Below are 57,671 nucleotides of genomic sequence, written 5' to 3'. Positions count from 1 at the left end.
TCGGGTCCGAGCGAACGGCGCAGATGCCGTTCCAGCCGGGTGCCGTCCCGTTCCGGGGAGAGCAGGGCAGGGAACGGGGCGTCGGGGAACTCCGCGCCGGCGCCGTACCGGGCCGCGATCGCCCCGATGTCGGCGCGGACCTCGAGGTAGCGCGCCTCGGGCCAGCACCGGTAGGACGTCGCCACGGTGACGGAGCCGTCCTGGCTCGGCTGTGGCGTGGCGTGCTGGATGTTGACGAACCGGGCCAGCGGGCCGTCGGGCGTCCCGAGGTCCACCAGGAGCTGGTCCATGTCTTCCAGTGTCTGCGGACGCCGGATGGTGGCCAGGCCCAGGACGTCCGCGGCGAGAGCCTCGGCCCGCGCGACGGCGTCAGGGCCGTTGAGGGTGACCGTGCCACGGTCGAGGCCCGGCATGCCGAACCCTGGCGTCACCGCGAGCGTCCCCACCGGCATCGGGCCGCAGTGCAGCGCGTGGAGCTCCCGGGCGCCGGTGCGGTGCAGCACGCCGTCGTCCAGCATCGCCCGGGCGCCGGTGAGGTTCTCCTCGGCGGGCTGGAACACGAACGCGACGCTCCCGCTGAGCCGCGACCGCAGTCCGGCCAGCACCTCGGCGACGCCGACCCCGACGGTGGTGTGCAGGTCGTGCCCGCACAGATGGCCCGTGTCCGTGACCCCGCCGGTCGTCTGACCCGCCCGCACCGCGTCCATGTCGGCGCGGTAGGCGACGGTGCGGCCCTTGCGTGCCCCGTGCAGCATGCCGACCACTCCGTGGCCGCCGACGCCCGTCGTGACCGCGAGCCCCGCGGCCCGCAGACGGTCGGCCACGAGGGCAGCGGTGCGGCGCTCCTCGCCCGCCACCTCGGGGTGCTCGTGGATGTCGCGCCGCAGCGCTATGAGGTCGTTCTCGATCGAGCCGGTCGCGACGTCGATCGACCGCTGGTCCACGGGACGGTGCGCCTGTCCGGCCGGCCCGGGCGCGGCCCACGCGGCGTTCGGTGTCGTCACCCCGGCGAGCGTAGCGACACCGGCCGCGGCGGTTGCCCGTAGAAAGGTCCGGCGGCCGAGGGCGTGTGGTTCCTGGGTGGTCATGGCTGCTCCTGACGTCGGCGGGACCCGGAGGTGCCCGGGGTACCCAGCGTGGCGCCGCACCGCCGGCCTTCCCAGCGGGCAGCCCCCCGGGTGAACCGGTGGGTTGTCCCGACCCGTGCCGTATCGCGCGGGGGAGCCGGGACCTACGGTGGACGCATGAGGCACACACCTGATCTGAGCCGCATCAGCGAGTCGCTGGCCGAGGCCTTCGGCATCCGGGAGGTCTACGGCGAGCCGATCGAGCGCGACGGGGCGATCGTGATCCCCGCCGCACGCGTGTGGTCGGGCGGTGGCGCCGGGGGCGGGGGTGGCACGGAGCCGGGCGGTACGGCCGACGCGGCGCCGTCCGAGGACCAGGCCGATCCTGCCGGGCGCGGCACGGAACCGGGCGCCCTGGCCGAGGGGGAGGGCAGCGGGTTCGGTTTCGGTCGCCGTGCGGAGCCTGCCGGGGCCTTCGTCGTGGACGAGAGCGGTGTGCGCTGGGTCCCGGCCGTGGACGTGAACCGGATAGTCCTCGGCGCCCAGGTGGCGCTGGTGCTCGCGGTGGCCGCCGTCGCCTGGGCCGTGACGCGTCGCAGGAAGCGGTAGCCGGCGCACGTCGCGGGCCGGCCGTGCGCCGGTGCGTGGCGAGATCATGTCCCGTCCGGACGGGGCGCTCGCCTAAGATCGCCGGGTGCGGTTGTTCACGGCGGTCTTCCCGCCCCAGCGTGTCAAGGACCATCTAGGGCTCGCCATCGACGGCGTACCCGCTTCCCCGCGCTGGGTGCCTCGGGAGAGCCTGCACATCACCCTCGCGTTCTACGCGGACCTTCCCGAGGGAACGGTGCCTGAGCTGCGCGACGAGCTGGCCGACGTCGCGCGCAAGCACGCGCCGATCGACCTGCGGCTGCGCGGTGCGGGATCGTTCGGCGCCCGGGTCCTGTGGATCGGCGTCGACGGCGGGACCGGTGCGCTGAAGGATCTGGCGGCCGACTGCCTGGCCGCCTCGCCCCGTGAGGTGCCGGACGACGTGAAGCCGCACCGCGCGCACGTCACCGTGGCCCGGGCGCGTGCCGGCCAGGTGAAGCCGCCGCGCGGGCGGGACCGCTGGGGCAAGCGCGCGGGCGCCGAGCCCCGGTCGGCGCTGGAGCCCGCCGCTCAGGCTCTGTCCGTGTACGCCGGCCCGGACTGGACCGCTGACTCGTTCGCGCTGGTCGAGTCCCACCCCGGCGAGGGTGCCCAGGGCGGCCCGCGCTACGAGATCGTGGAGACCTGGGCGCTCGAGGGCTGACCGGACGGTAGGCCTCCCGGTGGTCCTCCGCAGGAGGTCCGCCTCCACGACCGGGACCAGGGCCGCCCCGGCCGTGGAGACGAGAGTGTCCGAAGATCCTTCGAACATGTGTTGCACCCTACGTCGACCCACTGACACGCCAAAAAAGTGTGCCAAGCGCTGATCGTCCGGACGCCGCTATCGACGTTGCCTGCCCACACCCGGCATGGAATGATGACCCCCATGCAGCCACTGACCCGCCGATTTATGCAGCCCGCCATGGGCTGTGCGGCGAGCGCTGCGCGCGGGCACTGAGCTGCCCTGTGGACAACGCGTCCTGAGCCCTGGCGGGCACCTAGACTGCATTTGCCGGCAGAGGGTCCCAGGCAGGGGACCGAACCGGCTCCCGAATCCGCCAGGAAGGCAAGCATGTCCACGCCCGATGAGAAGGCACCCATCGATCCGCTCGACGAGGCGGCGCTCGACGCCGCGGTCCAGGCCGCGCTCGACGACATCGCCAAGGCCGGCGACCTCGACGCGCTGAAGGCCGTCCGCACCCAGCACACCGGTGACCGCAGCTCCCTGGCCCTCGCCAACCGGGGCATCGGCGCGCTGCCCGGCCCGGACAAGGCCAGGGCCGGCAAGCTCGTGGGCCCGCGTCGCGGGCAGATCAACCAGGCGATAGCGGCCCGTCAGACAGAGCTCGAGGGTGAGCGCGACGCGCGCGTGCTGGCAGAGGAGTCGGTGGACGTCACCCTCCCGGTCCAGCGCACGACGGCGGGCGCCCGCCACCCGATCGAGCTGGTCCAGGAGCGCATCGCCGACTTCTTCGTCGGCCTCGGCTGGGAGATCGCCGACGGCCCCGAGGTAGAGGCCGAGTGGTTCAACTTCGACGCGCTGAACTTCGGCCCGGACCACCCCGCGCGCCAGATGCAGGACACGTTCTACGTGGCCGGCGACGGCGACGACGGTGAGTCGAACCTGGTGCTGCGTACGCACACGTCCCCGGTCCAGGCGCGGTCCCTGCTCGAGCGTGGCGTGCCGCTGTACATCGCGTGCCCCGGCCGCACCTTCCGTACGGACGCGCTGGACCAGACCCATACGCCGGTGTTCCACCAGGTCGAGGGGCTGGCGGTCGACAAGGGCCTGACCATGGCGAACCTCGTCGGCACGCTGGACGCGTTCGCGAGGGCGATGTTCGGGCCGGAGGCCAGGACGCGCCTGCGCCCGGCGTTCTTCCCCTTCACCGAGCCGTCCGCCGAGATGGACCTGTGGTTCCCGCAGAAGAAGGGCGGAGCCGGCTGGATCGAGTGGGGCGGCTGCGGCATGGTCAACCCCAACGTGCTGCGCGCCGCGGGCGTCGACCCGGAGGAGTACACGGGCTTCGCGTTCGGCATGGGCATCGAGCGCACGCTCATGCTGCGTCACTCGATCGCGGACATGCACGACATCGTGGAGGGCGACGTGCGCTTCTCCACCCAGTTCGGGACGGAGATCTGAAGTGCCCCTCATCGTGAAGGACTGGCTCGCTGACCACGTAGAGGTGCCCGCGGACCTCACCGCCGAGCAGCTCGCGGCCGACCTCGTCAAGGTGGGCCTGGAGGAAGAGGCGATCCACGGGGCCGCCGTGACCGGCCCGCTCGTGGTCGGCCGGGTGCTCGAGATGACGCCCGAGCCGCAGAAGAACGGCAAGACGATCAACTGGTGCCGTGTCGACGTCGGACCCGAGCACAACGACGCCGACGGCGCGCGTGGCATCGTCTGCGGCGCGCACAACTTCGCGCCCGGCGACCTCGTGGTCGTGGCCCTGCCCGGCACCGTGCTGCCCGGACCGTTCGCCATCGCCGCCCGGAAGACCTACGGGCACGTGTCCGACGGCATGATCTGCTCGGTCAACGAGCTCGGTATCGGCGACGACCACGACGGCATCCTGGTGCTGACCCGGAACGGGTTCGCCGAGGCCGACCTCACGCCTGGCCAGAACGCTGTGGCGCTCCTGGGCCTGGGCGAGGAGATCCTCGAGATCAACGTGACGCCGGACCGCGGGTACGCGTTCAGCTACCGCGGTGTGGCCCGCGAGTACGCGCACTCCACGGGGGCCAAGTTCACCGACCACGGTCTGGCCACGGGTTCCGAACCTGCCGCGACCCCGGACGGGTTCGAGGTCCAGGTGCGCGACGACGCGCCGATCAACGGCGTGGTCGGCTGCGACCGGTTCGTGACGCGCATCGTGCGCGGTATCGACCCGGCCGCGCCGACGCCCGCATGGATGAAGCACCGTCTCGAGGGTTCCGGCATGCGGTCCATCTCCCTGGCGGTCGACATCACGAACTACGTGATGCTCGATCTCGGGCAGCCGCTGCACGCCTACGACCTCGCCAAGGTCTCGGCCCCCATAGTGGTCCGCCGGGCCACCACCGGCGAGCGCCTCACCACGCTGGACGATGCCGACCGCGCGCTCGACAGCGAGGACCTCCTGATCACGGACTCGCCCACGGGAGCGGGCAGCCGCGTGCTCGGGCTTGCCGGCGTCATGGGCGGAGCGTCGTCCGAGGTCAGCGACACCACCACGGACGTGCTCGTCGAGTCGGCCCACTTCGACCAGATCACCGTCGCGCGCACCGCACGCAGGCACAAGCTCTCGAGCGAGGCCGCCAAGCGGTTCGAGCGTGGCGTGGACCCGCTGCTGCCCGCGGTCGCGGCGCAGCGCGTCGTGGACCTTCTGGTCGAGCTGGGTGGCGGCACCGCCGACGCCGCGGTGAGCGACCTCGACCACACCGCGGAGACCGTACGGGCGCCTATCGCGCTCAAGGTCACCGAGCCCACCAGGCTCTCGGGTGTCGAGTACACCCCCGAGCAGGTGCGCAGCACCCTGGAGGAGATCGGCGCGACCGTCGAGGCGTCCTCGGTGGTCGAGCCCGTGCAGGTCCTCCTCGTCACCCCGCCGTCCTGGCGCCCCGACCTGACCGGTCCGGCCGATCTGGTCGAGGAGGTCGTGCGCATCCAGGGCTACGACCAGGTGCCGTCGGTGCTCCCGTCCGCGCCCGGCGGCCGGGGGCTCACCTCCGAGCAGCGCACGCGTCGCTCGGTGGCCCGGGCGCTGGCCGAGGCAGGCTTCGTCGAGACGCTCAGCTACCCGTTCGTCGGCGTCCCCGAGTACGACGCGCTCGGCCTTCCCGCCGACGACCCGCGCCGCGTCTCCCTCCGGCTCGCCAACCCGATGGCCGACGACAGGCCGCTGCTGCGGTCGAACCTGCTCGTCACACTGCTCGACACCGTTCGGCGCAACGTCTCGCGCGGACTGACCGACCTCGCGGTCTACGAGATCGGCCTCGTCACCCGCCCGACGCCAGGCGCACCCGCGGCGCCCACGCTGCCCGGTGGGGTGCGGCCCACCGAGGAGCAGCTCGCGGCGCTCGCCGCGGCGGTCCCCGACCAGCCGCGTCGTGTCGCCGGCGTGCTGACCGGCAAGCGCGAGCTGGCCGGCTGGTGGGGCGCGGGCCGCGCGGCAGGCTGGGAGGACGCCCTCGCGGCGGCTCGCCTGGTGGCCGAGCGCGCCCGGGCCGAGGTGGTGGTCGTCCCGGACACCGGGCAGATGCCGTGGCACCCGGGACGCTGCGGGCGCCTCGAGCTCGCCGACGGAACGGTCGTCGGCCACGCCGGCGAGCTGCACCCCAAGGTCGTCGAGGCGCTGGGCCTCCCGGCCCGGGCCGCGGCGTTCGAGGTGGACCTGAGCGTCCTGGTCGGGGCGGCCTCGGGCGAGCCCGTGGCGGCCGCACCCGTGTCGGCGTTCCCCGCCGCCAAGGAGGACTTCGCCTTCGTGGTCGACGACAGCGTGCCGGCCGAGGCAGTTCGCTCGGCCATCGTGGCCGGCGCCGGTGAGCTGCTGGAGGACGTGGCGCTGTTCGACGTCTTCACCGGGGAGCAGGTGGGCGAGGGCAAGAAGTCGCTCGCCTACTCGCTCCGGCTGCGGGCCGCTGACCGGACGCTGTCCGCGAAGGAGGTCCGCGCGGTACGCGACGCCGTGGTGGAGTCGGCGGCGGCCAAGGTCGGGGCGGTCCTGCGTGGCTGACCCGCACCAGGCGGTCGGCACCGTGGCGACCCCGCCGTCCCGCACCGCACTCGTCACGGGTGCCTCGCGCGGGATCGGCCGGGAGATCGCGCTGGGTCTCGCGCGAGCAGGGCTGGACGTCGCCCTGCTCGCGCGGGACGCCACCCGCCTCGCGGCCGTGGCCGCGGAGATCCGGGCCGAGGGTGTGACGGCGGTCGAGCTGACCGCCGACGTGTCGGACCCGGCGGCGGTGCGCGCCGCCGTCGGGCAGGCCGAGGACACGCTCGGGTCGGTCGACCTGCTGGTCAACAACGCGGGCGCCATCGAGTCCGAGCACCCGCTGTGGGAGGCCGACCCCGAGGAGTGGTGGTCGGTCTTCGAGACCAACGTGCGCGGGCCCTTCCTGTTCATGCGCTACGCCCTGCCGGGCATGATCGCGCGCGGTGGCGGCCGGGTCATCGACCTGGCCTCGGGCGCGAGCTCGCACGAGATGGGCGGCGGCTACTCGGCGTACAACGCGAGCAAGACGGCGCTGACGCGCATGGGTGCCAACCTCCACAACGATGGCTTCCCGCGCGGCCTGCGTGTCTTCGAGCTCGCGCCGGGCGTGGTGCGGACCGACATGACGACGGGGATGACCCTGCACGAGGGCCGTACCCGGTGGACGCCGGCCGAGCGCGTGACCGACGTCGTGAACGCGATAGCGGCCGGCGAGCTCGACGCCTGCTCGGGCTGGTTCCTGCGGGTCTCGGACGACACCCCCGAGTCGCTCAAGGCGCTGGCCGCCGACGTCGCACGGCAGGGCGGTGAGGCGACCGCCCGCCGGCTGCGGGTCATGCCCGCGGGCAGCGACGACCCGCTGGCGGACGCCCTGACCAAGCGCTGACGGGCGGACACGGGACGCTCATCCGGCGGTGCTGGTGCGGGGACGGGCACTCCCGCGACTACCTGTGGTCGCTGGGCGAGTATCCCGGGTACCGGTGGGTGTACGCGGCGGACGCCTCGTCGCCCTGACGGTATGTCCCCTGGTCGAGACGGGGCGGTGAACTTAGTCTGTGGCGATGACGCGCCGCATCGAGGACTACGGGATGGTCGGAGATCTCCAGACGGCGGCGCTGGTCGGCCGGGACGGTGCGGTCGACTGGATGTGCCTGCCGCGCTTCGACTCCCCGGCCTGCTTCGCCGCCCTGCTCGGGGACGAGCGCAACGGGTCGTGGAAGCTCGGCCCCGAGGGGGCCGGCGACTGCACCAGACGCGGCTACCGCGACGGCACGCTGATCCTGGAGACGGAGTGGGACCTGCCCGAGGGGCGGGTCCGCGTGATCGACCTGATGCCGCCGCGCAGCGAACAGGCCGACCTCGTGCGCATCGTCGAGGGCATCAGCGGACACGTCTCCATGACCACCGAGCTGCGGCTCCGGTTCGACTACGGGAACGTCGTGCCCTGGGTCACCCGGGACGACGGCGCCCTGCTGGCCGTGGCGGGTCCGGACGCCGTCCGTGTCGACATCGACCCGGCGGTCGTCATGACTCCCAGCGGCGTGGCCGACGACTTCGTCCACCGCGCCCGGTTCACCGTGGGACCGGGCGACCGGGTGCCGTTCGTCCTGACCTATCACGCCTCCCACCTGGCAGCCAAGATGCCCGTCGTGGCGGACGAGGCGCTCCGGGACACCGAGGAGTTCTGGCGGTCGTGGGTCGCCCGGTCCACGTACACCGGGCCCTGGGCCGACGCCGTGCACCGGTCCCTCATCACGCTGAAGGCGCTGACCTACGCGCCGACCGGGGCCATCGTCGCTGCGGCCACGACGTCGCTGCCCGAGGAGATCGGCGGCGCCCGCAACTGGGACTACCGCTACTGCTGGCTGCGCGACGCCGCGTTCACGCTGCAGGCGCTGATCGGCACCGGGTTCATCGACGAGGCGCGCGACTGGCGGGCATGGCTGCTGCGCGCGGTCGCCGGCGACCCCGCGGACCTGCAGATCATGTACGGGCTCGACGGGCGCCGTCGCCTGCCGGAGTACACGATCGACTGGCTGCCCGGGTTCGAGGGCTCGAGCCCGGTGCGGATCGGCAACGGCGCCGCGGGCCAGCTCCAGATCGACGTGTGGGGCGAGACGCTCGACGCCCTGCACCTGGCGCGTGAGGCGGGGCTGGAGAACGACCACGAGGCATGGCGTCTGCAGAAGTCGCTCCTGGAGCACCTCGCGCAGCACTGGGACGATCTCGACAACGGGCTCTGGGAGGTGCGCGGTCCGCGCCGCGCCTTCGTGCACTCCCGCGTCATGGCCTGGGCCGGCTTCGACCGGGCGGTACGCGCCGTCGAGGAGGGTGGGCTCGACGGGCCCGTGGAGCAGTGGCGCGCCGTCCGCGACCGGATCCACGCCGACGTGTGCGTGCACGGGTTCGACGCGGAACGGAACACGTTCACGCAGTTCTACGGGTCGGACGGGCTGGACGCCGCACTGCTGCTGATCGGGCAGGTCGGGTTCCTGCCCTGGGACGACCCGCGCGTGGTGGGCACGGTGGAGGCGGTGCAACGGGAGCTGAGCGAGGACGGGCTTCTGCTGCGGTACGACACCGACGCCGACGACGGGGTGGACGGCCTGCCCGGCGACGAGTCGACGTTCCTGGTGTGCAACTTCTGGCTGGTCGACGCGCTGCACGGCATCGGCCGGCGGGAGGAGGCCGTCGCCCTGTTCGAACGCCTGCTCACCCTGCGCAACGACCTCGGGCTCCTGAGCGAGGAGTACGACGTGCGCACCGGGCGCCACCTCGGCAACACGCCGCAGGCGTTCAGCCATCTCGGCCTGGTCAACAGCGCGCTGCGCCTCCGCCGCGGGGTGACGCCCCGCGACATCGAGTCGGGCGTGACGGCCCAGGTGGCCGTCACGCCCGCGGCGGAGGAGATCGCCTGACCCGGCAGGATCAGCGGCGCTCGTCGCGCCAGTCGACCCAGGCCTGCACGGTGCTCAGGTCGTAGTCCGGACCGCTCTCACCGATCGTGAACAGGGTCGCGCCGGCCGCCACCAGGGCGTCGCCGGTCGCCTCCGGCGCGCCGCTGACAGCCACCGACCGCTCCACGAGCGCGGCGGTGTCACGGCCGACGGCGGCGCCGTGCTCGTCGAGGATCGCGGACTTGGTCTTCAGGACGTCGACATCGCCGAAGGCGTGCCAGATGTCGGCGTGCTCTGCGACGATGCGCAGCGTCTTCCTGACCCCGCCACCGCCGATCAGGATCGGGATCTCCCGCTCGGGCGCCGGGTTGCCCGCGGCGAGACGGGCCTTGATCCGCGGCATGGCGTCGGCAAGGCTCGCGATCCGCGAGCCGGCGGTACCGAACTCGTAGCCGAACTGGTCGTAGTCCTTCTCGAACCAGCCGGCGCCGAGACCCAGGATGAGCCGCCCGCCGGAGATGTGGTCGACGGTGCGTGCCATGTCGGCCAGCAGGTCGGGGTTGCGGTAGCCGATCCCCGTGACGAGTGCGCCGATCTCCACCCGCTCGGTCTGCTCGGCCCAGGCGCCGAGCATGGTCCAGGCCTCGAAGTGCTTGCCGTCCGGGTCGCCCGAGAGCGGATAGAAGTGGTCCCAGTTGAAGATGACGTCCACACCCATGTCCTCGGCGCGGAGCACCGTGTCGCGGATGGCGGAGTAGTCGGCGTGCTGCGGCTGGAGCTGCAGCGCAATGCGGATGGCGCGATCAGTCATACCGGCAGCCTACGACGATGGACAGGGCGTCGCGCTCGCCGCGGCCGGTCGGCCGGGACGCGTGTCGGTCACGTCGCGCCAGGTGCCATGGGGCCGAGACTATGGGTGTGCCGCCGGCCGGCGACCACCGGAACGACAGGAGCACGCATGCCGAACTACAGCACGTCCGCAGAGATCGACGCCTCGCCGGAGGCCGTATGGGCCGTCCTGTCCGACGTCGAGCACATGCCCGACTGGACGTCCTCCATGACCTCGGTGTCGATCATCGACGGCCCGAACCCGCCTGACGTCGGCACGCAGGTGCGGATCGAGCAGCCGAGGATGCCCCTGGCTGTCTGGCTGATCGACGAGTGGGACGCTCCGCGGCACTTCGCGTGGATCAGCGAGGCGCCGGGCGTCACCACGCAGGCGGAGCACCTGGTGGAGCCCCTGCCCGGCGGCCGTTCCCGGGTGACCCTGGCGATCACGCAGACCGGCGGGCTGGCCTGGCTGCTCGGCGGGCTCACCATGGGCCGCACGCGTCAGTACGTCGACACCGAGCTCGCCGGTCTGCGGGCCAGGCTGGGCCAGTAGCGCCCGGACCGCTCCGCCGTCGGATCCGGAGCTGGGCTCAGGCCCGGCTCGCCACCGCGAACACCCTGCGGAACTCCAACGCGGTGCCGTAGGCGCGCTCCGGGTAGGCCTCGCGCAGCGCCGCCCCGAACTCCTCCTCGAACCGGGTGCGCAGCGCCGGGTCCTTGGCCTCCAGCGCCTGGAGCGTGGGCTGGGCACCGGTCGCCGAGATCCAGCGGAGCACGGGGTCCGGTCCGTGCAGCACGTGCGTGTAGGTGGTCTCCCACGCGTCGACGGTCCACCCGGGCCTGGCCAGGCGGTCCAGGTACTCGGCGGGGTCGGCGGTGGCCCGCCGTTCGACCGGTCCGACGACGTCGGCGTACGGCTCCCGGCCGGCGACCTCCCGCAGGAGGAGATGGCTGGGCGCGTCGTGGTTTCCCGGGACCTGGAACGCGAACGTCTGCGCGGCCCGGTCGGCGAGCGCCGTGAGCAGGTCGCGGTGCCCGGGTACCCACTGGAGCGCGGCGTTGCTGATGACGAGGTCGGCGGTGTGGTCGTCGGTGCTCAGGTCGGCGAGCACGTACTCGGTGCCGGGATCGGCGGCGCGTGCCCGCTCGATCATGGCGGGGGAGGCGTCGACGCCGGTCACCCGGGCCTCGGGCCAGCGGGCGCGGAGCACCGGCGTGAGGTGGCCGGGTCCGCACCCGAGGTCGACGACGGTGGAGGGCGTCCCGGGCACCCGGGCGACCAGCTCGGTGAACGGCCGGGACCGCTCGTCCGTGTACTGCAGGTAGGCGCCGGGGTTCCAGTCGGCCATGTCCACTCCTCGTCGTCGAGTATCTTGACGTCAAGATACATCATGTCCGCACGAGGGTCTGGAACCTACGCGACCTCGATGTAGTCGACCTCCGCGAACGCGGTTCCCTTGCCCAGCCGGACGGTGTTCCAGCCCGCCTGGAGGGTGACGTCCTTGGTGGCCTGCCGCCAGCTGTCCCAGCCGGTCACGGGGTAGCTGATGGATCCGGCCGCGGCCCCGTTCACCGTGACGGTGTGCGAGGCGGTCCCGGCCGAGCCGTTGGCGTAGCCGACGTGCAACGAGTAGCTGCCGGTGGTGGGCACGTAGATCGAGCCGACGTCGACGGTGCTGTCGGCGTGGTCGATGTACGCGACGACCTTGCCGTCGGACGCGCCGGCGGCGTTCGCCCGGACCGTGCAGTTGTGCAGCGTGCCGCGCTCGGCCTCGTACCGGACCCGGCTGCCGCGCACCACGGGGTTCCCGTTGGCCCAGCCGAGGTCGGCGACGTACATGCCCCGGCCGCCCGCGGCGCGGTGGCCGTGGAAGACGAGCTTGTCGCCCCCGGCGTCGCGCAGCACGTCGGCGCCGCCCGGGCCGCCCACCGCGCCGTCGAGCGAGGCGGTGGTCATGAGGAACCGGAACGCCTTGGTGTACGGCCCGGTGATCGAGCTCGAGACCGCGTAGCTCGTGCCGTACTGGTTGGTCGTGTACGGGCCCGCCGAGTAGAACAGCACGTACTGGCTGCCCACCTTGGTGATCACCGGCGCCTCGATGATGCCCGCCTCGTCGGCCCGGTCGTTGCGCAGCACCTGGGCGGCACCGCCCTCGAAGGTGATGCCGTCCGCGGCCGTGCGCTGGACATGGATCCAGGTGGTGGCGCCGATGGCGTTGCCGTCGTTCTTCCAGATCAGGTACCGGGTGCCGTTCGTGTCGACGAAGCTGGACGCGTCGATGGCGCCGCCCGCGCTGAGCGGGCAGACGAGCGGCTGGGTGCCGACCGGGACGAACGGGCCGCCGGGGGAGTCGGACAGGGCTGCGCCGATGCACTGCCGGTCGGACGCCGCGTGCCAGGCGGTGTAGTAGAGCAGATAGCGGCCGTCGGCGCGGCGGGAGACGTCGGGCGCCCAGGTGCGCCCCACCTTCGCCCAGGCTCCGAGGTTCGGCAGGGCGTCCGTGGACCGGTACGTCCAGGGCCCGTCCGGGTCGGGCGCCGTCGCCCAGGGCAGGTTCTTGCCCTCGTTGGTCGCGTACGCGTAGTAGGTGTCGCCGAACTTCGACACGTCGGGGTCGGGGAAGTCGCGGTCGAGCACCAGGCTCGGGCGCACGGTCGCCTGGACGGAGACGTCGTCGCTCGGGGTGGCGACGGCGGCGCTGGTCGTGAGGAGCCCGAGGGCCAGGGCGGCGACGGCGGTGCCGGCGAGAGCTGTACGGGAGAAGCGAGGAAGTACCACGTTGAACCTCCGGGCGAGAGAAAACTCGACGGGTGAATTGTCGCGACTGAGCCATTCCCTGTAAAGGGCCCGGGTGCGACGAGTTTCGCCCGCCGAAGATTCGCTCCAACGTTAGACCCGTGGTGCGGCACGGGAGGTTCCGAGATCGGTCGCTTGCATCAGCAGCTCCACGACTTCGGTCCGTTGCTCTGAGATCGGTCAATCAAACGACCGATCTCAAGGCAACGGACCGAAGTCACCGAACCCGCACCGAGAGGGCCGGGGCTCAGGGAACCAGCAGCACCTTGCCTGTGGTGGCCCGGCCCTCCAGGGCCTCGTGCGCCGCACCGGCGTCGGCCAGCGAGAGGGTGGAGCCGACGTGGACCTTCAGGTCACCCGACGCGGCGGCCTCGAACACTTCGGACGTGCGCCACTCGAGCTCGTCGCGGGTGAGCGTGTGGTGCGCGATCGTCGGCCGTGTGAGGAACAGGGAGCCTGCCTTGTTGAGCCGCTGCGGGTCGAACGGCGGCACCTGACCCGACGCGCCGCCGAACAGCACGAGCATCCCGCGCGGACGCAGGGAGGCGAGCGACGCCTCGAAGGTGGCCCGGCCGACGCCGTCGTACACGACGTGCACGCCCCGGCCGTCGGTGAGCTCGCGCACGAGCGCTGGCAGCTCGGCCGTGAGGTCGCCCAGCGCCGCGTAGTCGATGGTGTGCGCGGCGCCGGCCAAGGCGGACAGCTCGGCCTTCTCCGGGGTCGAGACGGTGGTCACGACCCGTCCGCCGTGCAGGACGGCGAGCTGCGTGGCCAGCAGGCCGACGCCGCCGGCTCCCGCGTGCAGCAGGACGTCGTGCCCCTGCCTCACCTCGAACGTGGACCGCACGAGGTAGTGCGCGGTGATGCCCTGCAGGGGGAGGGCGGCCGCCGTGGTGAGGTCCAGCCCGTCGGGCACGGGGACGGCGCCTGCGGCGTCGACCGCCACGAGCTCCGCGTAGGAGCCGGGGGCGTCGTGCCAGGCCACGCGGTCGCCGACCGCGAAACCCGTGACGTCGTCGCCGAGGGACTCCACGGTGCCGGCACCCTCCACGCCGACCACGTGCGGGTACTGCATGGGATAGACGCCGGAGCGGCGATAGGTGTCGATGAAGTTCACACCGGCCGCGGCGACACGGACCAGGAGCTGGCCCGGACCCGGCGTCGGATCGGGGAGCTCGGTGTACTGCAGGACCTCGGGACCGCCCGCTTCACGGGCTACGACTGCGTGCATGCGGCGAGCCTATGTCGCAGGGTGGTCAGGGGTCGCCTCCGCGGTTTCGCCCCTCTGCATAATTATGTATAGTACCGAATATGTCCAGCAGCCAGCTCATCCGTGTCGCCGTCGCCGGCGCGTCCGGTTATGCGGGAGGGGAGGCCCTGCGCCTCCTCGCGGCCCACCCTTTCGTCGAGATCGGCACGCTCACCGCGCACTCGAGCGCCGGGTCGAGCCTCGGCGAGGTCCAGCCGCACCTGCGCGGCCTCGCGCACCGCATCCTGGAGCCGACCACGCCGGACACTCTGGCCGGGCACGACGTGGTGCTGCTCGGCCTGCCGCACGGCGCGTCGGGGAAGATCGCGGCCGAGCTCCCGGACGACGTCCTGGTCATCGACCTGGGCGCCGACCACCGGCTGGAGTCCGCGAGCGACTGGGAGCAGTTCTACGGCTCCGCGCACGCGGGGACCTGGCCCTACGGCATGCCCGAGCTGATCCATGCGGTGGCGCCCGGTGCCGACGTCGCCACGGCCGCCCGGCAGCGCGACAAGCTGGCCGGCGCCCGCCGCATCGCGGTACCCGGCTGCAACGTCACGGCGGTCACGCTCGGCCTCCAGCCCGGTGTCGCTGCCGGCGTCGTGGAGCCGACGGACATCGTCGCCGTGCTGGCCAACGGCTACTCGGGCGCGGGCAAGGCGCTCAAGCCGCACCTCCTGGCGAGCGAGGCGCTCGGGTCCGCACAGCCGTACGCGGTGGGCGGCACGCACCGGCACATCCCGGAGATCCAGCAGAACCTGCGGGCCGCCGGCGCGCCCGAGGTGACCATCAGCTTCACGCCCACGCTCGTGCCGATGGCGCGGGGCATCCTCGCGACCGCGACGGCGCCGCTGGCCAAGGGTGTCGACCCGGAGCAGGTCCGCGCGGCATGGGAGGCCGCGTACGCCGACGAGCCGTTCGTGCACCTGCTCCCGGAGGGCCAGTGGCCGAGCACGGCGATGACGCTGGGCGCCAACACGGCGTGCGTGCAGGTGGCGGTCGACGCCGCAGCCCGCCGGGTCGTCACGATCACCGCCATCGACAACCTCGTCAAGGGGACCGCCGGCGCCGCCATCCAGTCCATGAACCTCGCCCTCGGCCTGCGGGAGACCGCCGGCCTCATCACCGAAGGAGTCGCGCCATGACCGACACCGCAGCGGGGGTCACCGCAGCCCAGGGGTTCCGGGCCGCCGGCGTCACCGCAGGCCTCAAGGCGTCCGGCACGCCGGACCTGGCGCTCGTCGTCAACGACGGCCCCGAGTTCGCCGCCGCCGCGGTGTTCACGAGCAACCGCGTGGTCGGTGCGCCCGTCATGTGGTCGCGCCAGGCGGTCAAGGACGGTGTCGCGCGCGCGGTCGTGCTGAACTCCGGCGGCGCCAACGTGTGCACCGGCCCGGGCGGGTTCCAGGACGCGCACGCCACCGCCGAGAAGGTCGCGGACGAGCTCGGGATCGGCGCGATCGACGTGCTCGTCGCCTCGACCGGCCTGATCGGCGTGCGCCTGGCAGCGGACAAGCTCCTGGCGGGCATCCCCGTCGCGGTAGGCGCCCTCGCCGCGGACGAGGCAGCCGGGACCGCGGCTGCCACCGCGATCATGACCACCGACACCGTGTCCAAGACGGCGGTGCGCACCGTCGACCTGCCGTCCGGCAGCTTCACCGTGGGTGGCATGGCCAAGGGCGCTGGCATGCTGGCCCCGGCGCTGGCGACCATGCTGTGCGTGATCACCACGGACGCCGTCGTCCCGGCGCAGGACGCCGACGCCGCACTGCGCGCGGCCACGCGGGTCACCTTCGACCGCGTCGACTCCGACGGCGCCATGTCCACCTCGGACACCGTGGTCCTGATGGCCTCGGGCGCCTCCGGCGTGACGCCGGACCTCGACGTGCTCACCGAGGCCGTCACGGCCATCTGCGCCGACCTGGCCCGGCAGCTTATCGCCGACGCCGAGGGTGCGTCCCACGACATCGCGATCACCGTCACGAACGCCACCACCGAGGACGCGGCGCTCGCCGTCGCGCGTGCCGTGAGCCGGTCCAACCTGGTCAAGGCCGCCGTCTTCGGCAACGACCCCAACTGGGGGCGCATCCTCTCCCAGGTCGGCACCGTGCCCGAGGAGGTCGCGCCGTTCGACCCTGCCGAGCTCGACGTGAGCGTCAACGGCGTCCTGGTCTGCAAGGCCGGCGGCGCGTACGAGCCGCCGGAGAAGGTCGACATGGCCGCGGCCCGCGAGGTCACGTTCACCATCGACCTGCACGCGGGCGACGCCGAGATCACGCTCTGGACCAACGACCTCACGCACGACTACGTCCACGAGAACAGCGCGTACAGCACATGAGCAGCGACATCGTGAACGGGCTGCGGCCCGACCAGAAGGCAGAGGTGCTGATCGAGGCCCTGCCCTGGCTGCAGGAGTTCTCCGGCGCGCTCGTCGTCGTCAAGTACGGCGGCAACGCCATGCTGGACGCCGAGCTCAAGGCCGCGTTCGCCCAGGACATGGTGTTCCTGCGGCAGGTGGGGCTGCGGCCCGTCGTCGTGCACGGCGGGGGACCGCAGATCAACGCCATGCTCGACCGGCTCGGCATCGCCTCGGAGTTCAAGGGCGGCCTGCGCGTCACCACCCCGGAGGCGATGGAGGTGGTCCGCATGGTGCTGACCGGCCAGGTCAGCCGCGAGCTGGTCGGCCTGATCAACGCGCACGGCCCCGTCGCCGTCGGCCTCTCGGGGGAGGACGGCGGCCTGCTCGGAGCCGAACGCCGCCACGCCATGGTGGACGGCGAGCCCGTCGACGTCGGCCTCGTGGGCGACGTCGTCCAGGTCGACCCGCGCGCCGTCGAGGACCTGCTGCAGGCCGGCCGCATCCCCGTGGTGTCCACGATCGCGCCCGACAAGGACGACCCCACCCAGGTGCTGAACGTCAACGCGGACACCGCCGCCTCGGCGCTCGCGGTGGCGCTGGGCGCCAAGAAGCTCATCGTGCTCACCGACGTCGAGGGGCTGTACACGAGCTGGCCCGACAAGGGCTCGCTCGTGGAGCGGATCACCGCGCCGGAGCTGGCCGAGCTGCTGCCCAGCCTCGAGTCGGGGATGGTGCCGAAGATGGAGGCCTGCCTGCGCGCGGTCGAGGGCGGAGTGGCCGCCGCGACGGTCATCGACGGCCGCCAGCCGCACAGCGTGCTGCTGGAGGTCTTCACCACGCGAGGCAACGGGACGATGGTCGTCCCGGCGCCTCCGGTGGTCGAGCCCGAGCCGCTGGTCGAGCCTGTCGAGACCCAGAGAGGTGCCACATCATGAGCACGCTGATCCCCACCGAGGACGGCTCGGTCCTGTCCGCGAACGGCTCCGTCGCAGCCTGGACCGAGCGGTACACGGGCGCAGTGATGGACACGTTCGGCCCCCCGCAGCGCGTCCTGGTGCGCGGCGAGGGCGCCTACGTGTGGGACGCGGACGGCAAGCGGTACCTCGACCTGCTCGGCGGCATCGCCGTCAACACGCTCGGCCACGCGCACCCGACGCTGACCGCGGCGATCAGCGCCCAGCTCGGCACCCTCGGCCACGTCTCCAACTTCTTCGGGACGCCGGCCCAGATCGCGCTGGCCGAGTCGCTGCTGCGGATCGCCGAGGCCCCCGAGGGCTCGCGCGTGTTCCTGACCAACTCCGGCACCGAGGCGGTCGAGGCGGCGTTCAAGATGACGCGCCGGGTCGCGTCGTCGTCCGGCGTGGGTACCCGCACACGGGTGCTCGCGCTGGAGGGCGGCTTCCACGGCCGGTCGATGGGCGCCCTCGCGCTCACCGCGAAGGCCGCCTACCGGGAGCCGTTCGAGCCGCTCCCCGGCGGCGTCGAGCACCTGCCGTTCGGTGACCTCACGGCGCTGGAAGCAGCGTTCTCGCCGCAGGCGATCGCCGAGCGCGGCGAGGTCGCGGCGCTGGTGGTCGAGCCCGTGCAGGGTGAGGCAGGAGTGCGCCCCCTGCCGCCGGGCTACCTCGTGGCCGCCCGCCGGCTGACCACCGCGCACGGCGCGCTGCTCGTCCTGGACGAGGTCCAGACCGGCATGGGCCGGTGCGGTTCCTGGTTCGCCTACCAGCAGCCGGAGATCGGCGGCGGCATAGTGCCCGACGTCGTCACGGTCGCCAAGGGCCTCGGCGGCGGCTTCCCCGTGGGCGCGGTGATCGCCTACGGCGCTGCCGCACGCCTCGTGGGCCGCGGCCAGCACGGCAGCACCTTCGGCGGTAACCCCGTCGCGGCGGCCGCCGCCCTCGCGACGATCGGCGTCATCGAGCGCGACGGCCTGCTCACCAACGTGCGGGAGATCGGTGCGCTGCTGCGCCAGGAGATCGAGATGTGCGGCAGCCCGCTCGTCAAGGAGGTCCGCGGGCGCGGGCTGCTGCTCGCCGTCGTGCTGAACGAGCCGGTGGCGCCGCAGGTGGCCGCCTCCGCGCTGGAGGCGGGGTTCATCGTGAACGCCGTGGCACCCGACGCGATCCGGCTCGCCCCGCCCCTGATCCTGACCGCGGACCAGGCCGCCGAGGCCGCCCGCTTCTTCGCGACGCTGGTCGAGCCCGTCCCTCCGGTGGTCGAGCCTGTCGAGACCCCTTCCGAGTCCAAGGAGCCCTCCGCATGACCCGCCACTTCCTGCGCGACGACGACCTGACGCCCGCCGAGCAGAAGACGGTCCTGGAGCTCGGCCTCGCCCTGCGCGCGGACCGGTTCGCCCGGCGTCCCCTGGAGGGCCCGCGTGCGGTCGCGTTCATCACGGACAAGCCGACGCTGCGCACCCAGGTGTCGTTCGCGGCGGGCATCGCGGAGCTGGGCGGGTTCCCACTCGTCGTCGACGGCAACCTGGCCAAGATCGGTGTCCGCGAGTCCATCGCGGACACCACCCGGGTGCTCGACCGGCAGGTCTCCGCGATCGCGTGGCGTACGTTCGGCCAGGACCGCATCGAGGAGATGGCCGCTGTCTCGCGCGTGCCGGTCATCAACGCGCTGACCGACGACTTCCACCCGTGCCAGATCCTCGCGGACCTCCTCACGGTGGCGCAGCACCGGGGGCTCGGCGCGCTGCCCGGCACCACGTTCGCCTACGTGGGCGACGCCGCGAACAACATGGGCAACTCCTACCTGCTGGGCTGCGTCACCGCGGGGATGCACGTGCGGATCGCGGGTCCGGAGGGCTATCTGCCCGACGCCGCGGTCGTCGCCCGCGCGCACGAGATCGCCGGCGAGACAGGGGGCTCGGTCACCGTGACGACGTCCGCCGAGGAGGCAGTGGCGGGGGCGGACGTCGTTGCCACCGACACCTGGGTCTCGATGGGCGACGAGGCCGAGGCCGAGGAGCGCGCCAAGCCGTTCTGGGACTACCAGCTGAACGCCGACCTGCTCGCGGGCGCCGCCGAGGGCGCGCTCGTGCTGCACTGCCTGCCCGCCTACCGCGGCAAGGAGATCACCGCCTCCGTTATCGACGGCCCGCAGTCAGTCGTCTGGGACGAGGCGGAGAACCGGCTGCACGCGCAGAAGGCGCTGCTGACCTGGCTGCTGGGGCAGAGCTGATGGTCCTCAAGCAGACGGCGACCACCGCGACGACCGCCACGACCAAGGCGGCCCGGCACGCCCGGATCACCGAGATCGTGACGCGCAACGCCATCCACTCCCAGGCCGAGCTGGCCGAGGCGCTGGCGGCCGACGGCGTGAGCGTCACGCAGGGCACCCTCTCGCGCGACCTGATCGAGCTGCAGGCCGAGAAGGTGCGCGGCTCCGACGGCACCCTCGTCTACGCCGTCCCGGGTGAGGGCGGGGACCGCAGCACGCAGTCGGACGCGAGCGAGGAGTACCTCTCGGCGCGGCTGACCCGGCTCGCCAAGGAGCTGCTGGTCTCCGCGGAGTCGTCCGGCAACCTCGTCGTCCTCCGAACCCCGCCGGGGGCAGCGAACCTGCTGGCCTCGGCGATCGACCACTCGGTGTTCCCGGGGATGCTCGGCACCATCGCCGGCGACGACACGATCCTTGTCATCGCGCGGGATGCCGACGGCGCCGCGCTGGCGGGCCGCTTCCTCGCGCTGAGCACCTGATAACACTTCACAATCGCACCTGACACACCTCCACCGGAAAGAGATCGTCAATCATGACTGAACGCGTCGTGCTCGCCTACTCGGGCGGCCTGGACACCTCCGTCGCCATCGGCTGGATCGCCGAGGCCACCGGGGCCGAGGTGGTCGCCGTGGCCGTCGACGTCGGCCAGGGTGGCGAGGACATGAACGTCATCCGCAAGCGCGCGCTGGACTGCGGCGCCGTCGAGGCGTACGTCGCCGACGCGCGCGACGAGTTCGCCAACGAGTACTGCATGCCCGCGCTGCGGGCCAACGGCCTGTACCTCGACCGCTACCCGCTGGTCTCGGCCATCTCCCGGCCGGTCATCGTGAAGCACATGGTGGCGGCGGCCCGGCAGTTCGGTGCCTCGACCGTCGCCCACGGCTGCACCGGCAAGGGCAACGACCAGGTCCGCTTCGAGGTCGCGACGACGTCGCTCGCCCCCGACCTGAAGTCGATCGCGCCCGTGCGCGACCTCGCGCTGACCCGCGAGAAGGCCATCGACTACGCGGAGAAGCACGACCTGCCGATCGCGACGACGAAGAAGAACCCCTTCTCGATCGACCAGAACGTCTGGGGCCGTGCGGTGGAGACGGGCTTCCTCGAGGACATCTGGAACGAGCCCACCAAGGACGTCTACTCCTACACGGACGACCCGACGTTCCCGCCGGTGGCGGACGAGGTCATCATCACGTTCGAGCAGGGTGTGCCCGTGGCGCTCGACGGCGTCGCCGTCACCCCGCTGCAGGCCATCCAGGAGATGAACCGCCGCGCCGGCGCCCAGGGTGTCGGCCGGATCGACATCGTCGAGGACCGCCTCGTGGGCATCAAGTCCCGTGAGATCTACGAGGCGCCCGGCGCCATCGCGCTCATCGCCGCGCACCAGGAGCTGGAGAACGTCACCGTCGAGCGGGAGCAGGCCCGGTTCAAGCGCCAGGTGGAGCAGCGCTGGAGCGAGCTCGTCTACGACGGCATGTGGTTCTCGCCGCTGAAGAAGTCGCTCGACGTCTTCATCGACGACACCCAGAAGTACGTCTCCGGCGACATCCGCATGGTCATGCACGGCGGGCGCGCCACCGTCACGGGACGCCGCTCGGAGCAGTCGCTGTACGACTTCAACCTCGCCACCTACGACGAGGGCGACGCGTTCGACCAGTCGCAGGCCCGCGGGTTCATCGAGATCTACGGCCTGACCGCCAAGCTCGCCGCCGCGCGCGACGAGAAGTTCGGCAACGGCGTGGACCTGGGGGTCGGGGCGCTGTGACGGAGCACGACGGCACACCTCAGGACGCGCAGGGCCAGGGCCTCGCTGGGCAGAGCATCGCGCAGCCGGCGTCGTCCGGCACCGTGGGCGCGCCGTCCGGCGAGAAGGTGGCCCTCTGGGGCGGCCGGTTCGCCGGCGGTCCGTCGCCGGAGCTCGCCGCGCTCTCGCAGTCGACGCACTTCGACTGGCGGCTCGCGCCGTACGACATCGCCGGCTCCAAGGCGCACGCCCGGGTCCTGGCGGGCGCCGGCCTGCTCACCGAGCCGGAGCTGGCCAGGATGATCGACGCCCTGGACATGCTGGAGCAGGACGTCGCCTCCGGCGCCTTCCTCCCGGTGCTCGACGACGAGGACGTGCACACCGCCCTCGAACGCGGGCTGCTGGAGCGCGCCGGGGAGGATCTGGGCGGCAAGCTCCGCGCCGGCCGGTCCCGCAACGACCAGATCGCCACGCTCGTGCGGCTCTACCTGCGCGACCAGGCGCGCACAATCGCCGCGCAGCTCCTGGACCTGGTGGACGAGCTGATCACCCAGGCGGAGGCCGCCGGCGACGCCCCGATGCCGGGCCGCACCCACCTGCAGCACGCCCAGCCGGTCCTGCTGGCGCACCACCTCCTCGCGCACGCCTGGCCGATGCTGCGCGACGTCGACCGTTTCCTCGACTGGGACGTGCGCGCCTCGAAGTCGCCCTACGGCTCCGGCGCGCTCGCGGGCTCGTCCCTCGGGCTGGACCCGGCGGCCGTCGCCGCCGACCTGGGGCTGGAGGGCGGGCCGGTCGAGAACTCGATCGACGGGACCGCCTCGCGCGACGTCGCGGCGGAGTTCGCGTTCGTCGCCGCGATGATCGCCGTCGACCTGTCGCGGATCGCGGAGGAGGTCATCCTCTGGAACACGAAGGAGTTCGGGTTCGTCCGGCTGGACGACGCGTACTCCACGGGCTCGTCGATCATGCCGCAGAAGAAGAACCCGGACATCGCCGAGCTCGCGCGCGGCAAGGCCGGGCGCGTGATCGGCGACCTCACGGGCCTGCTCACCACGCTCAAGGGCCTCCCGCTCGCGTACAACCGCGACCTGCAGGAGGACAAGGAGCCGGTGTTCGACCAGGTGGCGACGCTCACGACCGTGCTGCCCGCGTTCAGCGGCATGGTCCGGACCATGGTCTTCGACACCGACCGGATGGCGGAGCTCGCCCCGCAGGGCTTCTCGCTCGCCACCGACATCGCCGAGTGGCTCGTCCGGCAGGGCGTCCCGTTCCGGGTGGCGCACGAGGTGGCCGGCTCCTGCGTGCAGGAGTGCGAGGCGCGCGGCATCGAGCTGTGGGACCTGTCCGACGAGGACCTGGCCAAGATCTCGGAGCACCTCACGCCCGAGGTGCGCGGCGTCCTCTCGGTAGAGGGTTCGCTGGCCTCGCGCGACGCGGTAGGCGGCACCGCCCCGGCCCGCGTCCGCGAACAGATCGAGCAGGCCAAGGAGCGCTCCACGGAATACCGCTTCTGGGCCACCCCGGAATAACCAACTCCGCGAAGTAGAGCGTCTGTCCGGACGCACGCTCTACCCCGCCGTCCCGGGAATGGCGAAGTAGAGCGTGCGTCCGGACAGACGCTCTACTTCGCGATGGGAAGGGATGATTTCGCGTGACCGTCTCGCCTGCCGTGCTCGGAGAGCTGCTGAGCCGGATCCGGTCCGCCGACGCGCGCCTCGTGTGCGTCGACGGACCGGCCGGCTCCGGCAAGACGACGCTGGCCGCTCAGCTCGCCGACGCGTTCGAGGCCCCGGTGGTCCACATGGACGACCTCTACGAGGGCTGGGCCGGTGGCCCGGACGCCGGCGCCGCCAACCTGCGCCGGTGGGTCCTCGACCCGCTGGCGGCGGGGGAGCCCGTCCGCTACCGGCGGTACGACTGGGTGGAGGACGACTGGGCCGAGTGGCACGACGTCCCGCCGTCGACCCACCTCGTGGTGGAAGGGTGCGGTGCGGCGGCGCGCCAGGTGGACGCGCTGGGCGCGTTCCGCATCTGGGTGGCGGCGGACGACGTCGAGCGCCTGCGCCGCGGGCTGGAGCGTGACGGCGACGACGCACGCGACCACTGGCTGCGCTGGATGACGCAGGAGGCGGCCCACTACGAGCGCGAGGCCACCCGGGAGCGCGCTGACGTGCGGCTGGACGGGTTCGGCCAGCCTGCCTGACCCGCGCAGGGCTCGCCGCCCAGGTCGACCGAATGGTTTACAGCCCGTCGAGGGCACTGGAAGACTGCCCGCGCAGGTGGGTGTCGTCCAACGAAGGCAGGCATGTGTTCCTCGAACCGCTCGGCACGAACGACCCTGCCTCCGTGGGGCCCTACCGTCTGCTCGGCCGTCTGGGTCGCGGGGGGATGGGCGCCGTCTACCTGGGGCGGTCGCGCGGCGGGCGCGAGGTAGCGGTCAAGGTGGTGAGCTCTGAGCTGTCCGCCGACGACCGGTTCCGACGGCGGTTCGAGCGTGAGGTCGCCGCGGCACGCCGGGTCGGCGGTTTCTACACGGCGGCGGTGGTGGACGCGGACACCGGCGCCGACCGGCCGTGGATGGCGACGAGCTACATCCCCGGGCCGACGCTCCACGCCGCGGTCGACGCGCAGGGGCCGTTCGCCGTCGAGGCCGTGCGGGCGATCGGCGCCGGTCTGGCGGAGGGCCTCGCGACGATCCACGCCGCCGGTCTCGTGCACCGGGACCTGAAGCCGGCCAACATCGTGCTCGCCGCCGACGGCCCGCGCGTCATCGACTTCGGCATCACCCGCGCCCTGGACTCGGCGTCGGCCACCACGTCCCGGGCGTTCCTGGGGACGCCCGCGTACATGCCGCCCGAGCAGGCGCTCGGCGAGGAGGTCACCACCGCGGGCGACGTGTTCTCCCTGGGTGGCGTGCTCGCGTTCGCCGCGACGGGCCGCAGCCCGTTCGGCAGCGGCAGGATGGAGGCGATGGTCTACCGGCTGGTGCACGCGGAGCCCGACCTGGCCGCCGTGCCGCCGGAGCTGCGCGCCCTCGTGGCGGCGTGCCTCGCCAAGGACCCCGCTGCCCGGCCGGGCGTCGGCGAGGTCCTGGAGAGCCTGGCGGACGGCGACGCCTCGGACCGGCCGTGGCTCACCGGCCCGGTCGCCGAGATGATCGCGGAACGCAACGGGATCGTGACGGTGGACGCGGGTGTCGCGGTGCCCCCGGCCTCCCCGGCCTCCCCGGCGGGCCCGGCGCCCTCGGTGCCCCTGGTCGGACCTGTGGACGCGCCCGCACGCGAGGCCCATGACCCCACCCACGTGGCGGCCACGCAGCTGCCCACGCCGGCGTCGCCAGAGGTACCGGCCGCCGAGCCGCCCGCCGTCGGGCACGGTCATCGCAAGCTCCGCCGCGGACGCGGCTTCTGGGCCGCCGTGGCCGGCGGCGCCGTCGTGGTCGCGGCAGGCGCCGTCCTGGCCGCCGTGCTCCTGAACGGCCGTGGCGACGAGCCGGTCGACGTAGCGGCGGCCGCGGCCGACTGCCCGTCGGCCTCCACCGAGGAGCGGGCGACGTACAGCCTGCCGGACGCGTCGGCCGCCCAGGGCCGCACGTGGGAGGTCGTGCTCGACACGTGCGTCGGCGAGATCGGCCTGGAGCTCGACGGCGCGACGGCCCCGCACGCCGTCGCCTCGTTCCTCACGCTCGCCGACGGCGGGTACTTCGACGGGACCGGCTGCCACCGGCTGTACACGGGGGAGGTCTCGGGACTGCAGTGCGGTGACCCGACGTTCACCGGCGCCGGCGGCCCGGGGTACCGGTTCGGCCCGCTGGAGAACGCGCCGGACGACGGCGTCTACCCGGCCGGGACCCTAGCGATGGCGCGCTCGACCGGCGACCCCGACTCGATGGGCTCGCAGTTCTACCTGGTGTTCGCCGACTCGCACGTCCCGCCGGACTCCGCCGGCGGGTACACGGTCTTCGGCCGGGTCACGAGCGGTCTCGACCTGCTCAGGGCGGTCGGGGCGGAAGGGGTCCAGGACGACGCCGCAGAGGGTCCCCCCGAGGTCCCCGTCACGATCGAGCGGGTCGAGATCCAGGCCGCCGACTGACGAAGATCCAATACCTAGATCCGCTAGGCCTAGATCTGCTAGGGTTCTAACCCTAGAAGACCTAGGCATAGGAGTGCTATGCACATCGACAAGGATCTGGTGGCTGCCTCGGCCACCCCGCTCGTCCTCGGCATCCTGGCCGACGGCGAGTCGTACGGATACGCGATAGTCAAGCGCGTCAACGAGCTCTCCGGCGGGCGCATGCAGTGGACCGACGGGATGCTGTACCCCTTGCTGCACCGGCTGGAGCGGCTCGGGTACGTGGAGGCGAGCTGGGGAACCTCGGAGGCAGGACGCCGCCGCAAGCACTACGCGATCACGCCGGCCGGCCGCGAGACGCTCGCCGACCGGCAGCAGCAGTGGTCAGTGGTGGCCGACGCACTGAAGCAGGTGTGGCAGGACGTCCAGCGACCTCCCGTCCTCGTAGAAGGGTGGGCATGATGAGCACCAACCCCGAGCTCGAAGCGCAGATCGACCAGTGGCGCGGCTACGTCCAGCGCCGTCGGGCCATCTCGGCGAGCGACGTCGAGGAGATGGAGGACCACCTGCGTGAGCAGGTGACCGACCTGACCAGCACCGGGCTCCACGACGACGAGGCCTTCCTGGTCTCCGTCAAGCGCATGGGCAACCTCGACGAGGTCTCCCGCGAGTTCGCTCGCGAGCACTCCGACCGGCTGTGGAAGCAGCTCGTCCTCGTCCCTGAACCGTCCGACGGCGGTGCGCGGTCCTGGCGCGAGCTCGGCGTCGTCCTGGCGCTCGCCCTCGGCGCGGGAACCGCGGTCAAGCTGGGCGTCGAGCTGTTCGCCGACGAGATGGTCGTCGTGCGCAACATCGGGCTCCTCGTGCTCCCGTTCCTCGCTGGCTACTTCGCCTGGAAGCGCAAGCTCACCTGGCGGGTCGGCGCGGCGCTCCTGGTCCCCTTCGCGCTGCTCGCGGTGGTGCTGAACGTCTACCCGTTCGAGCCGGACGGCTCGACCCTGTTCCTCGCGGCGAGCCACTCGATAGTCGCACTGTGGGCGCTGGTCGCCGTCGCGTACGCCGGCGGCAGATGGCGGTCCGACGCCCGACGCATGGACTACGTCCGCTTCACCGGCGAGCTCGCGATCTACTTCGTCCTGCTGGCCCTGGGCGGGGGAGTGCTGATCGGACTCACGCTCGGCACCCTCGGCCTGGTCGGCGTCGACTTCGAGCCCGTCCTCGAGTCCTGGATCCTGCCGTTCTGCGTGCCCGGCGCGCTCATCGTGGCGGCGTGGCTGGTCGAGGCCAAGCAGAACGTCGTCGAGAACATCGCACCGGTCCTGACCCGTGTCTTCACGCCGCTGACCATCGTGATGCTGCTCGTCTTCCTCGGTGTCTTCGCGACCACGGGCGGCCTGCTCGACGTCGACCGCGAGCTGCTCATCCTCATGGACGCGGTGCTCGTGCTGGTCCTGTGCCTGCTGCTCTACTCGATCTCCGCCCGCGACTCGCTCGCTCCGCCCGGCCTCTTCGACGTCCTCCAGCTCGTGCTGGTGGTCGCGGCGCTCGCGGTCGACGCGGTCACCCTGAGCGCGATGCTGACCCGCATCGCCGAGTTCGGGTTCAGCGCCAACAAGGTCGCGGCCCTCGGGCTGAACCTGGTGCTGCTGGTGCACCTGGCCTGGTCGGCCTGGTTGACCGTCGGGTTCCTCCGGGGCGCACGGCCGTTCGCCCCGATCGAGCGCTGGCAGACGCGGTACCTCCCGGCGTACGCCGTGTGGGCGCTGATCGTGGTCGTGATCTTCCCGCCCGTCTTCGCGTTCGCGTAGCGGGTCCGTGCATGATCGGGGCATGAAGGCTCCCGACGCCGTCCTCAGCAGCGTCCCGGGCAGGGACTGGTACCTGCGACCAGTTCTCGATGTCGCCCGGGACCTGCTGGGGGCCACGCTCACGACGCGCACGCCCGACGGCGTCGTCTCCCTCCGCCTCACCGAGGTGGAGGCGTACGACGGCGCCACCGACCCCGGCTCGCACGCCTTTCGTGGCCCCAACCGGCGGAACGCGACGATGTTCGGCGAGCCCGGACGGCTGTACGTGTACCGCCATCTCGGCCTGCACCACTGCGTCAACCTGGTGTGCGGCCCGGAGGGGGAGGCCTCGGCGGTGCTGGTCCGAGCCGGCGAGGTGGTCGACGGCGCCGACCTGGCCCGCTCCCGCCGGCTCGCGTCCGGCGTGGTCCGGACCGACCGCGACCTCGCACGCGGCCCGGCCCGCCTGGCGGTCGCCCTGGGGCTCGACCTGTCCGCCGACGGCGTGGACGTCACAGATCCCGACGGCGACGTGGTGCTCGCCCGCCCGTTGGTCGCGTCCCCGTTGATCGAGCCGTCCCCGTTGGTCGAGCCTGTCGAGACCCCCGCCGCCATCCGCACCGGCCCACGCGTAGGCGTGAGCGGTGACGGCGGCCGCGCCGACCTCTTCCCCTGGCGCTTCTGGCTGGACGCCGAGCCGACCGTCTCGCTCTACCGCAAGGCTTGACCACGCTCACTCGACTTCGGTCCCTTGCCCTGCGGTTGCCGACGAGATCGGTCCCTTGCTCTGAGATCGGTCAATTAAACGACCGATCTCGAGGCAAGGGACCGAAGTCGATCAGGTCGGTCGATCGTCGGACCGAACTCACACCGCATCGGCGACCGTGGTCAGGTCGGGTACGTCTCCTTCAGCACCCGGGCCAGGTGCCGCACGATCTCGCGCGGCCCCGACCTCGCGGTGCTCCGCTCGACGTCGCTGTTGTAGTTCGTGTTGGTGTTCACGTCGTACGTCAGCACGCGGCCGTCGGCGGTCCGGATGTTCTCGATCCCCGCCACCTCGATCCCGTGCTTCCGCGTGAACTCGAGGTACTTGGCGACCACCGGGTCGTCGTAGCCCTCACGCTCGGAGAACAGGCCCCAGTCCTCGTCGGGCGCCATGGAGATGGTCGCGCCCACCGGCGGGATCGGCCGGCCCGTCTCCGGGTCGATCGCGCACGCGTCGGCGGGGCAGAGCTGGAACCCGCCGCGTTCCGTGTCGCCGCGCACGGCGTAGACCATCTCGCCGCCGACGATCTCGACACGGGTGATACCGCCGTCGGCCGCGACCACGTACTCCTGGATCAGCGTGATGCCGTCCACGGGCTCCTCGTACTCGTCGGAGCCCACGTAGTCGGCGAGGTCGTCGAACGACTCGAACTTGCGCACGCCGAGACCCTTGCCGCCCTGGTTGTGCTTGGTGACGAACGGGGTGGGGAACCCCTGCGCGGCCTTCAGCACCTGCTCGCGCCCGACGGCGGCCACGGTGCGCGGCGTGTCGATCCCGGCGGCGCGCAGCGCGGTGAGCTGGTCCACCTTGCTGACCTCGAGCTCCAGCACGCGGCGGCCGTTGACGGTGCGCCGCCCGGAGGCCTCCAGCCAGGACAGCACCGCGCGCGAGTAGTCCTTGGTGAGCCCGTGGTCGCGCGTGTGGCTGCTCGCCGAGATGCGGGACCAGAAGACGCCCTCGGGCGGTGCCTCGTCGAGGTCGAGCACGCCGTCCGTCAGCACCCACTCGACGTACTCGACGCCCTCGGCGGCGAAGGCCTCCGCGAACGGGGGAAACCACTCGGGGTTCTCGTGCAGGGCATAGATCTTGGGGGTGCTCACAGGAACCTTCCGAACGCTCAGCTTTGTCTGCGGGACAAGACAGTCAGTGGGACACGTCAATCCTGTCACGCGAGCCGGGGTCGCCCTCCGTGGGCTCCGGCGCCACGTCGACCTGCGCCAGTGAGCGCCGAGCGGCCGGCACGGCGAGGATGCCGCCCAGCACGGCCACCAGCAGGGCGCCGGCCAGGATCAGGAGCGACTCGACGGAGTACCGGTCGGCCAGCGGGCCGAACACGACCATGGACAGCGGCATCGCGACGGTCATCACGATCCCGACGAAGCCGAAGACCCGGCCCTGCATCTCCGGCTCCACACGCTCCTGGAGGATCGTGAACGCCGGCGTGTTGAGGGTCGCGAAGGTGATGCCGATCAGCAGGCCGAACCCGAAGAACACCCACATGTTGGTCGAGAAGCCAAGGCCCGCGACGAGCACGCCGGTGGTCACCACGGAACCCACCATGAGCCGCACCCGGCGCTTGATCCGCGGGCCGACGGTGGCCATGATGATGCCGCCCAGCAGCATGCCGCCGCCCCAGAACAGCTCGTTGGCGGTCAGCTTCCACACCTCGTCGCCGAACGTGCGGGTGACCATCAGCGGCGTCAGGTAGCTCGGTGCGCCGACCAGGAACATCACCAGGGCGAACAGCGAGACCAGCCACTTCACGGGGCCGTTCGACCCGATGTACCGCACACCGGCGACGAGGTCGCCGAAGTAGCTGACCGGTCCGCTCTCGGCGTCGGCCCGCACCAGACGGGGCACGGTGACCAGGGCGAGCATCCCGACACCGATGAGCGCCGTCGCCGCGTCCACGAAGAACACCGTGACGATGTCGAAGGACGCATAGACCACGGCCGCCAGGGCGGGGGCGAGCAGCATCATTCCCGACTGGATCGACTGGAAGATGCCGTTGACGCGCATCAGCTGATCGGCCGGCGCGATCTGCGGGATCATCGCGCTCACCGCGGGCGTCTGGATGCCCGCGAAAGTCGACCGGACGGCCAGCGCGACGTAGATGACCCACAGGTCGTCGACACCGCTGACCATCAGCAGGGCCAGTCCGAGCGTGACCACGGCGATGGTCGTGTCGGCGCCCATGATCAGGAGCTTGCGGGAGTGCCGGTCGGCCCACACGCCGCCGAAGATCGACATGACCGCCTGCGGCAGCATGCCGAAGACGATGCTCATCATGAGCACAGCGCCGGACTGGGTCTCGATGGTCAGGTGCCACATGACGGCGAACATGACCAGCATGGACCCGAGCAGCGAGATCGTCTGTCCGGTCAGGAACAACGCTACGTTCCGCTTCCAGCCGGGCATGTCGTGGTCGGTCATGATTCCAGCCTGCCTGACCGGGAGGCTGAGCGCTGAGGCTTTTTCGTTTCCATGGAACGTCCGACGACGACGCGCACCAGAACTCATCGCACGGGCCGCATAGGCTCGCCGGGTGAACAGGACCGACCGCATGTACGCGATCGTCGAGGAGCTGCGAGCCGTCTCCCCGCGTCCGCGGAGCGCGTCGTGGTTGGCCGACCGGTTCGAGGTCAGCCGACGGACCATCGAGCGCGACATCAGCGCACTGCAGCAGACGGGTGTGCCCGTATGGGCCGAGCCCGGCCGCACCGGGGGCTACTGCCTGGACCGCGCCAGAACGCTGCCGCCGGTGAACTTCAGCCCCGACGAGGCGGTCGCTGTCGCCGTCGCGCTGGGCGGTATGGCCGGGACACCGTTCGCGACCGCGGGATCGACGGCCCTGCGCAAGATTCTCGCGGCCATGCGGGACGACGACGCGACTGCCGCCCACGACCTCGCAGGCCGTGTGCACCTGCTCGGGGTGCCACCGGAGGTGCCCCCGGTTCCCGCGGTCCTCGCCCACGCGATCTCCGCGCGCAGGGTCCTGCGTCTGCGGTACACGGACCGTGCGGGTACCGGGACCACGCGTGACGTCGAGCCGCTCGGTTATGTCGGGTCGTCCACCGGGTGGTACCTGCTGGCCTGGTGCCGGCTGCGCGACGGGATCCGCGCTTTCCGCCTCGACCGCATCGACGGTGTCACGGCAACCAGCGAGCGTGCGCCCCGAAGGGTCGTTCAGCCGGAAGATGTCCAGGTCCCGGAGGGGGACCTGCGCACCCTGACACTCCTGGGCTGACTCCGGCTGACTCCGGCTGACTCCGGCTCACGCCGCGAGGAGAAGATCGTCGGGAAACACCGACAGAGGGGTGTCGCTGAGCGGGGAGACGCTGGTCGTGAGCCGCGGGGAGTCCGTGGCCACGACCAGGAGGTCCACCACCATGAACCACACGACCCTCGCGTCTGTGCGCCTCATCACCGACGACGTCGACCGGCTGACGGCCTTCTACGAGCACCTCACCGGTGTCACGGCGGACCGGCCGTCCCCCGAGTTCGCCGAGCTGCGCACGGACAAGGGCACCCTCGCCATCGGCAGCACCCGCACGGTCCAGCTCTTCGGTCCGGGCTCCGCAGGACCTGCGGACAACCGCACGGCCATCGTGGAGTTCCTCGTCGACGACGTGGACGCGCTGTTCACCAGGGTCGGCGACACGGTCGAGACCGTGACCGCACCGACAACGATGCCGTGGGGCAACCGGTCGCTGCTCGTGCGAGACCCGGACGGCACTCTGGTGAACTGCTTCACGCCCGTGAGCCCGGAGGCGCAAGCCAGATTCGCGTAGGTGCCGGGCGGAATGAAGGCGAGCCCCGCACCGCCGTCGGGCAGACTAGGACCTGCGAACCCACGAAGGGCACGCCGTGCGGCCCGCCCGGGCCGCACCCACGCGAAACAAGGAGCAACCACGGTGACCGACATCCTCGACGAGCTGCAATGGCGAGGCCTGGTGGCACAGTCCACCGACGAGGCCGCGCTGCGTTCTGCACTGTCGGAGGGCACCGTCGACTATTACGTGGGCTTCGACCCCACCGCGCCGTCCCTGCACATCGGCAACCTGGTCCAGATCCTGACCGCACGCCGCCTGCAGGACGCCGGGCACCGGCCCACCGCCCTGGTCGGCGGCGCGACCGGGCTCATCGGCGACCCCAAGATGGCCGGCGAGCGCACGCTCAACGACCCGGAGGTCGTCGCGGGCTGGGTCGACCGCATCCGCGGCCAGATCGAGCCGCTGCTCGTCTGGGACGGACCCAACGCCGCCACGATGGTGAACAACCTGGACTGGACGTCAGGACTGTCGGCGATCGCGTTCCTGCGCGACATCGGCAAGCACTTCCGGATGAGCACCATGCTCGCCAAGGACACGGTCGCGCGGCGGCTCAGCTCGGACGAGGGCATCAGCTTCACCGAGTTCAGCTACCAGGTGCTGCAGGGGATGGACTTCCTCGAGCTGTACCGGCGCCGCGGGGTGACCCTGCAGACGGGCGGCAGCGACCAGTGGGGCAACCTGCTCGCCGGCGTCGAGCTGGTCCGCAAGGCCGAGGGGGTGAGCGCCCACGCGCTCACCACGCCTCTCATCACCAAGGCCGACGGCACCAAGTTCGGCAAGACCGAGGGCGGCGCCGTCTGGCTCGACCCGGACATGACGAGCCCCTACGCCTTCTACCAGTTCTGGCTCAACCAGGCGGACGCCGACGTCGTGAACTACCTCAAGGTGTTCACCTTCCGCAGCCGGGAGGAGATCGCGGAGCTGGAGCGCGAGGTCGCCGAGCGGCCCTTCGCCCGCGAGGCCCAGAAGGCGCTCGCGGGCGACGTCACCACGCTGGTGCACGGCGCGGCCGCGACCGAGGCGGTCATCACGGCGAGCCAGGCGCTGTTCGGCCGCGGCGAGCTGGACGGTCTGGACGAGCGAACTCTCGCCGGTGCTGTGAGCGAGCTGCCGCGGGTGACCGCCAAGGCGGGCGACCTCGTCGTGGACCTGCTGGCGGGTTCGGGGATCGTCGCCTCCAAGGGCGAAGCACGCCGCGCGGTCAAGGAGGGTGGCGCCTACGTGAACAACGTCAAGGTCACCGCCGAGGACCAGGCCCTGACGACCGAGGACCTGCTGCACGGCAGGTTCGCCGTCCTGCGGCGCGGGAAGAAGACGCTGGCGGTCGCTGCGTCGGAGTAAACCCGATCGCAGGTGGTACGAGGGCGGGTCGAGCTCGATGGAGTTCGACCCGCCCTTTCGCGCTGTCCGCCGGTGCCTTGGCGCGTCCGTTTCAGAGCGCCGCCGGGCGCGCCACGCTGGCCTGGTGTCTCGGCGGCGTCAAGGAATCTCCTCGCCAGTTTGAACATCGTCCGCGAGGGCTTCCAGGACGTCCCAGACCTGTTCCTGGAACGCCCAGAACTCACGTTCCTGGCCGCTCACCTCCAGAACGATCGTCCGTGAGTCTGTGAGCGGGAGACCGAACCCGCGGCACAGGGCAGCCATCGCCCCTAGGAGCGACCACCCGGCATCGAGCAGGGACCGCGCGGTGCACCGATGGACCTCCGTGACGAACGCACCGACGAAGTCATTGACGGTCTCCCAGGTGCGCGGGGTGGTCGTCGTGGTGGCGAAGCATGAGCCAGCTACCCAGCCCTCGCCGGTCTGGGCGATGCGGACGACGCCTGGCTCTTCGTACGAGCCCGGGCTGTGCTCGAAGTCGTGGTCTGGCTCGGCGCCGTCGCCCGCCCATGCAATCAGCTCCCGGGCAAGGGTGGCGACTTCGAACCGCGGCTCCTCGAAGAGGACGACGCCGTTGTCGCACAGTTCGAGATCGGCCTCGACGTAGAGCAGAAGTTCGGCTTCCGTGATGCGGCGTCCGGTCGCATGGAAGGTCCGCAGGTTCGTGAGGTCGGGCGCGCCGACTCGGAACCACGGATCAGAGCGCCAGAGCTCGACAGACTCAGTCATGTGCGATTCACGGGCTGAGAATAGCGAGGCTGCGGGACGTTGAGGCGTCGGCGGCTTCGGTGTACACCAAGGCACCGCTTGCGACGGCTACGTGCCGGTCGGGAAGAGCTGGAGCTCGCTGACGGGGACGGCCACCTTGGCACCCACTACACGGTCGGGCGCACGGCCGGTCATGCCCAGAAGAACGAGCCCCACGCCCGAGCGCAAGGTCATGACACCGTCGGGCCCGACCGCCTCGACGACACCCCATAGCCGCTGCTCATCCGCGCCTGGACGGTGGGCGGCGGGGCTATCTTCGACGGTGACTTCGTCCCAGGACACGTCGTCAGGAACCTCCAGCTCAACGTCGACCACGTCCCCGACCGCTGGAAGGGCGGCCATCCAAGCACCTCGGAGCAGGCCGTCGGGCGTCTCGACGATAACCGGCACGGGCCGCCCTTCCCCGACCGCCTTGACCACTACGGAGCGCCGGGCTGGTCCTGGCCCTTTGAGACTGGTCCACCAGGTGATGTCCACGTTGCGATGTTCCAGGTCCTGCGCTGTGCCGAGTGCGTGGCGGACGAACTCAGCTGGCAGCCGGACGTCGTGCTCGGCGACGTAGTGGGCGAGACCCTCAGGCCAGAGATAGGTGCCATCGGTCTGCTCGCGGTGCCCGACGAGCTCACCACAGAACCGGCAGGACGACATACCGCGATAGACGCGTGCGACCATGCCGCCCTCTAGGTACTGCTGAACCCGCCGACGGTCGTACCTGCCCTAGGACGGATCCACGAAGTCGTGCGGGTCAGGAAGCTCCGGTGCGCCCGGGCCGCGCCAGTAGCCGATCAGGATCAAGGGCTCGGGCCGCGCGGCGTCGTCGGGCACAGGGGACTCCTTGCGGAGATAGACCCACTCCTCACCGGGAAGCAGGTCCCGTGTTCCGGGCGGTGTGACACAGGCCGGTGTCAGTTCGACGACGACGTCGGGCGCCATGTCGGCGAGGAGGTACGTCTCCACGAGGGAGCACGACTCGACCTCGTCCTCGGTGGGTGTGTGGTCGAAGATCATTCGGCCACGGATCGCCGCGTCCGAGATGGCGACCGCTACGCCGCGGACATGCGGCGACAGTTCGTCCCACAGTGCCCGCTGAAGCGACAGGAGCGCTCTGACTTGGAAGGGTAAGGGGCTCATCGGTGCTCGCTGCTCAGCCGACGGCTGACCTGGTGTCTCCACGGCTGAACCGTAACGGGGCCAGAGCTATTCTCGTTCGCGCAAGTCTTGCCCGATATCGGGCAAGAAGTTGCTCAACTGGATCCGGATCGGCGAGTCTCACGGCATGAGGACGTCATCCGACCTCGTCGCCCACGTGGCGGCGTCCACAGGACTCACGCCCGCCGAGGCGGCACGGGTCATCGGCGACGTCGTGGCGTACTACGCCACCCCGGTCGAGGAGATCGTCCGGCGGCGGCACGCCGAGCTCAAGATCCATGGGGCCAAGAACCCCGAGATCTTCGCGCGCATCGCCGCCGAGCTGGAGCACCGGGTCGTCGCGGCGCCCCGGCTCAGCGAGCGGCAGCTGCGCCGGATGATCTACGGCTGAAGATCTACGGCTGAAGGAGAACAGACATGTGCGGAATCGTCGGGTACGTAGGGGGCCAGAACGCTGCCCCGCTGCTCGTGGAGGCGCTCGGCCGGCTGGAGCACCGGGGGTACGACTCGGCGGGCGTCGCCGTCGTCGGCTCGCAGCTGCGGGTGACCAAGCGCGCGGGTCGGGTGCGTGACCTCGCCGAGGTGCTGCCCAAGCGGATGCCCGGGCGGGTGGGCATCGGCCACACCCGCTGGGCCACGCACGGCCCCGCGACGGACGCCAACGCCCACCCGCACACGGACGCGAGCGGCACGGTGGCAGTGGTGCACAACGGCATCATCGACAACGCCGCGGCGCTGCGCGCACGGCTCACCGACGACGGCGTGGCGCTCGTGAGCGACACCGACACCGAGGTGTTCGCTCATCTCGTCGCCCGGTCGGACGCCGACACGCTCGAGGGCAAGGTCGTGGACGCCCTGGACGCCGTCGAAGGCACGTACGGGCTGGCCGTCGTGCATGCCGACTTCCCGGACCGCGTGGTGGTGGCCCGCAACGGCAGCCCGCTGCTGGTCGGGGTGGGGGACAAGGAGATGTTCATCGCCTCCGACCTCGCGGCGCTGGTGCGGCACACCACCACGGTGGCGCACCTGACCGACGGCGAGCTGGCGACCGTGACGGCGTCGGGCTTCACGACGTTCCGCCGCGACCTGACGCGGACGCAGACCACGGCGCGCGAGGTCGACGTCGACCCCAGTGCCTACGAGCACGGGCAGATCGACGGACGCCCGCGCATGTACACGGAGATGCTCGAGCAGCCGGCCAGCGTGGAGCGCGCGCTGCGCGGGCGCCTGGACGAGCGGTTCGCAACGGCCCACCTGGGCGGGCTCGACATGGACGCCCGCGAGCTGCGCGCCGTACGACGCGTCAAGATCCTGGGCTGCGGATCGGCGTACTACGTCGGGCAGATGGGCGCGTCCCTCATCGAGGAGCTCGCCCGTGTTCCCGCCGACGCCGAGGCCGCGAGCGAGTTCCGCTACCGCAGCCCGGTGATCGAACCGGACACGCTCTACGTGGCCGTGAGCCAGTCGGGCGAGACCATCGACACCCTGCTGGCGGTGGAGGAGATCCGCCGCAAGGGTGGCCGGGTCATCGGCCTGGTCAACGTCGTGGGCTCCGCGATCGCCCGGGCCTGCGACGGAGGGATCTACCTGCACGCCGGACCGGAGATCGCCGTCGCCTCCACCAAGGCGCTCACCACGATGTTCGTGGGCTTCGCGCTGCTGGCGCTCCAGCTCGGCCGCGTCCGCGACCTGTCCGTCGCCGACGGACGCCGGCTCGTGGCGGGCTTGCAGAACCTGCCGGCACAGATCGAGCAGGTGCTCGACGGTGAGGCTCGTATCGCTGAGGCGGCCAAGACGCTCGCCGCCGCCGAGAGCCTGTTCTTCGTCGGTCGGGTCCGTGGATACCCGGTGGCGCGTGAGGGTGCGCAGAAGTTCAAGGAGATCAGCTACCGGCACGCCGAGGCGTACCAGATGTCGGAGCTCAAGCACGGGCCGCTCGCCCTCATCTCGCCCGAGGTACCGACGGTCGCCATCGTGCCCGACGACGAGCTGACCGACCGTAACGTCGCGGCCCTGCACGAGATCTCCGCCCGTGGCGGGCGGCTGGTGGTCGTCACGCACCCGGGCGTGGACCTGGGGGAGCTGCGTGCGGAGCGGATAGACGTGCCCCGCAGCGAACGGGAGCTCGACCCGCTGCTGCTGACCGTGCCGCTGCAGCTGCTGGCGTACCACGCGGCCCTGACCCTCGGGCACGACGTCGACAAGCCGCGGAACCTGGCCAAGTCGGTGACCGTGGAGTGACGGCGACGGCGGCGGACCCCCGTCGGGTCCGCCGCCGATCCGCCATTTCTGGCGCTTCGCGGCCCGGATCGCACCCCGATTTTGCGCGGGTGCCGATCGCTGTGTACTGTTCCGGTTGTTCGCCCGACAGGGAGACACGGACAGGAAGCGCGAGAGCGCAACTGGCCGGTCCCGGGGTGGAAACCAACCCAGATCTCGTAGTAGCCTTGTGCGCTCCGGAACTGGGTGGGGGCTTGTCAGATCGCCTCCCCAGACCACGGATCCTGAAGAGGGTCCTTGCGCCGGGGAACGTGGTAGGGTAAGTTACACAGGTTGCCTCCGAACGACGATCAAGCGGCTAGCGCCGCGATCGACCAGGAGGCCCCCAACCTTCGCAAGTCGTCAGAGATTCATTCTTCTGGTGATAGCGTAAATGGGAATCGGAAATGCTTCGGATGATCGAAGAATTCTCCCCGGCTGAGAGGCCAGAGAGGATTTGGAAAAGTCCGAAAGAGCCTGGTAAGTTACAGGCACTGCCCCGGACAGGGAAGCGATCGGAAAGATTGCGGTCCTGACGGTGTGCGTCGGTTGTTTGAGAACTCAACAGTGTGCTTGATAGTCAATGCCAATGTTTTAACCCCTTGCGGGTGTGGCATCGTCTGACCGTCCGGTTAGTCGGGTCGCATCATGTGGGGGTTGTTTTGGACAGATCTTAATCATCAGATTGGTCTGGCCGGTATCATTGTTCACGCTCACTTCGGTGGGTGTGGATGTTTCTCTTTTACGGAGAGTTTGATCCTGGCTCAGGACGAACGCTGGTGGCGTGCTTAACACATGCAAGTCGAACGGTGAAGCCCAGCTTGCTGGGTGGATCAGTGGCGAACGGGTGAGTAACACGTGAGCAACCTGCCCCCTACTTCGGGATAAGCCTTGGAAACGAGGTCTAATACCGGATATGAGCACCGACCGCATGGTGGGTGTTGGAAAGTTTTTCGGTGGGGGATGGGCTCGCGGCCTATCAGCTTGTTGGTGGGGTAATGGCCTACCAAGGCGTCGACGGGTAGCCGGCCTGAGAGGGCGACCGGCCACACTGGGACTGAGACACGGCCCAGACTCCTACGGGAGGCAGCAGTGGGGAATATTGCACAATGGGCGAAAGCCTGATGCAGCGACGCCACGTGAGGGATGACGGCCTTCGGGTTGTAAACCTCTTTCAGCAGGGAAGAAGCGAAAGTGACGGTACCTGCAGAAGAAGCGCCGGCTAACTACGTGCCAGCAGCCGCGGTAATACGTAGGGCGCAAGCGTTGTCCGGAATTATTGGGCGTAAAGAGCTCGTAGGCGGTCTGTCGCGTCTGGTGTGAAATCCCATGGCTCAACTGTGGGCTTGCATCGGGTACGGGCAGACTAGAGTGCTGTAGGGGAGACTGGAATTCCTGGTGTAGCGGTGGAATGCGCAGATATCAGGAGGAACACCGATGGCGAAGGCAGGTCTCTGGGCAGTTACTGACGCTGAGGAGCGAAAGCATGGGGAGCGAACAGGATTAGATACCCTGGTAGTCCATGCCGTAAACGTTGGGCACTAGGTGTGGGGCGGGTTCCACTCGTTCTGTGCCGCAGCTAACGCATTAAGTGCCCCGCCTGGGGAGTACGGCCGCAAGGCTAAAACTCAAAGGAATTGACGGGGGCCCGCACAAGCGGCGGAGCATGCGGATTAATTCGATGCAACGCGAAGAACCTTACCAAGGCTTGACATGTACGAGAACGCGTCAGAGATGACGAACTCTTTGGACACTCGTACACAGGTGGTGCATGGTTGTCGTCAGCTCGTGTCGTGAGATGTTGGGTTAAGTCCCGCAACGAGCGCAACCCTTATCCTATGTTGCCAGCGGGTCATGCCGGGGACTCATGGGAGACTGCCGGGGTCAACTCGGAGGAAGGTGGGGATGACGTCAAATCATCATGCCCCTTATGTCTTGGGCTTCACGCATGCTACAATGGCCGGTACAGAGGGCTGCGATACCGTGAGGTGGAGCGAATCCCAAAAAGCCGGTCTCAGTTCGGATCGGGGTCTGCAACTCGACCCCGTGAAGTCGGAGTCGCTAGTAATCGCAGATCAGCAACGCTGCGGTGAATACGTTCCCGGGCCTTGTACACACCGCCCGTCAAGTCACGAAAGTTGGTAACACCCGAAGCTCACGGCCCAACCCGCAAGGGAGGGAGTGGTCGAAGGTGGGACTGGCGATTGGGACTAAGTCGTAACAAGGTAGCCGTACCGGAAGGTGCGGCTGGATCACCTCCTTTCTAAGGAGCTCATCTCCACCAGGCCCCACATAGTGGGGGTCGCCGACCGGCTCTTCGGGTTGGTGCTGGTGGCAGAGGCCAGGCCCAGGCCGTACGCGTCTGGGTTGGTTGCTCATGGGTGGAACATTGACGAAGAGTCGCCCTGTCCGGGCTGACTGCTAGTACGCCAGGTGGTGTCTCCCTCGGGAGGTACGCACGGGTTGGAACGTGGTCTTCTGGGTGGTGGGGGTTCGCCAAGCACACTGTTGGGTCCTGAGACAACCGGCCGGCCTTGTCCCTCATGAAGTGTTGTGAGTGGGCAAGCAAGGTTGTGTGTTTCTGGATCGAGTACGGGTCACCTGGTTCGTGTCATACCCGCCGGCTTGCCGGTTGTGGTGGTGCGGGTTTGCCTGGTGGGTTCGTCCGTTGCTTGAGAACTGCATAGTGGACGCGAGCATCTTTGAAATTTTCCAAGATTGCGATCGCGAAACTGTTGGGCCATAGGCTTTCGGGTTTGTGGTTCCTTGTTTTGTGGTCATCTTGGTTTCTGTGATTGTAGTGTTGCCTGAAGTTTTTAAGGGCACATTGGTGGATGCCTTGGCACTAGGAGCCGAAGAAGGACGTTGTAGCCTGCGATAATCCTCGGGGAGTTGGCAGACGAGCTGTGATCCGAGGGTCTCCGAATGGGGGAACCCAGCCGAAGTCATGTTCGGTTACCCGCGCCTGAATGTATAGGGCGTGTGGAGGGAACGTCGGGAAGTGAAACATCTCAGTACCGACAGGAAGAGATATTCCGTGAGTAGTGGCGAGCGAAAGCGGATGAGGCCAAACCGTATGCGTGTCAAGCTGTCAGGCGTTGCGTGTGCGGGGTTGTGGGACCTTCTGGAAGAATCTGACAGTTCTTCAGCCAGTAAGAAAGTCGTGTCATAGTCGAACCGGGTTGAATACCGGACCGTAGTGGGTGGGAGTCCCGTAGACGAAATGGTGCGGCCTGGTTGAGGGGATCCCAAGTAGCACGGGGCCCGTGAAATCTCGTGTGAATCTGGCAAGACCACTTGCTAAGCCTAAATACTACCTAGTGACCGATAGCGGACAAGTACCGTGAGGGAAAGGTGAAAAGTACCCCGGGAGGGGAGTGAAATAGTACCTGAAACCGTGTGCCTACAATCCGTCGGAGCCTCCTTGGTAGGGGTGACGGCGTGCCTTTTGAAGAATGAGCCTGCGAGTTAGTGCTCGGTGGCGAGGTTAACCCGTGTGGGGTATCCGTAGCGAAAGCGAGTCCGAATAGGGCGATTCAGTCGCCGGGTCTAGACCCGAAGCGAAGTGATCTAGCCATGGGCAGGTTGAAGCGCCGGTAAGACGGCGTGGAGGACCGAACCCACCAGGGTTGAAAACCTGGGGGATGACCTGTGGTTAGGGGTGAAAGGCCAATCAAACTTCGTGATAGCTGGTTCTCCCCGAAATGCATTTAGGTGCAGCGTCGCGTGTTTCTTACCGGAGGTAGAGCTACTGGATGGCTAATGGGCCTCACCAGGTTACTGACGTCAGCCAAACTCCGAATGCCGGTAAGTCGTAAGCGCGGCAGTGAGACTGCGGGGGATAAGCTCCGTGGTCGAGAGGGAAACAGCCCAGATCATCGGCTAAGGTCCCAAAGCGTGTGCTCAGTGGGAAAGGATGTGGAGTTGCACAGACAACCAGGAGGTTGGCTTAGAAGCAGCCACCCTTGAAAGAGTGCGTAATAGCTCACTGGTCAAGTGATTCCGCGCCGACAATGTAGCGGGGCTCAAGCACACCACCGAAGCCGTGGCACTCACACGTTAGCCCAGCACCAGACTTGTTCTGTGTGTTCAGGTGTGTGGGTGGGTAGGGGAGCGTCGTGTGGGCAGTGAAGTCGCGGAGTGATCCAGCGGTGGAGCCTACACGAGTGAGAATGCAGGCATGAGTAGCGAATGACGGGTGTGAATCCCGTCCGCCGAATGACCAAGGGTTCCAGGGCCAGGTTCATCCGCCCTGGGTAAGTCGGGACCTAAGGCGAGGCCGACAGGCGTAGTCGATGGACAAGGAGTTGATATTCTCCTACCGGCGAAGTACCGCCCATACCGAGCCCGGTGATACTAACCACCCCGGACCTACACCGACACCTTCGGGTGTCATCGTGGGCGAGGCGTGGGACCTGATCCGGTAGTAGGTAAGCGTGTTAACAGGGGTGACGCAGGAAGGTAGCCAGGCGTGGCGATGGTTGTCCATGTCCAAGGTCGTAGCCCGTCCCATAGGCAAATCCGTGGGGCATATAGGGTGAGAGCTGATAGAGACCGTGTATGCGGGAATCTGGTGATCCTATGCTGCCTAGAAAAGCCTCGACGCGAGGGACTAGCCGCCCGTACCCTAAACCGACTCAGGTGGTCAGGTAGAGAATACTAAGGCGATCGAGAGAATCGTGGTTAAGGAACTCGGCAAAATGCCCCCGTAACTTCGGGAGAAGGGGGGCCTGAACCGTTAACCCACTTGCTGGGGGACGCGGGGAGGGCCGCAGAGACCAGGGAGAAGCGACTGTTTACTAAAAACACAGGTCCGTGCGAAGTCGCAAGACGATGTATACGGACTGACGCCTGCCCGGTGCTGGAAGGTTAAGAGGACGAGTCAGCCTTTGGGCGAAGCTCAGAATTTAAGCCCCAGTAAACGGCGGTGGTAACTATAACCATCCTAAGGTAGCGAAATTCCTTGTCGGGTAAGTTCCGACCTGCACGAATGGCGTAACGACTTCTCCGCTGTCTCAACCGCGAACTCGGCGAAATTGCACTACGAGTAAAGATGCTCGTTACGCGCAGCAGGACGGAAAGACCCCGGGACCTTTACTATAGCTTGGTATTGGTGTTCGGTGCGGTTTGTGTAGGATAGGTGGGAGACTGTGAAGCCAGGGCGCCAGCTCGGGTGGAGTCATTGTTGAAATACCACTCTGATCGCTTCGGATGTCTAACCTCGGTCCGTAATCCGGATCAGGGACAGTGCCTGGTGGGTAGTTTAACTGGGGCGGTTGCCTCCTAAAATGTAACGGAGGCGCTCAAAGGTTCCCTCAGCCTGGTTGGCAATCAGGTATCGAGTGCAAGTGCACAAGGGAGCTTGACTGTGAGACCGACAGGTCGAGCAGGGACGAAAGTCGGAACTAGTGATCCGGCGGTGGCTTGTGGAAGCGCCGTCGCTCAACGGATAAAAGGTACCCCGGGGATAACAGGCTGATCTTGCCCAAGAGTCCATATCGACGGCATGGTTTGGCACCTCGATGTCGGCTCGTCGCATCCTGGGGCTGGAGTAGGTCCCAAGGGTTGGGCTGTTCGCCCATTAAAGCGGTACGCGAGCTGGGTTTAGAACGTCGTGAGACAGTTCGGTCCCTATCCGCTGCGCGCGCAGGAAACTTGAGAAGGGCTGTCCCTAGTACGAGAGGACCGGGACGGACGAACCTCTGGTGTGCCAGTTGTTCCGCCAGGAGCATGGCTGGTTGGCTACGTTCGGAAGGGATAACCGCTGAAAGCATCTAAGCGGGAAGCCTGCTTCGAGATGAGGTTTCCATACACCCTTGTGGTGTGAGAGGCACCCAGCAGACCACTGGGTTGATAGGCCGGATGTGGAAGACAGGACTAAAGACTGTCGGAGCTGACCGGTACTAACTGCCGATAACTTCACAACACATCATTACTGTTAATAATGCTCAAGGTTTTGTTTCGCGTCCACTATGCGGTTCCCGAGTCACGGGCACCAAACCCCCTGTCACCCGACCGCCCTCTTTATGTGGGTTGGTCAGGGGTGGCGGAGACGGGTTTTGCCTTCTCGATAGTGTTACGGTGGTCTTAGCGTGGGGGAAACGCCCGGTCCCATTCCGAACCCGGAAGCTTAGCCCTACAGCGCCGATGGTACTGCCCTGGAGACGGGGTGGGAGAGTAGGACGCCGCCGGACAACCATTCCCAGCAAGGGGGTGGAGCCAGCATGACCCGTGAGGGTTGTGCGGGGCTCCACCCCCTTCCTGCATTCCCAGAACACTCCCCACACCCACAACGACGCACACCCACAACGACGCACACCCACAACGACTTCAGCCGGCGTACGGCTGACCCCTCGTTCCGCGCTATGGAATGCTGCTTCCGTGAGCCGGTAGCTCCGGCGTTCCGATCGGAGGGTGACGTGGCAGAGTCTGGCGTGCAGTCGGTAGAGCGAGCGCTCGACCTGCTCGAGATTCTGGCGGAGGTCGGCGGTGATGCCGGCCTGAGCGAGCTCTCGGAACAGTCGGGGCTGCCCCTGCCGACCATCCACCGGTTGATGCGCACCCTCGTGGCCCGCGGTTATGCTCGGCGGCTTCCCTCACGGCGCTATGCGCTCGGAGCGCGCATGATTCGCCTCGGCGAGTCGGCCGGCCGTCAGCTCGGGGCGGGCGCGCGGCGTCATCTGGCACGAGTCGCTCGGGAGCTCGGTGAGACGGCAAACCTCGCCATGCTCGACGGCGAGATGGCCGTGTACGTCGCCCAGGCGGCGTCGTCGCACTCCATGCGGATGTTCACCGAGGTGGGGCGGCGTGTGCACCTGCACAGCACCGGCGTCGGCAAGGCGCTGCTGGGCGAGCTGCCCGATGCGGCAGTGCGCGACATCGTGGCGCGCGCGGGTCTTGCCCCGGCCACTGACCGGACCCTCACCGACATCGACGCGCTCCTGGCCGCGACGGCGGAGGCGCGCGAGCGTGGCTACGCCGTCGACGACGGTGAGCAGGAGATCGGCGTCCGCTGCTTCGCCGTCGTCGTCCCTGGGGCGCCCGTGCCTACTGCACTGTCGGTGTCCGGCCCTGCTGCTCGGGTGTCTTTCGAGTTCGGCGACCGGGCGGTGCCGGTGCTGCACGAGGTCGCGCGCGACATCGGGGCGGAACTCGCCGGCGACTGAGCACGCGTTGACCCCTCGCCGTCGGGCACCTAGGGTTTTCACTAGGAAGTATTTGGTTTCCGCATCGTGGAACTTGCGAGGCGACATCAACCACTCGACCGAGGGAAGACACGTGGACACTCCAGACGGCCTCATGATCACCGGCGACATCGCACCCCGCGCGGAGGAGGTGCTCACACCCCGCGCGCTGGAGCTGATCGCCGTCCTGCACCGGGCGCTGGACGACCGGCGGCTCGAGCTGCTCGAAGCCCGGGCGAGGCGGGTCGCGGACCTTGCGGCGGGCGGCACGCTGGACTTTCTCCCGGAGACGCGGCACATCCGCGAGGACCCGACCTGGCGCGTCGCCCCGCCGGCGCCCGGGATCGAGGACCGCAGGTGTGAGATCACCGGCCCCACGGACCGCAAGATGACCATCAACGCGCTGAACTCCGGCGCGAAGGCGTGGCTCGCGGACCACGAGGACGCCAACACCCCGCAGTGGAGCGCGGTGGTCGGCGGGCAGCTGAACCTGCTCGACGCCATCAACCGCACCATCGACTTCACCGGCGAGAACGGCAAGCAGTACGCGCTGAAGCCGGACGACGAGCTGGCCACGATCATCGTGCGCCCGCGCGGCTGGCACCTGCCGGAGAAGCACATCCTCGTCGACGGCCGGCCCGTCTCGGGCAGCCTGGTGGACTTCGCGCTGTACCTCGCGACCGCCGGCCTGCGGCAGATCGAGAAGGGCCAGGGCCCGTACTTCTACCTGCCCAAGATGGAGTCGCACCTGGAGGCGCGGCTCTGGAACGACGCGTTCGTGCTGGCCCAGGACTTCCTCGGGATCCCGCAGGGCACGATCCGCGCTACGGTGCTCATCGAGACGTATCCCGCAGCCTTCGAGATGGAGGAGATCCTCTACGAGCTCCGGGAGCACAGCTCCGGCCTGAACGCCGGCCGCTGGGACTTCATGTTCTCGGTCATCAAGTCGTTCCGGACCCGCGGCACGGAGTTCATGCTGCCCGACCGCAACGCCGTCACCATGACCGTGCCGTTCATGCGGGCCTACACCGAGCTGCTCGTCAAGACCTGCCATACGCGCGGCGCGCACGCGATCGGCGGCATGGCCGCGTTCATCCCGAGCCGCGACGAGGCGGTCAACGAGGCCGCGTTCGCCAAGGTTCGCGACGACAAGACCCGTGAGGCGAACGACGGGTTCGACGGGTCCTGGGTGGCGCACCCCGGCATGGTGGAGCTCTGCAAGGAGGTCTTCACCTCGGTGCTGGGCGACAGGCCGAACCAGATCGACCGCACCCGCGAGGAGGTCCAGGTCACCGCGGCGCAGCTGCTCGACGTCGCGAGCACCCCGGGGGACATCACCGAGGCCGGTCTGCGGAGCAACATCTCGGTGGGGATCCAGTACCTCAAGGCATGGCTCGGCGGGCTCGGCGCCGTCGCGATCTTCAACCTCATGGAGGACGCCGCCACGGCGGAGATCTCCAGGTCGCAGGTGTGGCAGTGGCTGCACAACGACGTGACGCTCGCCGACACCGGTCACCAGGTCACGCGCGAGCTGATCGACCAGATCGTCGAGGAAGAGATCGCCAAGCTGCCCGGCGACGCGGCAGACTACGAGGAGGCGAAGCAGACGTTCCTCGAGGTGGCGGTGGCGGACGACTACGCGGACTTCCTGACTCTCCCGGCATACGCCCGAATGCCCTGACCGACCCGTTGAGTGCTGGCTATTCGTCCTCCGGACCGCCTCCGGAGGGCAGATAGCCAGCACTCAACGGAGCAGTAGTGGCCGCAACCTTGGAGGTTGTCCTTGTCTGGAGACGTTGTCGTGGGGCTTGAGGTCGTGATCGCCGAGCTTGTCGACGCGCTGGGCGAGGAGCGGGTGATCACGGACCGGCAGCGGCGTCGTACGTACGAGTGCGACGGGCTCGCGGTCTACCGGGTGATCCCGGGCGTGGTCGTCCTGGCCCAGGGGCCGGACGACGTCGCCGCCGCGGTGCGCGCGTGCGCGCGGCACTCGGTGCCGTTCGTCGCGCGAGGCTCGGGTACGGGGCTGTCGGGCGGGGCGCTGCCGCACTCCGAGGGTGTGCTCGTGGTGATGTCGCAGATGCGGACCGTCCGGGAGGTCGACGCCGGCAACCAGCGGGCCGTCGTCGACCCGGGGGTGATCAACCTCCAGCTCACGGCCGCGACCAGTCCGGACGGGTACTACTTCGCGCCCGACCCCTCCAGCCAGTCCATCTGCTCGATCGGCGGGAACATCGCCGAGAACTCGGGCGGCGCGCACTGCCTCAAGTACGGCTTCACCACGAACCACGTCACGGGCCTGGACCTGGTGACGCCCGCCGGGGAACAGGTGGAGATCGGCGGCAAGGCGCCGGACCCGCCCGGGTACGACCTGCTCGGCGCGCTGGTGGGCAGCGAGGGCACGCTCGGCATCGTCACCTCGGCCACCGTGCGCCTGACCCGGCTGCCGCAGGAGGTGCGGACCCTGCTGGCGGCCTTCCGCTCCATGGACGACGCCGGGGCCGCGACCTCGGCGATCATCGCCGCCGGGGTGATCCCCGCCGCCATCGAGATGATGGACGCCCTCGCGATCGAGGCCGCTGAGGCGGCGGTGCACTGCAACTACCCGGCCGGCGCGGGCGCGGTGCTCGTGGTCGAGCTGGACGGGCCGTCGTCCGACGTGGCGGGGGAGTTCGACGACGTGGTGCGCCTGTGCGAGGAAGCGGGGGCGTTCGAGGTGCGGGTCGCGGCCGACGACGACGAGCGGGCCCTGATCTGGAAGGGCCGTAAGTCCGCGTTCGCCGCGGTGGGCCGGATCAGCCCGGACTACATAGTCCAGGACGGCGTGATCCCGCGGACCGCTCTCCCGTTGGTGCTGCGCGAGATCGCGGCTCTCTGCGAGGCGGCCGACGTGCGGGTGGCGAACGTGTTCCACGCGGGCGACGGCAACCTGCACCCCCTCGTGCTGTTCGACGGTTCGGTGGAGGGCGCGGTCGAGCGGGCAGAGGCCGTGGCCGGCGGGATCCTCGACCTGTGCCTGGAGCATGGCGGCTCCATCACCGGCGAGCACGGTGTGGGTGCGGACAAGGCGAGTCACATGCCGCGCATGTTCACAGCCGACGACCTCGACACGATGCAGGCCGTGCGGTGCGCGTTCGACCCGGACAACATCGCCAACCCCGGCAAGGTCTTCCCGACGCCGCGGCTGTGCGGGGACCAGCCCGGCCGGCGGCAGGGTGCGCACCCGCTCGCGGAGTCCGGCGTGGCGGAGGTCTTTTGATGGCGGACCTGCAGCGGCTCGAGGACGCGCTGAAGCAGGACGGTGGCCAGGTCGAGGAGGCGGGTCCGGCGGATGTCGTTGACGGTGTGCCCGCGGTCGCGGTGGCCCGGCCGACGTCGGCCGACGGGGTGGCCGCGGTGCTGCGCGAGGCGACCGCTCAGGGCCTGGTGACGGTCGCTCGCGGGGCAGCGACCGCCCTGGACTGGGGCGCGCCGCCCGAGCGGGTGGACCTGATCCTGGACACCACGGGTCTGGACCGGCTGGTGGAGCACGGCGCGGGCGACCTCGTGGTCGTCGCCGAGGCGGGGCTGCCGGTGGCGGAGCTGTCGGAGACGGTCCTGGCCGCGGCGCCTGCAGCGGGGCGGGATCCGCGACCTGGTGCTCGGGGCCACCGTCGTGCTTGCCGACGGCACCATCGCCTCGTCGGGCGGCAAGGTGGTCAAGAACGTCGCCGGGTACGACCTGGCCAAGCTGCTGACCGGCGCGTACGGCACGCTGGGCGTCGTGGTGCGGGCCGCGTTCCGGCTGCACCCGGCCCGGCCCGACCGGGCGTACGTCGTGGCCGCCGGCTCGCTGGCCGACGTCGCCGCGCGGGCTCGGGAGGTCGTCACCTCGCAGCTCGCTCCGGCCGCGGTGGAGATCGACCGGCCGGCGGGGAGCGACGTCGCCGAGGTGGCGGTGCTGATCGAGGGCACGGGGAGCGCTGTGGGGCAGCGGGCCGCGGCTGTCGCCGAGGTGTTGGGCGGGCGGGTGCAGGTCGAGGCGCCTCGGTGGTGGGCGGCGTTGCCGGGGGTCTCGACAGGCTCGACCAGCGGTGGGAGCTCGACCAGCGGTGGGAGCTCGACCGGCGGCGAGAGCTCGACCGGCACCTATGCCAAGGCGACCGCGACCCTTGTCGGCGTGGCCCGCCTGCTGGCGGCGGCCCGGGACGCCGAGCAGCGGTACGGCATCGGCGTGGCACTGCGGGGGAGCGCCGCCGGGGTGCTGCACGCGATGGTGACGGGGACGCCGGAGGCCACGGCGTCCGCCGTCGGGCACCTGCGGGGTGTCGTGACCGATCCGCGCGACGGGACCGTGACCGTGCTGCGGGCGTCGCCCGAGGTGCGTGCGGAGCTCGACGTGTGGGGGCCGGTGGGCGGGCTCGACCTCATGCGCGCGATCAAGCAGCAGCTCGATCCGGGGCGCAACCTCGCGCCAGGCCGATTCGTGGGAGGTATCTGATGACAGACGCGAAGCCGGACCTGCTCGGCTCGTTGGGCGGGGAGGGGGCCTTCGACGAGCATCATCCGCCGGCTCGTGAGCTGGTGGACGACTGCGTGCACTGCGGGTTCTGCCTGCCGGCCTGTCCGACGTACTCGCTGTGGGGCGAGGAGATGGACTCGCCGCGCGGCCGGATCTACCTGATGAAGGAGGGGCTCGAGGGTGAGCCGATGTCGTCGTCGCTGGTGCAGCACGTCGACGCCTGTCTCGGCTGCATGGCGTGCGTGACCGCCTGCCCGTCGGGCGTGCAGTACGACAAGCTGGTCGAGGCGACCCGGCAGCAGGTCGAGCGCCGCGGTGCCGAGCACCGGTCGCGTGGGCAGCGGCTGCTGCGGTCGGCGATCTTCGCGCTGTTCCCCCGGCCGGAGCGGCTCCGCCTGATTCGGCCGCTCCTCGCGCTCTACCAGCGCTCGGGCCTGTCGCGACTGGTGCGGCCGGTGCTCGCGCGCGTGTCCCCGACGCTGGCGACCATGGAGGCCATCGCGCCGCCCGTCGGTCCGCGGATCCCGGTGCCCGCGCTGGTGCCCGCCGTCGGCGCGAAGCGGATGACCGTCGGGATGCTGCTGGGCTGTGTGCAGCGCGAGTTCTATCCCGGGGTGAACGCCGCGACGGCGCGGGTGCTGGCGGCGGAGGGCTGCGAGGTCGTCGTGCCGCCGGACCAGGGGTGCTGCGGCGCGCTGTCCGTGCACGCCGGCCGTGAGGCGGAGGGGCTCGGCTACGCGCGGGCGCTCATCGACACCTTCTCGGCGGCAGGCGTGGAGCGGATAGTGGCGAACTCCGCGGGGTGCGGCTCCACCATGAAGGACTACGCGCACCTGCTGGCGGACGATCCCGAGTACGCGGAGCGGGCGGCGGAGTTCGCGGCGAGGACCCGCGACATCTCGGAGGTGCTGGCGGAGCTCGAGCCCGTGGCGCCGCGGCATCCGCTGCCGATGACCGTGGCGTACCACGACGCGTGCCACCTGCGGCACGCCCAGGGCGTGAAGGCGCAGCCACGCGCGGTGCTCGCGACGATTCCCGGCCTCGTGGTCAAGGAGATCGCCGAGGGGGACATGTGTTGCGGGTCGGCGGGCATCTACAACCTGACGAATCCGGAGCCCGCGCGGGAGCTGGGGGACCGGAAGGCCGCGAACGTCGCGGCGACCGGTGCGCAGCTCCTGGTCACGTCCAATCCCGGCTGCCTGCTCCAGATCACGGATGCACTGGCCCGCCAGGGGCGTGAGATGCCGACGGCGCATATGGTTCTGGTGCTGGACGCGTCGCTGCGGGGGCTGCCGCCTCAAGCTTTGCGCGAGTGAGTTGCGCGAGTGAGTTGCGCGGGTGATTGCGGGGGTGAAACAGGTACTCCCGCTTGCCCGGGGTAACTGCTACGTTTGTCGGCAAACGGACTGATAGTTCCGGCATGCGAAAGTTCCAGCGAACCCTACCCGGCAGCGCGGCCGGACTGGAGTCACCATGGACAACCTCGGCGTCCTCGCCCTGCTCGCCCTCCTCCCGATCCTCGTCGTAGGAACGCTGCTGCTCGGCTTCCGCTGGCCGGCGCGGACGGCGATGCCCGTCGGCCTCGCGGTGGTGGTGGTCGTCGCCCTGTTCGCGTGGAAGATGTCGCTGGTCGCGGTCAGCGCGTCGATCGTGCAGGGGCTGCTGATCGCCGTCGGGCTGCTCTGGATCATCTTCGGCGCGCTGCTCATGCTCGAGACCCTCATCAAGAGCGGCGCCCTGCAGACGATCCGCGCCGGCTTCACCACGATCAGCCCCGACCGACGGGTCCAGGTGATCATCATCGCCTGGCTGTTCGGGTCGTTCATCGAGGGCGCCGCCGGGTTCGGCACGCCCGCCGCCGTCGTCGCCCCGCTGCTGCTGGCTCTGGGCTTCCCCGCCGCGGCCGCCGTTATGGCCGGGCTCATCATCCAGTCCACCCCGGTGAGCTTCGGCGCCGTCGGCACGCCGATGCTGACCGGGCTCGGGACGGGCCTGGCGGACACCTCCGGCGCGCTGGCGCCCGAGGTGCAGGCGCGGGCCGACGCACTGGGGCTGGACCAGCTCGGCTTCATCGCGCACACCGCCACCCAGGTGGCGACCATCCACGCGATAGTGGGCATCCTGGTGCCGCTCATCCTGGTCACCCTGATGTGCGGGTTCTACGGCGAGAAGCGGTCGTTCCGCTCGGGGCTGGCCGTGGCGCCGTTCGCGGTCTACGCGGCGCTCGCGATGATCGTGCCGTACGTGACCGTGGCGTACGTGCTCGGGCCGGAGTTCCCGTCGATGCTCGGCGGATTCCTCGGGCTGGTGCTCGTGATGTTCACGTCCTCGAAGGGCTTCCTCATGCCCAAGGACGTGTGGGACTTCCCGCCGCGCGAGCGCTGGAGCGACCGCTGGATGGGCACGGTGGACCCCACCAGGGAGGCGGACGCGCTCACCCGCAACATGTCGATGGTCCGGGCCTGGTCGCCGTACGTCATCGTCGCGGCGCTGCTGCTGCTCACCCGGAACGTCCCGGTGATCAAGGACTTCCTCATGGGCCCGGCGGCGCTCGAGGTGGCGAACATCTTCGGCACCGGCATCAGCCAGAACCTGGAGCTCCTGTACTCGCCGGGCGCGATCTTCCTGCTCGCGTGCCTCGTCACCTACGTGCTGCACGGCATGAAGGGCGAGCAGATCAAGGCGTCGTGGAAGGTCGCCGGCGGACAGCTCGGCGGGGCGGCGTTCGCGCTGTTGTGCGCGGTGCCGCTGGTGCGGATCTTCATCAACTCCGGGCCCGACTTCAACGCCGCGGGGCTCGACTCGATGCCGATCACGCTCGCCCAGGCGGCCGCCGACCTCGCCGGTCAGGGCTGGCCCATCGTCTCGCCGTTCATCGGCGCGCTCGGCGCGTTCGTCGCCGGATCGAACACCGTGTCAAACATGATGTTCGCCCTCTTCCAGTTCAACACCGGGATCGGCATCGGTGCGGCGTCGCCCGAGACCGTGGCCGCGCTGCAGGCGGTCGGCGGTGCCGCGGGCAACATGGTGGCGGTGCACAACGTGGTCGCCGCGGCGGCGACGGTCGGCCTGCTCGGGCGCGAGGGCGACCTGATCCGCAAGACGATCCTGCCGATGACGTACTACTGCCTCGCGACAGGTGGCATCGGATACCTGTGGATCTTCGGTTTCGGGTTCAACCTGGGGCTGATGGTCCTGCTCGCGGTGGTCGCGGCTCTGGTCCTGGCGGCGACCTGGATGCTGCGAAAGACCGACGCGTACAACCCGGAGGTGGTCCCGGCGCGGGTGTGACAGCACGTCGGACGACGTCGGCCGCGCACGTCACAGCAGTTCGACCCCGGGAGACGGCCGCTCGCATGGGAGAATGAGCGAGCATCTGTCATCGAAGGGAACACCGTGAACGAAACGCCCCGTGACCAGGGGAACGACCGCGAGGGCGACCGCCGTGGCGAGCGCACAGGCGGCAGTCGCAACGAAGGCCGGGGGCCGCGTCGCGACGACCGCGGCGGAGAGCGCGGTGGTGACCGGGGCCGCCGGTTCGACGGCCCTCGTGGCAGTGACGGCCCTCGCCGCGACGACCGCGGCGCCGACCGCCCGCGCCGGCCGTACGAGGACCGGGGTACCGACCGTCCCCGCCGCGACGACCGCGGCACCGACCGTCCCCGGCAGGACGACCGGGGGGCCGGCGACCGCGCGCCTCGGCGCAGCGATGACGACCGTCCCCGCCGGTCCTACGGCGACCGGGACAACCGTGGCGGCCGCGACGACCGTGGCGCCCGCCCCCCGTACCGCGGGAACGACGGCGACCGTCCGCGCCGCTCCTTCGAGGACCGGGACGGCCGCGGTGACAACCGTGGCGGCGACCGTCCGGTACGCCGCGACGGCGAGCGGCCCGTGCGTCGTGAGCACGACCGCCCGCTGCGCCGGGAGGACGACCGCCCCGCGCGCCGCGACGACGGGCCGCGCCGTTCCTTCGGGGACCGTGACGAGCGCCCGCGCCGCAGCTTCGAGGACCGCGGCGCCGGCCGTCCCGTGCGTCGGGACGACGAGCGTCCGGCACGCCGTTCGTTCGACGACCGGGGGACTGACCGTCCGCGCCGTGACGACCGTGGCACGGACCGTCCGGTCCGTCGCGACAACGACCGTCCGGCCCGTCCTTCCTTCGGCGACCGCGACGACCGTCCGCGCCGCAGCTTCGAGGACCGTGGGGGCAGCCGCCCCGTGCGTCGGGACGACGAGCGTCCGGCACGTCGTGACGACGACCGTCCTCGCCGTTCGTTCGAGGACCGGGGTACCGATCGTCCGCGCCGCGACGACCGCGGTACGGACCGTCCGGCTCGTCCTTCCTTCGGCGACCGTGACGAGCGCCCGCGCCGCAGCTTCGAGGACCGCGGCGCCAGCCGTCCCGCCCGCCGGGAGGACGAGCGCCCGCGCCGCGACGACCGACCCCGCCGCACCGACGGCGACCGTCCGGTCCGCCGTGACGACCGGGGCACCGACCGTCCGGCACGCCGTGACGACGACCGTCCGCGTCGCTCGTTCGGCGACCGCGACGACAGGGGCGCCCGCGACAGCCGCGGTCGCGACGACCGGGCCGCTCGTCCGTTCCGCGCGAAGGACGGCGACCGTCCCGCGCGACGTGACGACCGTGGCACCGACCGTCCGCACCGTCCGTCCAACGACCGCGACGACCGTCCGCGCACGGCCGTCCGGGAGGAGCGCGAGGAGCGAGCCCCGCGGCCTCCGGAGCCGGAGATCGCCGAAGGCGTCGAGTTCAGCCAGCTCGACCGCGAGGTGCGTTCGCGCCTGCGCGGGCTGAGCAAGGACCACGCCGAGTACGTCGGTCTGCACCTGCTGATGGCCGGACGGCTGATCGACATCGACCCCGAGCGTGCCTACGAGCACGCCCAGGCGGCGCTGCGTGGTGCCGGCCGGATCGACATCGTGCGCGAGGCCGCGGGCCTGGCGGCGTACCACACCAACCGGTACGCGGAGGCGCTGCGCGAGCTGCGCACCGTCCGCCGGCTGAACGGCTCGTCGGAGCACCTGCCGATCATGGCCGACGCCGAACGCGGGCTCGGCCGTCCGGAGCGTGCCCTCGCCCTGGCAGCGTCGGAGGAGGCAGCCTCGCTCGACGCGATGGGTCGCGTGGAGCTCGCGATCGTCGCGAGCGGCGCACGGTCCGACCTGGGTGAGCACGACGCCGCGCTGGCGGTGCTCGACAAGATCGACCCGGAGGACGCCAAGGGCGACTCAGGGCTCCGGGTCGTGCAGGCACGCGCCCTGGCACTCGAGGCCGCCGGCCGCGTCGACGAGGCGGTGGCGCTGCTGAAGACCGTGGACAGCAAGGCGCTCGAGCGGGCCATTGGCGCCGAGGCGTTCGACGAGGACATCATGGTGTTCGACGTCGAGGAGGACGCGGCGCTCGCCGAGGAGGAGTACGCGGCCGAGCATCCGGAGGAGTTCGCAGAGGACACGTCGGACGACGAGGGCGATGAGCCTGACGACGAGGACGACGAGGACGCTGCAGAGCCGGAGGACGAGGACGAGGATTCGGACGACGAGTCCGCGGACTCGGCGGACTCCTCGGATTCGGCGGACTCAGGCGACTCCGCAGACTCAGGCGACTCGGCTGACTCTGCTGACTCTGCCGACTCGGCCGACTCCGCCGACTCACCCGACGAGCCCGAAGCGGACGAGGACGAGTCCGACGAGGAGCCCGAGGACAAGCCCGAAGAGGATCTGGACGAGCCCGAGGCGGACGCCGTCGACGAGCCGAGCGATCCTGAGTCGGACGAGGAGTCCGCGGAGGAGCAGGCCGAAGAGACCGGCGACTCGACGGACGACCGCCCGGCCAACGACGACGCGGCTCCCGCACCCGAGGTGAGCGACACCGAGGGTGAGCCGGACGCCGAGGGCGACCGGTCCGACGTCGGGCAGGAGAAGGCGTGACCGCGAGCGCCGGCCTGCTGGCGAGCGCGACCCCGCTCGCCGCTGCGTACGACCTTGCGCTCGTCGACCTGGACGGCGTGGCGTACAAGGGGCACCTGCCGATCGAGCACGCGGCGGCGAGCCTCGCCGCCGCGCGTTCGGGCGGGATGCGCCTGCTGTTCGTGACGAACAACGCGTCGCGTGAGCCGGAGGATGTCGCCGGGCAGCTCACGGGTCTGGACATCCCGACGGATCCGGACGAGGTGATGACGGCGGCGCAGGCGTGTGCCGCGCTGCTCACCACCAGGCTCGACCCGGGCGCGAAGGTGCTGGTAGTCGGCGGGAAGGGCCTGGTGACCGCGGTGCGGTCGGCGGGCTTCACGGTGGTGGGTTCGGCGGACGACAAGCCGGACGCCGTCGCGCAGGGGTACTCGCCGGAGGTGGGCTGGGCGGAGCTTGCCGAGGCCGCCTACGCGGTGGGTGCCGGTGCGTGGCACGTGGCGAGCAACCTGGACCTGTCGCTCCCGACGGCGCGTGGTTTCGCGCCGGGGAACGGTGCCCTGGTGGGTGCCGTGGTGTCGGCGACGGGTGTGACGCCGGACAGTGCCGGCAAACCTTCGCCGACCATGTACCGCCTTGCGGTCGAGCGGGCCGAGGCGAGCCGGCCGCTCGTGATCGGCGACCGGCTCGACACCGACCTCGGTGGTGCGCGCGGTGGCGGGTACCCGGGGCTGCACGTGCTGACGGGCGTCTCGACGGCGCGCGACGCGGTGCTTGCCGTTCCGGGTGAGCGCCCGTCGTTCCTCGGGGCCGACCTGCGCGCGCTGCTCGAACCGCACCCGGCGCCGGTCCTCACGGACGGCTGGTACGTGTGCGGGGGCGCGTCGGCGCAGGTGGCCGACGGCGGGCTGCGGCTCGACGGGTCGGGGATCGACCTGGTGCGCGCCGCGTGCGCCGCCGCGTGGGCCGCGGTCGACGCGGGCGACGACCTGGACCCGGCGACGGTGCCCGAGCTGGTGGCCTGAGCCGGGTCGACCGCAGACTCTGTCGCACGCTGGTTCACGGAACCGGGGTGCGACGGAGTCTGCGCATGACCGGAGGATGGTTGCTCTCGGCGGAATCGGGACCGTTTCTCCCGGGCCCTGTCAGGGGCGGCGGGTACCGTGTGCAGGCAGACGGCAGACAGCTCAGGACAAGCGGGCGACAGCCCGACGGGCACGGACGAGCACAGTGGAGCGTTGACGCAGGATGGACCAGTTCTACGAGACCGAGGAACTTTCGAGTGGCCCGGCCGACCCCGACGCGGGTGTCCCGAGCGTGCTCGACGCGCTCGACGGGCTCGACGACCTGCCGCCGGCGGAGCACGTCGCCCGGTTCGAGGCAGTGCACGACGCGTTGCGGGCCCACCTGAGCGGTGACGCCGCCCTGTGACCATGACGACAGGTACGGGTCAGGGTCGTGTCGACGCCGAGCTGGTGCGGCGTGGCCTGGCGCGGTCGCGCAAGCACGCGGCCGAGCTGATAGCGGCCGGCCGGGTGGTGGCAGGCGGCCGTGTGGTCGCCAAGCCGTCGGCGCCGGTCGCTGCCGACGAGACGATAGAGGTGTCGGGCGGGGAGTACACGGAGTACGAGTACGCCTCCCGTGCGGGGCTCAAGCTCGCCGGGGCGCTCGACGCGCTGGACGCCCTCGCGGCAGGTTTGGTGGTCAGCGGTGCCTGGTGCGTCGACCTCGGCGCGTCGACCGGCGGCTTCACCGACGTGCTCCTGCGGCGTGGCGCGGGGCACGTCGTCGCCATCGACGTCGGTCACGACCAGATCGTGCCCCAGCTGCGGGAGGACTCGCGCGTCACGGTCGTGGAGGGGTTCAACGCGCGCGACCTGACGCCGGGAGACCTCGAGCGGGTACCGGACGTCGTCGTCGCGGACCTCTCCTTCATCTCGTTGCGGAAGGTCCTGCCCGCCGTGGCCCGGGTAGCGGGCCCGGACACGCACGCGCTGCTGCTCGTCAAGCCGCAGTTCGAGGTAGGCCGGGAGCGGCTCGGCTCGGGCGGGGTCGTGCGCGACCCGGCTCTGCATCGTGACGCAGTGGAGTCGGTCGCCCGTGCCGCCGAGGAGGCGGGCCTGCGGGTTCGCGCGGTGGTGCCGAGCTCGTTGCCGGGCCCGAACGGCAACCGTGAGTTCTTCCTCTGGCTCGTGCCGACGGGGCCTGCCGGGAGCGTCGGTGCGATCGACGAGGCCGTGGCACAGGCCGTCGCCTGGGACCCCGCGGCGGGGGCGCCGAGCGGGCCGGGTGCGGTGGCGGGCCCGCCGCCCGTGCCGCCGGCCGTCGTCGTCCGGGAGCGGCAGCGCGACGACCAGCAGGCGGGCGAGCAGCAGACGGACGAGCAGAAGGAGCGGCAGCCGTGACCAGGCGCGTCCTGATCGTGACCCATGGCGGCCGCCCTCGGGCGGTCGCGGCGCTGGCCGAGGCCCTGCGTGAGCTGAAGGCGGCGGGCTTCGAGGCGACCCTGCACGACGACGCGCTCGCGGAGGAGTTCGGCGACCACATGG

General features: G+C 70.3%; 47 protein-coding genes, 3 rRNA genes and 1 pseudogene (2 of these 51 running past the window's edge). 40 read left to right on the top strand and 11 right to left on the bottom strand.

Features of this window, described 5'->3' with window-relative positions; all coding sequences use genetic code 11:
* Nucleotides 1-1,004 carry the 5' portion of a M20 metallopeptidase family protein gene (locus ACNYC2_RS16105; RefSeq protein ID WP_419702761.1) on the bottom strand. Its footprint begins 226 nt before the window's first position, so the window shows 1,004 of its 1,230 coding nt (coding positions 1-1,004); the start codon lies at nucleotides 1,002-1,004; the stop codon falls past the left edge of the window.
* Between the two features lie 240 nt (nucleotides 1,005-1,244).
* Here ACNYC2_RS16105 and ACNYC2_RS16100 point away from each other — a divergent pair, with 240 nt between their 5' ends.
* From ACNYC2_RS16100 to ACNYC2_RS16075, 6 genes are all read left to right on the top strand, one after another.
* Nucleotides 1,245-1,676: a hypothetical protein gene (locus ACNYC2_RS16100; protein WP_419702760.1), complete on the top strand. Its 432-nt coding sequence runs from the start codon at nucleotides 1,245-1,247 to the stop codon at nucleotides 1,674-1,676.
* An 85-nt stretch (nucleotides 1,677-1,761) separates the two neighbouring features.
* On the top strand, nucleotides 1,762-2,358 hold the full coding sequence (gene thpR / locus ACNYC2_RS16095) for an RNA 2',3'-cyclic phosphodiesterase (protein WP_419702759.1): 597 nt from the start codon (nucleotides 1,762-1,764) through the stop codon (nucleotides 2,356-2,358).
* A 408-nt stretch (nucleotides 2,359-2,766) separates the two neighbouring features.
* Complete coding sequence (gene pheS, locus ACNYC2_RS16090; RefSeq protein ID WP_419702758.1) at nucleotides 2,767-3,837, top strand: phenylalanine--tRNA ligase subunit alpha; 1,071 nt, start codon at nucleotides 2,767-2,769, stop codon at nucleotides 3,835-3,837.
* Nucleotide 3,838: 1 nt separating this feature from the next.
* Nucleotides 3,839-6,409, top strand: a complete 2,571-nt coding sequence (gene pheT / locus ACNYC2_RS16085) for a phenylalanine--tRNA ligase subunit beta (RefSeq protein WP_419702757.1) — start codon at nucleotides 3,839-3,841, stop codon at nucleotides 6,407-6,409.
* The gene (locus ACNYC2_RS16080) at nucleotides 6,402-7,274 is read left to right on the top strand and encodes an SDR family NAD(P)-dependent oxidoreductase (protein WP_419702756.1); all 873 of its coding nucleotides are present in this window, start codon (nucleotides 6,402-6,404) and stop codon (nucleotides 7,272-7,274) included. The genes pheT and ACNYC2_RS16080 overlap by 8 nt, the downstream gene beginning before the upstream one ends.
* A 175-nt stretch (nucleotides 7,275-7,449) precedes the next feature.
* Nucleotides 7,450-9,306, top strand: a complete 1,857-nt coding sequence (locus ACNYC2_RS16075; RefSeq protein WP_419702755.1) for a glycoside hydrolase family 15 protein — start codon at nucleotides 7,450-7,452, stop codon at nucleotides 9,304-9,306.
* 10 nt (nucleotides 9,307-9,316) lie between these two features.
* Here ACNYC2_RS16075 and ACNYC2_RS16070 read toward each other — a convergent pair whose 3' ends face one another.
* Entirely contained in the window at nucleotides 9,317-10,096 is a 780-nt protein-coding gene (locus ACNYC2_RS16070; protein ID WP_419702754.1) for an LLM class F420-dependent oxidoreductase, read from the bottom strand.
* A 147-nt stretch (nucleotides 10,097-10,243) separates the two neighbouring features.
* Here ACNYC2_RS16070 and ACNYC2_RS16065 point away from each other — a divergent pair, with 147 nt between their 5' ends.
* Nucleotides 10,244-10,669 (top strand): SRPBCC family protein, encoded by a 426-nt coding sequence (locus ACNYC2_RS16065; protein ID WP_419702753.1) that lies wholly within the window; start codon nucleotides 10,244-10,246, stop codon nucleotides 10,667-10,669.
* 37 nt (nucleotides 10,670-10,706) lie between these two features.
* On the opposite strand, the gene ACNYC2_RS16060 is transcribed toward ACNYC2_RS16065, so the two are convergent.
* The 3 genes from ACNYC2_RS16060 to ACNYC2_RS16050 all read right to left on the bottom strand — a co-directional run bounded on the left by ACNYC2_RS16060 (nucleotide 10,707) and on the right by ACNYC2_RS16050 (nucleotide 14,144).
* The gene (locus tag ACNYC2_RS16060) at nucleotides 10,707-11,465 is read right to left on the bottom strand and encodes a methyltransferase domain-containing protein (RefSeq protein ID WP_419702752.1); all 759 of its coding nucleotides are present in this window, start codon (nucleotides 11,463-11,465) and stop codon (nucleotides 10,707-10,709) included.
* 65 nt (nucleotides 11,466-11,530) lie between these two features.
* Nucleotides 11,531-12,895 (bottom strand): family 43 glycosylhydrolase, encoded by a 1,365-nt coding sequence (locus tag ACNYC2_RS16055; RefSeq protein ID WP_419702751.1) that lies wholly within the window; start codon nucleotides 12,893-12,895, stop codon nucleotides 11,531-11,533.
* A gap of 265 nt (nucleotides 12,896-13,160) precedes the next feature.
* On the bottom strand, nucleotides 13,161-14,144 hold the full coding sequence (locus tag ACNYC2_RS16050; RefSeq protein WP_419702750.1) for a quinone oxidoreductase family protein: 984 nt from the start codon (nucleotides 14,142-14,144) through the stop codon (nucleotides 13,161-13,163).
* Nucleotides 14,145-14,224: 80 nt separating this feature from the next.
* On the opposite strand from ACNYC2_RS16050, the gene argC reads away from it, so the two are divergent.
* The 13 genes from argC to ACNYC2_RS15985 all read left to right on the top strand — a co-directional run bounded on the left by argC (nucleotide 14,225) and on the right by ACNYC2_RS15985 (nucleotide 28,078).
* Nucleotides 14,225-15,307, top strand: coding sequence for an N-acetyl-gamma-glutamyl-phosphate reductase (argC, locus tag ACNYC2_RS16045; protein WP_419702749.1), 1,083 nt, complete (start codon nucleotides 14,225-14,227; stop codon nucleotides 15,305-15,307).
* Nucleotides 15,304-16,500 (top strand): bifunctional glutamate N-acetyltransferase/amino-acid acetyltransferase ArgJ, encoded by a 1,197-nt coding sequence (argJ, locus tag ACNYC2_RS16040; RefSeq protein WP_419702748.1) that lies wholly within the window; start codon nucleotides 15,304-15,306, stop codon nucleotides 16,498-16,500. The genes argC and argJ overlap by 4 nt, the downstream gene beginning before the upstream one ends.
* Nucleotides 16,497-17,456 (top strand): acetylglutamate kinase, encoded by a 960-nt coding sequence (gene argB, locus ACNYC2_RS16035; protein WP_419702747.1) that lies wholly within the window; start codon nucleotides 16,497-16,499, stop codon nucleotides 17,454-17,456. Before argJ ends, argB begins: the two co-directional genes overlap by 4 nt.
* Nucleotides 17,453-18,784: an acetylornithine transaminase gene (locus ACNYC2_RS16030; protein ID WP_419702746.1), complete on the top strand. Its 1,332-nt coding sequence runs from the start codon at nucleotides 17,453-17,455 to the stop codon at nucleotides 18,782-18,784. The genes argB and ACNYC2_RS16030 overlap by 4 nt, the downstream gene beginning before the upstream one ends.
* Entirely contained in the window at nucleotides 18,781-19,710 is a 930-nt protein-coding gene (argF, locus tag ACNYC2_RS16025; RefSeq protein ID WP_419702745.1) for an ornithine carbamoyltransferase, read from the top strand. Before ACNYC2_RS16030 ends, argF begins: the two co-directional genes overlap by 4 nt.
* A complete protein-coding gene (locus tag ACNYC2_RS16020) occupies nucleotides 19,710-20,228 on the top strand; it encodes an arginine repressor (protein ID WP_419702744.1) in 519 nt (172 codons plus the stop codon). Before argF ends, ACNYC2_RS16020 begins: the two co-directional genes overlap by 1 nt.
* A 53-nt stretch (nucleotides 20,229-20,281) precedes the next feature.
* Entirely contained in the window at nucleotides 20,282-21,511 is a 1,230-nt protein-coding gene (locus ACNYC2_RS16015; RefSeq protein WP_116674675.1) for an argininosuccinate synthase, read from the top strand.
* Between the two features lie 56 nt (nucleotides 21,512-21,567).
* Nucleotides 21,568-23,022 (top strand): argininosuccinate lyase, encoded by a 1,455-nt coding sequence (gene argH, locus ACNYC2_RS16010; RefSeq protein ID WP_419707843.1) that lies wholly within the window; start codon nucleotides 21,568-21,570, stop codon nucleotides 23,020-23,022.
* A gap of 122 nt (nucleotides 23,023-23,144) precedes the next feature.
* Nucleotides 23,145-23,696 carry a uridine kinase family protein gene (locus tag ACNYC2_RS16005; RefSeq protein ID WP_419702743.1) on the top strand — a complete coding sequence of 184 codons (552 nt, stop codon included), beginning with the start codon at nucleotides 23,145-23,147 and terminating at the stop codon, nucleotides 23,694-23,696.
* Nucleotides 23,697-23,839: 143 nt separating this feature from the next.
* Nucleotides 23,840-25,585: a protein kinase domain-containing protein gene (locus tag ACNYC2_RS16000; RefSeq protein WP_419702742.1), complete on the top strand. Its 1,746-nt coding sequence runs from the start codon at nucleotides 23,840-23,842 to the stop codon at nucleotides 25,583-25,585.
* Nucleotides 25,586-25,663: 78 nt separating this feature from the next.
* Complete coding sequence (locus tag ACNYC2_RS15995) at nucleotides 25,664-26,026, top strand: PadR family transcriptional regulator (protein ID WP_419702741.1); 363 nt, start codon at nucleotides 25,664-25,666, stop codon at nucleotides 26,024-26,026.
* Nucleotides 26,023-27,372 carry a permease prefix domain 1-containing protein gene (locus tag ACNYC2_RS15990; RefSeq protein WP_419702740.1) on the top strand — a complete coding sequence of 450 codons (1,350 nt, stop codon included), beginning with the start codon at nucleotides 26,023-26,025 and terminating at the stop codon, nucleotides 27,370-27,372. Before ACNYC2_RS15995 ends, ACNYC2_RS15990 begins: the two co-directional genes overlap by 4 nt.
* A gap of 22 nt (nucleotides 27,373-27,394) precedes the next feature.
* The gene (locus tag ACNYC2_RS15985; protein WP_419702739.1) at nucleotides 27,395-28,078 is read left to right on the top strand and encodes a DNA-3-methyladenine glycosylase; all 684 of its coding nucleotides are present in this window, start codon (nucleotides 27,395-27,397) and stop codon (nucleotides 28,076-28,078) included.
* Between the two features lie 161 nt (nucleotides 28,079-28,239).
* Here ACNYC2_RS15985 and ACNYC2_RS15980 read toward each other — a convergent pair whose 3' ends face one another.
* Together ACNYC2_RS15980 and ACNYC2_RS15975 are read right to left on the bottom strand one after the other, a co-directional pair.
* Entirely contained in the window at nucleotides 28,240-29,217 is a 978-nt protein-coding gene (locus tag ACNYC2_RS15980) for an ATP-grasp domain-containing protein (protein ID WP_419702738.1), read from the bottom strand.
* 43 nt (nucleotides 29,218-29,260) lie between these two features.
* Nucleotides 29,261-30,550 carry an MFS transporter gene (locus ACNYC2_RS15975; protein WP_419702737.1) on the bottom strand — a complete coding sequence of 430 codons (1,290 nt, stop codon included), beginning with the start codon at nucleotides 30,548-30,550 and terminating at the stop codon, nucleotides 29,261-29,263.
* Between the two features lie 112 nt (nucleotides 30,551-30,662).
* On the opposite strand from ACNYC2_RS15975, the gene ACNYC2_RS15970 reads away from it, so the two are divergent.
* The 3 genes from ACNYC2_RS15970 to tyrS all read left to right on the top strand — a co-directional run bounded on the left by ACNYC2_RS15970 (nucleotide 30,663) and on the right by tyrS (nucleotide 33,291).
* On the top strand, nucleotides 30,663-31,364 hold the full coding sequence (locus tag ACNYC2_RS15970) for a helix-turn-helix transcriptional regulator (RefSeq protein ID WP_419702736.1): 702 nt from the start codon (nucleotides 30,663-30,665) through the stop codon (nucleotides 31,362-31,364).
* Between the two features lie 142 nt (nucleotides 31,365-31,506).
* Nucleotides 31,507-31,908 (top strand): VOC family protein, encoded by a 402-nt coding sequence (locus ACNYC2_RS15965; RefSeq protein ID WP_419702735.1) that lies wholly within the window; start codon nucleotides 31,507-31,509, stop codon nucleotides 31,906-31,908.
* Nucleotides 31,909-32,031: 123 nt separating this feature from the next.
* Nucleotides 32,032-33,291, top strand: coding sequence for a tyrosine--tRNA ligase (tyrS, locus tag ACNYC2_RS15960; RefSeq protein ID WP_419702734.1), 1,260 nt, complete (start codon nucleotides 32,032-32,034; stop codon nucleotides 33,289-33,291).
* A 138-nt stretch (nucleotides 33,292-33,429) separates the two neighbouring features.
* Here the strand turns inward: tyrS and ACNYC2_RS15955 are convergent, their stop codons facing one another.
* From ACNYC2_RS15955 to ACNYC2_RS15945, 3 genes are all read right to left on the bottom strand, one after another.
* Nucleotides 33,430-34,059: a hypothetical protein gene (locus ACNYC2_RS15955; RefSeq protein WP_419702733.1), complete on the bottom strand. Its 630-nt coding sequence runs from the start codon at nucleotides 34,057-34,059 to the stop codon at nucleotides 33,430-33,432.
* Between the two features lie 87 nt (nucleotides 34,060-34,146).
* Nucleotides 34,147-34,770, bottom strand: a complete 624-nt coding sequence (locus ACNYC2_RS15950; RefSeq protein ID WP_419702732.1) for a hypothetical protein — start codon at nucleotides 34,768-34,770, stop codon at nucleotides 34,147-34,149.
* 45 nt (nucleotides 34,771-34,815) lie between these two features.
* Nucleotides 34,816-35,106: a hypothetical protein gene (locus tag ACNYC2_RS15945; RefSeq protein WP_419702731.1), complete on the bottom strand. Its 291-nt coding sequence runs from the start codon at nucleotides 35,104-35,106 to the stop codon at nucleotides 34,816-34,818.
* A 268-nt stretch (nucleotides 35,107-35,374) separates the two neighbouring features.
* On the opposite strand from ACNYC2_RS15945, the gene ACNYC2_RS15940 reads away from it, so the two are divergent.
* The 12 genes and pseudogenes from ACNYC2_RS15940 to ACNYC2_RS15885 all read left to right on the top strand — a co-directional run bounded on the left by ACNYC2_RS15940 (nucleotide 35,375) and on the right by ACNYC2_RS15885 (nucleotide 52,482).
* Nucleotides 35,375-35,638, top strand: a complete 264-nt coding sequence (locus tag ACNYC2_RS15940) for a hypothetical protein (protein ID WP_419702730.1) — start codon at nucleotides 35,375-35,377, stop codon at nucleotides 35,636-35,638.
* A 26-nt stretch (nucleotides 35,639-35,664) separates the two neighbouring features.
* Complete coding sequence (gene glmS / locus ACNYC2_RS15935) at nucleotides 35,665-37,488, top strand: glutamine--fructose-6-phosphate transaminase (isomerizing) (RefSeq protein WP_419702729.1); 1,824 nt, start codon at nucleotides 35,665-35,667, stop codon at nucleotides 37,486-37,488.
* 759 nt (nucleotides 37,489-38,247) lie between these two features.
* Nucleotides 38,248-39,769, top strand: a 16S ribosomal RNA gene (locus ACNYC2_RS15930).
* A 543-nt stretch (nucleotides 39,770-40,312) separates the two neighbouring features.
* Nucleotides 40,313-43,432 (top strand): 23S ribosomal RNA (locus ACNYC2_RS15925).
* A gap of 151 nt (nucleotides 43,433-43,583) precedes the next feature.
* Nucleotides 43,584-43,700 (top strand): 5S ribosomal RNA (gene rrf, locus ACNYC2_RS15920).
* The 16S, 23S and 5S rRNA genes sit together here, the layout of an rRNA operon.
* A gap of 171 nt (nucleotides 43,701-43,871) precedes the next feature.
* Nucleotides 43,872-44,672: an IclR family transcriptional regulator gene (locus ACNYC2_RS15915; protein WP_419702728.1), complete on the top strand. Its 801-nt coding sequence runs from the start codon at nucleotides 43,872-43,874 to the stop codon at nucleotides 44,670-44,672.
* 133 nt (nucleotides 44,673-44,805) lie between these two features.
* Complete coding sequence (gene aceB / locus ACNYC2_RS15910; protein ID WP_419707842.1) at nucleotides 44,806-46,371, top strand: malate synthase A; 1,566 nt, start codon at nucleotides 44,806-44,808, stop codon at nucleotides 46,369-46,371.
* 120 nt (nucleotides 46,372-46,491) lie between these two features.
* Entirely contained in the window at nucleotides 46,492-47,949 is a 1,458-nt protein-coding gene (locus ACNYC2_RS15905; protein ID WP_419702727.1) for an FAD-linked oxidase C-terminal domain-containing protein, read from the top strand.
* Nucleotides 47,949-48,275: pseudogene (locus tag ACNYC2_RS15900) on the top strand (FAD-binding protein); the annotation flags it as partial. The gene ACNYC2_RS15905 and the pseudogene ACNYC2_RS15900, both read left to right, overlap by 1 nt.
* A 52-nt stretch (nucleotides 48,276-48,327) precedes the next feature.
* The gene (locus ACNYC2_RS15895) at nucleotides 48,328-49,170 is read left to right on the top strand and encodes an FAD-binding oxidoreductase (protein ID WP_419707927.1); all 843 of its coding nucleotides are present in this window, start codon (nucleotides 48,328-48,330) and stop codon (nucleotides 49,168-49,170) included.
* Nucleotides 49,170-50,507, top strand: a complete 1,338-nt coding sequence (gene glcF, locus ACNYC2_RS15890; RefSeq protein WP_419707841.1) for a glycolate oxidase subunit GlcF — start codon at nucleotides 49,170-49,172, stop codon at nucleotides 50,505-50,507. Before ACNYC2_RS15895 ends, glcF begins: the two co-directional genes overlap by 1 nt.
* A gap of 157 nt (nucleotides 50,508-50,664) precedes the next feature.
* Entirely contained in the window at nucleotides 50,665-52,482 is a 1,818-nt protein-coding gene (locus tag ACNYC2_RS15885; protein ID WP_419702726.1) for an L-lactate permease, read from the top strand.
* A 30-nt stretch (nucleotides 52,483-52,512) separates the two neighbouring features.
* Here ACNYC2_RS15885 and ACNYC2_RS15880 read toward each other — a convergent pair whose 3' ends face one another.
* A complete protein-coding gene (locus ACNYC2_RS15880; protein ID WP_419702725.1) occupies nucleotides 52,513-54,042 on the bottom strand; it encodes a hypothetical protein in 1,530 nt (509 codons plus the stop codon).
* Here ACNYC2_RS15880 and ACNYC2_RS15875 point away from each other — a divergent pair.
* The 5 genes from ACNYC2_RS15875 to ACNYC2_RS15855 all read left to right on the top strand — a co-directional run.
* The gene (locus ACNYC2_RS15875) at nucleotides 53,986-55,143 is read left to right on the top strand and encodes a hypothetical protein (RefSeq protein WP_419702724.1); all 1,158 of its coding nucleotides are present in this window, start codon (nucleotides 53,986-53,988) and stop codon (nucleotides 55,141-55,143) included. The two genes, ACNYC2_RS15880 and ACNYC2_RS15875, sit on opposite strands and share 57 nt — an antisense overlap.
* Entirely contained in the window at nucleotides 55,140-56,147 is a 1,008-nt protein-coding gene (locus ACNYC2_RS15870; protein ID WP_419702723.1) for an HAD hydrolase-like protein, read from the top strand. Before ACNYC2_RS15875 ends, ACNYC2_RS15870 begins: the two co-directional genes overlap by 4 nt.
* A 223-nt stretch (nucleotides 56,148-56,370) precedes the next feature.
* Nucleotides 56,371-56,553 carry a hypothetical protein gene (locus tag ACNYC2_RS15865; RefSeq protein WP_419702722.1) on the top strand — a complete coding sequence of 61 codons (183 nt, stop codon included), beginning with the start codon at nucleotides 56,371-56,373 and terminating at the stop codon, nucleotides 56,551-56,553.
* A 2-nt stretch (nucleotides 56,554-56,555) separates the two neighbouring features.
* Nucleotides 56,556-57,527, top strand: a complete 972-nt coding sequence (locus tag ACNYC2_RS15860; protein ID WP_419702721.1) for a TlyA family RNA methyltransferase — start codon at nucleotides 56,556-56,558, stop codon at nucleotides 57,525-57,527.
* On the top strand, nucleotides 57,524-57,671 hold the 5' portion of the coding sequence (locus ACNYC2_RS15855) for an NAD kinase (protein WP_419702720.1). Its footprint extends 842 nt past the window's final position; 148 of the gene's 990 nt are visible here — the first part of the coding sequence; its start codon is at nucleotides 57,524-57,526; its stop codon lies off the right edge, out of view. The genes ACNYC2_RS15860 and ACNYC2_RS15855 overlap by 4 nt, the downstream gene beginning before the upstream one ends.

Source organism: Promicromonospora sp. NFX87, assembly GCF_048564965.1.
Lineage (GTDB): Bacteria > Actinomycetota > Actinomycetes > Actinomycetales > Cellulomonadaceae > Promicromonospora.
The sequence above is the reverse complement of the archived record's forward strand: the minus strand, read 5'-3'. Positions and strand labels throughout refer to the sequence as shown.

Coding starts and splice junctions, on each gene's coding strand:
- ACNYC2_RS16100 (WP_419702760.1), top strand. CDS start 1,245: ATGAGGCACACACCTGATCTGAGCCGCATCAGCGAGTCGCTGGCCGAG.
- pheS (WP_419702758.1), top strand. CDS start 2,767: ATGTCCACGCCCGATGAGAAGGCACCCATCGATCCGCTCGACGAGGCG.
- ACNYC2_RS16075 (WP_419702755.1), top strand. CDS start 7,450: ATGACGCGCCGCATCGAGGACTACGGGATGGTCGGAGATCTCCAGACG.
- ACNYC2_RS16070 (WP_419702754.1), bottom strand. CDS start 10,096: ATGACTGATCGCGCCATCCGCATTGCGCTGCAGCTCCAGCCGCAGCAC.
- ACNYC2_RS16065 (WP_419702753.1), top strand. CDS start 10,244: ATGCCGAACTACAGCACGTCCGCAGAGATCGACGCCTCGCCGGAGGCC.
- ACNYC2_RS16060 (WP_419702752.1), bottom strand. CDS start 11,465: ATGGCCGACTGGAACCCCGGCGCCTACCTGCAGTACACGGACGAGCGG.
- ACNYC2_RS16050 (WP_419702750.1), bottom strand. CDS start 14,144: ATGCACGCAGTCGTAGCCCGTGAAGCGGGCGGTCCCGAGGTCCTGCAG.
- argC (WP_419702749.1), top strand. CDS start 14,225: ATGTCCAGCAGCCAGCTCATCCGTGTCGCCGTCGCCGGCGCGTCCGGT.
- argJ (WP_419702748.1), top strand. CDS start 15,304: ATGACCGACACCGCAGCGGGGGTCACCGCAGCCCAGGGGTTCCGGGCC.
- argB (WP_419702747.1), top strand. CDS start 16,497: ATGAGCAGCGACATCGTGAACGGGCTGCGGCCCGACCAGAAGGCAGAG.
- ACNYC2_RS16030 (WP_419702746.1), top strand. CDS start 17,453: ATGAGCACGCTGATCCCCACCGAGGACGGCTCGGTCCTGTCCGCGAAC.
- argF (WP_419702745.1), top strand. CDS start 18,781: ATGACCCGCCACTTCCTGCGCGACGACGACCTGACGCCCGCCGAGCAG.
- ACNYC2_RS16020 (WP_419702744.1), top strand. CDS start 19,710: ATGGTCCTCAAGCAGACGGCGACCACCGCGACGACCGCCACGACCAAG.
- ACNYC2_RS16015 (WP_116674675.1), top strand. CDS start 20,282: ATGACTGAACGCGTCGTGCTCGCCTACTCGGGCGGCCTGGACACCTCC.
- ACNYC2_RS15995 (WP_419702741.1), top strand. CDS start 25,664: ATGCACATCGACAAGGATCTGGTGGCTGCCTCGGCCACCCCGCTCGTC.
- ACNYC2_RS15990 (WP_419702740.1), top strand. CDS start 26,023: ATGATGAGCACCAACCCCGAGCTCGAAGCGCAGATCGACCAGTGGCGC.
- ACNYC2_RS15985 (WP_419702739.1), top strand. CDS start 27,395: ATGAAGGCTCCCGACGCCGTCCTCAGCAGCGTCCCGGGCAGGGACTGG.
- ACNYC2_RS15975 (WP_419702737.1), bottom strand. CDS start 30,550: ATGACCGACCACGACATGCCCGGCTGGAAGCGGAACGTAGCGTTGTTC.
- ACNYC2_RS15965 (WP_419702735.1), top strand. CDS start 31,507: ATGAACCACACGACCCTCGCGTCTGTGCGCCTCATCACCGACGACGTC.
- ACNYC2_RS15955 (WP_419702733.1), bottom strand. CDS start 34,059: ATGACTGAGTCTGTCGAGCTCTGGCGCTCTGATCCGTGGTTCCGAGTC.
- ACNYC2_RS15950 (WP_419702732.1), bottom strand. CDS start 34,770: ATGGTCGCACGCGTCTATCGCGGTATGTCGTCCTGCCGGTTCTGTGGT.
- ACNYC2_RS15945 (WP_419702731.1), bottom strand. CDS start 35,106: ATGATCTTCGACCACACACCCACCGAGGACGAGGTCGAGTCGTGCTCC.
- ACNYC2_RS15940 (WP_419702730.1), top strand. CDS start 35,375: ATGAGGACGTCATCCGACCTCGTCGCCCACGTGGCGGCGTCCACAGGA.
- glmS (WP_419702729.1), top strand. CDS start 35,665: ATGTGCGGAATCGTCGGGTACGTAGGGGGCCAGAACGCTGCCCCGCTG.
- ACNYC2_RS15915 (WP_419702728.1), top strand. CDS start 43,872: ATGGAATGCTGCTTCCGTGAGCCGGTAGCTCCGGCGTTCCGATCGGAG.
- aceB (WP_419707842.1), top strand. CDS start 44,806: ATGATCACCGGCGACATCGCACCCCGCGCGGAGGAGGTGCTCACACCC.
- glcF (WP_419707841.1), top strand. CDS start 49,170: ATGACAGACGCGAAGCCGGACCTGCTCGGCTCGTTGGGCGGGGAGGGG.
- ACNYC2_RS15885 (WP_419702726.1), top strand. CDS start 50,665: ATGGACAACCTCGGCGTCCTCGCCCTGCTCGCCCTCCTCCCGATCCTC.
- ACNYC2_RS15865 (WP_419702722.1), top strand. CDS start 56,371: ATGGACCAGTTCTACGAGACCGAGGAACTTTCGAGTGGCCCGGCCGAC.
- ACNYC2_RS15860 (WP_419702721.1), top strand. CDS start 56,556: ATGACGACAGGTACGGGTCAGGGTCGTGTCGACGCCGAGCTGGTGCGG.